This window comes from Agrobacterium sp. S7/73 (assembly GCF_019355535.1).
In the GTDB taxonomy this organism is placed as follows: domain Bacteria; phylum Pseudomonadota; class Alphaproteobacteria; order Rhizobiales; family Rhizobiaceae; genus Agrobacterium; species Agrobacterium tumefaciens.
The window spans coordinates 511,117-568,787 of sequence record NZ_CP072138.1 but is presented as its reverse complement, the minus strand read 5'-3'; the positions used below and the strand labels follow the sequence as shown (position 1 = coordinate 568,787).

General features: G+C 56.5%; 45 protein-coding genes and 3 pseudogenes. 14 read left to right on the top strand and 34 right to left on the bottom strand.

All coding sequences use genetic code 11. From position 1 onward, the window contains the following. The first annotated feature begins 347 nt into the window (after positions 1-347). Positions 348-2,252 (top strand): AI-2E family transporter, encoded by a 1,905-nt coding sequence (locus J5276_RS27245; RefSeq protein WP_247750020.1) that lies wholly within the window; start codon positions 348-350, stop codon positions 2,250-2,252. Between the two features lie 270 nt (positions 2,253-2,522). Here J5276_RS27245 and J5276_RS27240 read toward each other — a convergent pair whose 3' ends face one another. From J5276_RS27240 to J5276_RS27225, 4 genes are read right to left on the bottom strand one after another with little or no spacing between them, the layout of a single operon-like run. Next, entirely contained in the window at positions 2,523-3,335 is an 813-nt protein-coding gene (locus J5276_RS27240; protein WP_209159948.1) for an inositol monophosphatase family protein, read from the bottom strand. A 1-nt stretch (position 3,336) separates the two neighbouring features. Continuing rightward, positions 3,337-4,398: an ABC transporter ATP-binding protein gene (locus J5276_RS27235; RefSeq protein WP_209159947.1), complete on the bottom strand. Its 1,062-nt coding sequence runs from the start codon at positions 4,396-4,398 to the stop codon at positions 3,337-3,339. Next, on the bottom strand, positions 4,391-6,397 hold the full coding sequence (locus tag J5276_RS27230) for an iron ABC transporter permease (protein ID WP_209159946.1): 2,007 nt from the start codon (positions 6,395-6,397) through the stop codon (positions 4,391-4,393). Before J5276_RS27230 ends, J5276_RS27235 begins: the two co-directional genes overlap by 8 nt. Next, positions 6,394-7,353, bottom strand: coding sequence for an extracellular solute-binding protein (locus J5276_RS27225; RefSeq protein WP_149916721.1), 960 nt, complete (start codon positions 7,351-7,353; stop codon positions 6,394-6,396). The genes J5276_RS27230 and J5276_RS27225 overlap by 4 nt, the downstream gene beginning before the upstream one ends. A 212-nt stretch (positions 7,354-7,565) precedes the next feature. Between J5276_RS27225 and J5276_RS27220 the strand changes: the two genes are divergently transcribed. The 3 genes from J5276_RS27220 to J5276_RS27210 are packed head-to-tail and all read left to right on the top strand — an operon-like array spanning position 7,566 to position 10,639. Continuing rightward, complete coding sequence (locus J5276_RS27220; protein WP_080850363.1) at positions 7,566-8,816, top strand: ROK family protein; 1,251 nt, start codon at positions 7,566-7,568, stop codon at positions 8,814-8,816. A 31-nt stretch (positions 8,817-8,847) separates the two neighbouring features. Beyond that, positions 8,848-10,008, top strand: coding sequence for a Gfo/Idh/MocA family protein (locus J5276_RS27215; protein WP_209159945.1), 1,161 nt, complete (start codon positions 8,848-8,850; stop codon positions 10,006-10,008). Continuing rightward, positions 9,974-10,639, top strand: a complete 666-nt coding sequence (locus tag J5276_RS27210; RefSeq protein WP_209159944.1) for a GNAT family N-acetyltransferase — start codon at positions 9,974-9,976, stop codon at positions 10,637-10,639. The genes J5276_RS27215 and J5276_RS27210 overlap by 35 nt, the downstream gene beginning before the upstream one ends. 517 nt (positions 10,640-11,156) lie before the next feature. Here J5276_RS27210 and J5276_RS27205 read toward each other — a convergent pair. Further along, positions 11,157-11,373, bottom strand: a pseudogene (locus J5276_RS27205) (IS110 family transposase); the annotation flags it as partial. Between the two features lie 612 nt (positions 11,374-11,985). Here J5276_RS27205 and nhaA point away from each other — a divergent pair. The 3 genes from nhaA (at position 11,986) to J5276_RS27190 (ending at position 15,944) form a co-directional block, all read left to right on the top strand. Then, positions 11,986-13,203 (top strand): Na+/H+ antiporter NhaA, encoded by a 1,218-nt coding sequence (gene nhaA / locus J5276_RS27200; protein WP_209159943.1) that lies wholly within the window; start codon positions 11,986-11,988, stop codon positions 13,201-13,203. Between the two features lie 714 nt (positions 13,204-13,917). Continuing rightward, complete coding sequence (locus tag J5276_RS27195) at positions 13,918-15,315, top strand: cache domain-containing protein (protein WP_173998730.1); 1,398 nt, start codon at positions 13,918-13,920, stop codon at positions 15,313-15,315. Then, the gene (locus J5276_RS27190; RefSeq protein WP_209159942.1) at positions 15,312-15,944 is read left to right on the top strand and encodes a response regulator transcription factor; all 633 of its coding nucleotides are present in this window, start codon (positions 15,312-15,314) and stop codon (positions 15,942-15,944) included. Before J5276_RS27195 ends, J5276_RS27190 begins: the two co-directional genes overlap by 4 nt. A gap of 63 nt (positions 15,945-16,007) precedes the next feature. Here J5276_RS27190 and J5276_RS27185 read toward each other — a convergent pair whose 3' ends face one another. The 19 genes and pseudogenes from J5276_RS27185 to J5276_RS27095 all read right to left on the bottom strand — a co-directional run bounded on the left by J5276_RS27185 (position 16,008) and on the right by J5276_RS27095 (position 39,183). Then, the gene (locus tag J5276_RS27185; protein WP_209159941.1) at positions 16,008-17,120 is read right to left on the bottom strand and encodes a TRAP transporter substrate-binding protein; all 1,113 of its coding nucleotides are present in this window, start codon (positions 17,118-17,120) and stop codon (positions 16,008-16,010) included. A 63-nt stretch (positions 17,121-17,183) separates the two neighbouring features. Beyond that, complete coding sequence (locus tag J5276_RS27180) at positions 17,184-18,689, bottom strand: TRAP transporter large permease subunit (RefSeq protein ID WP_019565758.1); 1,506 nt, start codon at positions 18,687-18,689, stop codon at positions 17,184-17,186. A gap of 17 nt (positions 18,690-18,706) precedes the next feature. Continuing rightward, positions 18,707-19,255 carry a TRAP transporter small permease subunit gene (locus J5276_RS27175; protein ID WP_019565757.1) on the bottom strand — a complete coding sequence of 183 codons (549 nt, stop codon included), beginning with the start codon at positions 19,253-19,255 and terminating at the stop codon, positions 18,707-18,709. A gap of 705 nt (positions 19,256-19,960) precedes the next feature. Further along, on the bottom strand, positions 19,961-20,845 hold the full coding sequence (locus J5276_RS27170; protein WP_051376977.1) for an ABC transporter ATP-binding protein: 885 nt from the start codon (positions 20,843-20,845) through the stop codon (positions 19,961-19,963). Continuing rightward, on the bottom strand, positions 20,842-21,903 hold the full coding sequence (locus J5276_RS27165) for an iron chelate uptake ABC transporter family permease subunit (RefSeq protein ID WP_209159940.1): 1,062 nt from the start codon (positions 21,901-21,903) through the stop codon (positions 20,842-20,844). The genes J5276_RS27170 and J5276_RS27165 overlap by 4 nt, the downstream gene beginning before the upstream one ends. Next, positions 21,900-22,943 (bottom strand): iron ABC transporter permease, encoded by a 1,044-nt coding sequence (locus J5276_RS27160; protein ID WP_209159939.1) that lies wholly within the window; start codon positions 22,941-22,943, stop codon positions 21,900-21,902. The genes J5276_RS27165 and J5276_RS27160 overlap by 4 nt, the downstream gene beginning before the upstream one ends. Beyond that, entirely contained in the window at positions 22,940-23,581 is a 642-nt protein-coding gene (locus tag J5276_RS27155) for a siderophore-interacting protein (protein WP_209159938.1), read from the bottom strand. Before J5276_RS27155 ends, J5276_RS27160 begins: the two co-directional genes overlap by 4 nt. A gap of 53 nt (positions 23,582-23,634) precedes the next feature. Further along, complete coding sequence (locus tag J5276_RS27150) at positions 23,635-24,699, bottom strand: iron-siderophore ABC transporter substrate-binding protein (protein WP_127966255.1); 1,065 nt, start codon at positions 24,697-24,699, stop codon at positions 23,635-23,637. Further along, a complete protein-coding gene (locus J5276_RS27145) occupies positions 24,653-27,130 on the bottom strand; it encodes a TonB-dependent siderophore receptor (RefSeq protein WP_219256732.1) in 2,478 nt (825 codons plus the stop codon). Before J5276_RS27145 ends, J5276_RS27150 begins: the two co-directional genes overlap by 47 nt. 168 nt (positions 27,131-27,298) lie before the next feature. Then, a complete protein-coding gene (locus tag J5276_RS27140) occupies positions 27,299-28,252 on the bottom strand; it encodes a FecR family protein (protein WP_127966253.1) in 954 nt (317 codons plus the stop codon). Positions 28,253-28,374: 122 nt separating this feature from the next. Next, positions 28,375-28,827: an RNA polymerase sigma factor gene (locus J5276_RS27135; protein ID WP_247750013.1), complete on the bottom strand. Its 453-nt coding sequence runs from the start codon at positions 28,825-28,827 to the stop codon at positions 28,375-28,377. Between the two features lie 662 nt (positions 28,828-29,489). Further along, positions 29,490-29,895 (bottom strand): annotated as a pseudogene (locus J5276_RS27130) (SDR family NAD(P)-dependent oxidoreductase); the annotation flags it as partial. A gap of 779 nt (positions 29,896-30,674) precedes the next feature. Next, positions 30,675-30,965 (bottom strand): annotated as a pseudogene (locus J5276_RS30585) (DDE-type integrase/transposase/recombinase); the annotation flags it as partial. A gap of 209 nt (positions 30,966-31,174) precedes the next feature. Beyond that, positions 31,175-32,041: an aldose 1-epimerase gene (locus J5276_RS27120; protein WP_209159965.1), complete on the bottom strand. Its 867-nt coding sequence runs from the start codon at positions 32,039-32,041 to the stop codon at positions 31,175-31,177. After that, positions 32,028-33,215: a mandelate racemase/muconate lactonizing enzyme family protein gene (locus tag J5276_RS27115; RefSeq protein ID WP_209159937.1), complete on the bottom strand. Its 1,188-nt coding sequence runs from the start codon at positions 33,213-33,215 to the stop codon at positions 32,028-32,030. The genes J5276_RS27120 and J5276_RS27115 overlap by 14 nt, the downstream gene beginning before the upstream one ends. A 44-nt stretch (positions 33,216-33,259) precedes the next feature. Beyond that, positions 33,260-34,984: an ABC transporter ATP-binding protein gene (locus J5276_RS27110; protein ID WP_019565751.1), complete on the bottom strand. Its 1,725-nt coding sequence runs from the start codon at positions 34,982-34,984 to the stop codon at positions 33,260-33,262. A gap of 8 nt (positions 34,985-34,992) precedes the next feature. After that, entirely contained in the window at positions 34,993-36,117 is a 1,125-nt protein-coding gene (locus J5276_RS27105) for an ABC transporter permease (protein WP_025591532.1), read from the bottom strand. Positions 36,118-36,126: 9 nt separating this feature from the next. Next, positions 36,127-37,113: an ABC transporter permease gene (locus J5276_RS27100; protein ID WP_003517191.1), complete on the bottom strand. Its 987-nt coding sequence runs from the start codon at positions 37,111-37,113 to the stop codon at positions 36,127-36,129. 120 nt (positions 37,114-37,233) lie between these two features. Then, positions 37,234-39,183, bottom strand: coding sequence for an ABC transporter substrate-binding protein (locus tag J5276_RS27095; RefSeq protein ID WP_013637433.1), 1,950 nt, complete (start codon positions 39,181-39,183; stop codon positions 37,234-37,236). Between the two features lie 299 nt (positions 39,184-39,482). On the opposite strand from J5276_RS27095, the gene J5276_RS27090 reads away from it, so the two are divergent. The 3 genes from J5276_RS27090 to J5276_RS27080 are packed head-to-tail and all read left to right on the top strand — an operon-like array spanning position 39,483 to position 42,069. Next, a complete protein-coding gene (locus tag J5276_RS27090; RefSeq protein WP_003517195.1) occupies positions 39,483-40,202 on the top strand; it encodes a FadR/GntR family transcriptional regulator in 720 nt (239 codons plus the stop codon). A gap of 56 nt (positions 40,203-40,258) precedes the next feature. Beyond that, the gene (locus J5276_RS27085) at positions 40,259-41,140 is read left to right on the top strand and encodes an SMP-30/gluconolactonase/LRE family protein (RefSeq protein ID WP_003517197.1); all 882 of its coding nucleotides are present in this window, start codon (positions 40,259-40,261) and stop codon (positions 41,138-41,140) included. A 32-nt stretch (positions 41,141-41,172) separates the two neighbouring features. Further along, complete coding sequence (locus tag J5276_RS27080) at positions 41,173-42,069, top strand: dihydrodipicolinate synthase family protein (RefSeq protein ID WP_112153468.1); 897 nt, start codon at positions 41,173-41,175, stop codon at positions 42,067-42,069. A 139-nt stretch (positions 42,070-42,208) separates the two neighbouring features. Here J5276_RS27080 and J5276_RS27075 read toward each other — a convergent pair whose 3' ends face one another. After that, the gene (locus J5276_RS27075; protein ID WP_112651585.1) at positions 42,209-42,628 is read right to left on the bottom strand and encodes a type II toxin-antitoxin system VapC family toxin; all 420 of its coding nucleotides are present in this window, start codon (positions 42,626-42,628) and stop codon (positions 42,209-42,211) included. Further along, positions 42,625-42,879: a plasmid stabilization protein gene (locus J5276_RS27070; RefSeq protein WP_038496682.1), complete on the bottom strand. Its 255-nt coding sequence runs from the start codon at positions 42,877-42,879 to the stop codon at positions 42,625-42,627. Before J5276_RS27070 ends, J5276_RS27075 begins: the two co-directional genes overlap by 4 nt. Before the next feature lie 382 nt (positions 42,880-43,261). Here J5276_RS27070 and J5276_RS27065 point away from each other — a divergent pair, with 382 nt between their 5' ends. Continuing rightward, the gene (locus J5276_RS27065; protein WP_112651681.1) at positions 43,262-43,867 is read left to right on the top strand and encodes a J domain-containing protein; all 606 of its coding nucleotides are present in this window, start codon (positions 43,262-43,264) and stop codon (positions 43,865-43,867) included. A gap of 534 nt (positions 43,868-44,401) precedes the next feature. Here J5276_RS27065 and J5276_RS27060 read toward each other — a convergent pair. Next, positions 44,402-45,409, bottom strand: coding sequence for a sensor histidine kinase (locus J5276_RS27060; protein WP_065703158.1), 1,008 nt, complete (start codon positions 45,407-45,409; stop codon positions 44,402-44,404). A gap of 155 nt (positions 45,410-45,564) precedes the next feature. Between J5276_RS27060 and J5276_RS27055 the strand changes: the two genes are divergently transcribed. Then, the gene (locus tag J5276_RS27055; RefSeq protein WP_209159964.1) at positions 45,565-48,699 is read left to right on the top strand and encodes a response regulator; all 3,135 of its coding nucleotides are present in this window, start codon (positions 45,565-45,567) and stop codon (positions 48,697-48,699) included. A 340-nt stretch (positions 48,700-49,039) separates the two neighbouring features. On the opposite strand, the gene J5276_RS27050 is transcribed toward J5276_RS27055, so the two are convergent. From J5276_RS27050 to J5276_RS27025, 6 genes are all read right to left on the bottom strand, one after another. Continuing rightward, the gene (locus tag J5276_RS27050) at positions 49,040-49,246 is read right to left on the bottom strand and encodes a hypothetical protein (protein ID WP_019565739.1); all 207 of its coding nucleotides are present in this window, start codon (positions 49,244-49,246) and stop codon (positions 49,040-49,042) included. A 207-nt stretch (positions 49,247-49,453) separates the two neighbouring features. Beyond that, a complete protein-coding gene (locus J5276_RS27045) occupies positions 49,454-49,990 on the bottom strand; it encodes an NUDIX hydrolase (RefSeq protein WP_112651589.1) in 537 nt (178 codons plus the stop codon). Positions 49,991-50,487: 497 nt separating this feature from the next. Further along, the gene (locus J5276_RS27040; protein ID WP_247750012.1) at positions 50,488-51,360 is read right to left on the bottom strand and encodes a hypothetical protein; all 873 of its coding nucleotides are present in this window, start codon (positions 51,358-51,360) and stop codon (positions 50,488-50,490) included. Between the two features lie 64 nt (positions 51,361-51,424). Continuing rightward, complete coding sequence (gene gdhA / locus J5276_RS27035; RefSeq protein WP_060643039.1) at positions 51,425-52,774, bottom strand: NADP-specific glutamate dehydrogenase; 1,350 nt, start codon at positions 52,772-52,774, stop codon at positions 51,425-51,427. A gap of 89 nt (positions 52,775-52,863) precedes the next feature. Then, a complete protein-coding gene (locus J5276_RS27030) occupies positions 52,864-53,766 on the bottom strand; it encodes a DMT family transporter (RefSeq protein WP_247750011.1) in 903 nt (300 codons plus the stop codon). A 181-nt stretch (positions 53,767-53,947) separates the two neighbouring features. Next, entirely contained in the window at positions 53,948-54,373 is a 426-nt protein-coding gene (locus tag J5276_RS27025; RefSeq protein WP_065687585.1) for a GreA/GreB family elongation factor, read from the bottom strand. Between the two features lie 519 nt (positions 54,374-54,892). Here J5276_RS27025 and rnk point away from each other — a divergent pair. Beyond that, a complete protein-coding gene (gene rnk, locus J5276_RS27020) occupies positions 54,893-55,306 on the top strand; it encodes a nucleoside diphosphate kinase regulator (protein ID WP_003517236.1) in 414 nt (137 codons plus the stop codon). Positions 55,307-55,719: 413 nt separating this feature from the next. Here the strand turns inward: rnk and J5276_RS27015 are convergent, their stop codons facing one another. Then, complete coding sequence (locus tag J5276_RS27015; protein ID WP_013637417.1) at positions 55,720-56,679, bottom strand: AraC family transcriptional regulator; 960 nt, start codon at positions 56,677-56,679, stop codon at positions 55,720-55,722. A 530-nt stretch (positions 56,680-57,209) separates the two neighbouring features. Between J5276_RS27015 and J5276_RS27010 the strand changes: the two genes are divergently transcribed. After that, positions 57,210-57,485, top strand: coding sequence for a helix-turn-helix transcriptional regulator (locus J5276_RS27010; protein ID WP_003517240.1), 276 nt, complete (start codon positions 57,210-57,212; stop codon positions 57,483-57,485). Positions 57,486-57,671: the final 186 nt, after the last annotated feature.

Here is a 57,671-nt window from a genome sequence, read left to right as displayed (position 1 = left end):
CTGCATCCATTGAAACCGAACCAGTTACGCTCAATCGCCTCGATCCTGCCTATGTGACAGCACCAATCGCCCGGCATCGCTCGGGCCCTACACCCCTTTTTCGATTCCGATAGGCCACAGTAATTTTTAAGCAATATTTTCCCTTACATTGGCGCTACTACAGGACTGCTAGGTCGAGAGAAAGATGTGAGGCACGCCCTTGCATCTTTAACGTCTTTCGCGAGTTAAAGCTGATCTTCATAAAGCAGATGCGGACATGGCACATATTTTTTGAGTTCATCGGTGCATCTAAAGGCGGACTGCTGATGGACACTGGCGCTTTAACAACAAACGACATCGGAAAACTTATGGCCGTTTCTCATCAAGGTCCGCTGGCTAACACCAGGCTTTCTGGACGAACGATTCTCATTCTGATTGGCGTCGCGGTCATCCTGCACGTGGGTCAGGAAATCTTCGTGCCATTAGCCTTGGCTCTCCTCCTGACATTCACTCTGGCACCTATTGTCTCTTTTCTCCGAAAACACTCTGTGCCCAAGATTGCCGCCGTTATTTTGGCGGTCGCCTCAGCCTTCATGGCAATTGCGCTGTTCAGTTTCGTCGTCGCCACGCAGGTGACAAATCTTGCCGAAAACATCCCGACATATCAGCGCAATATCGTCACCAAGGTTCAGGCGCTCAGCCAAGCCGGATCAGGCAATGGTGTGCTCGAACATCTGAGCAAGGTTGTCGAGCGTGTCGGCGCCGAGTTGCAGACACGCGCCGTCGAAAGTCAGGACGAGCAGTCGACCGCACCAACCATGCGAGAGCCGATGCCCGTTGAAATCGTCACGCGATCCCATCCGGTCGAGACACTTGGCAATTTCATTCTTCCGCTTATCAGCCCGTTTGCAACGGCAGGTTTGGTCATCGTTCTTGTGATTTTCATGTTGATCGAGCGCGAGGACCTTCGCGACAGGTTTATCAGACTGGTTGGACTTGGTGACCTGCATCGCACGACGGCAGCGCTGCAGGACGCTGGAAAACGGGTTGGGAAATACCTTCTGATGCAATTGGTGGTAAATGCACTTTACGCCTTTCCCATCACCATTGGGCTTTGGGTGCTTGGCATTCCGAACGCGATCCTGTGGGGTCTGCTGACGCTGGTTCTGCGTTTCGTGCCCTATATTGGTCCCGTTATCGGAATGGTATTGCCGCTGTTCCTCGCCCTTGCAATCTCTCCCGGCTGGTCGTTGGTCGCGTGGGTCGCGGCACTTTTCATTATCACCGAACTGATCAGCAATAACGTCGTTGAACCTTGGCTCTATGGTAGCCACACCGGCCTGTCTCCGATGGCGATCATTATCTCCGCAATCTTCTGGTCCTGGCTTTGGGGACCGCTGGGGTTAATGCTGTCGACACCTCTCACGGTGTGTCTGGTCGTTCTTGGCAGATATGTCCCCGAGTTCAGTTTTCTGGACGTTTTGCTCGGAAATGAACCAGTCCTCCAACCGCAGGAAAAGCTTTACCAGCGGCTGCTCTCCGGCGACCCCAACGAAGCGACTGACAACGCCGAAGAGTTTCTCGAAGAGGAATATCTCATCGACTACTACGAAAAAGTTGGTCTTCCTGCCTTGATCCTGGGCGAAGCGGACCGCCAGCGCGGCGTGATGACAGAGGCTCAGATCGCGCTTCTTGCCTCCAGCGCCCATGCCCTCATTGAAAATCTTGCAGAGATTGCGAGCGAAGAGGAAAACGAGGGAATGTCGGAAGACGAACAGACTTCAGCGCCAGAGACCAAAGAAACAATCGCGCTACCGGACGGTAAAGGCAGATCCATTCTATCCCTGGGAGGCCGAGGGGCCATGGACGATGCAGCGTCTGCGATGTTATCGCAAGTTCTCTTGGTTCAGGGTGCGCAGATCAGACAAGCAGACTATACAGTGATTGAAGGGCGAGATTTGAAGGCTCTGGTGGCTGACGATATCGACACCGTTGTCGTTACGTTTCTCAATGAGAACTCGAAATCGCACGCGCGACAGATCGTGCGTCGTTTGAAGCGTGTAAGACCTTCTCTTCGTGTCGGCATATTGTTGCCGATGGGAGAGGGCGGGCGCGAAGCGCCAATCGACCCTCAAGACATAAGCGCCGACTTCGTTGCCTCTTCGCTGACGCAGGCCGTCTTGTCGGCCCTGAGCGACACCGGCCCTGTGGCCTTGAAAAGCCCCGTGAGAAAAGTGGCGCGCCAGCGCCGGGTGCAGCCGGTGGCTGCCTGAACGCAGCCACGAGAAGTCTGTCGATGTTACCAAGGGGCACGCATCTCGTCTCCTGGATCATAACGCATAGGACCACCCGAAAGCTTCAGCCCCTGGACTTGCGCACGCTCATCACCGCACAAACCTGCATTCTGGAAAAAGCACGATGCATCGATACAAAGATTGAAAACGTTCTGGACGCGTCTCTAGGTATCTACTGCGAACTAAGAGCAGTCAGGTCTAAAGCTTGACAGTTGCGACATCAAAAGCGGCTTGCGGTTGTGAGACCTTTCAGCTTGGAGTCTCCCCTTGCTGAAACTTGGATTGGAGCCACTGATGTATGGATGACGTTCCCGCCAACAGTGAATCGCCGTCCTTTACAACACCGCCGCTAAGCGAGGTAACAAGCGCTCCGGCTTCCTGGGCAATGATCTTTCCAGCCGCGTAGTCGTAATGGCTGAGGCCGTCTTCGAAATAGCCATTTAGCCTGCCCGCGCCAACATATGCGAGATCAAGTGCGGCCGAGCCAAGTCTGCGGATGCCTGCTGTCTCGTTGGTGATGGCATCCAGGGCCCGGAAGAAACTACTGCGGTCCATCGACTTCAACTGTCCGTGGATCGGCATAGATAGAGATATGATGGATTCTTCCGGCTTTTTCTCTTCCAATCGTGTCAGTTCCTTACCGTTCATCCGGGCACCCTGCCCTCGAACTGCCGTGAACATCTCGTCCCGCAATGGGTCAAGGACGACGCCCAGTATTTCGCCATCGTCGTCGCAAAGAGCGATGCTGACAGCAAAATAGGGAATGCCCCAGATGAAGTTGCTGGTTCCGTCGAGCGGGTCTACCACCCAGCGGCGTCGTGCGTCTGGCTTGCGCGTACCGGTTTCTTCACCCACGAAACCGTAGCGATCACCTGCCCTTGCCAGAACTGCGGCAATAGCCTCCTCGGCAGCAAGATCGGCCTTGGACGCATAATCACCCAAAGCTTTTCGTTGAACACTATCGCGGGACATGGCGCCGAAATGCGTCTTCAGTTCAGCGCCTCCGGCAAGTGCGGCGGACAAAGCAAGCTGCATCAGTTCGTCAAGCGACCGGTCCGCCATCTCATACTCCCGAGGGTAGAAAAGTTATCGTCTCGAAATCCACACCGACGCGCGAGTCGAGATCGAGTGCGCGTCGTGTTTCCACCGAGATGGTCGCACCGTTCTCCAGTCGAAGGCTTTGCGTCCAGGCCTTGCCCATGAAGCGGCGATCTTTCACCGTTGCATTGACGAGAGCGCTGCCGTTTTCGCGGGTCATTACCTGTTCGGGACGCACGACAAGTGTGCCTTTACCGCAGTGGCCGCTTCCTGTGATAGGAAGTCGCGATCCGTCAGCCATCTGGAAGCCGGCCTCATCAAATTCGCCCTCCAGAAAGTTTGCGCTGCCGACGAACTCGGCAACGAAGCGGTTCGCCGGTCGCGAATAAATTGTTTCGGGATCTGCAAGCTGCTGCACGATTCCATTCTGCATCACGGCGATCCGGTCCGACATTTCGAGGGCTTCTTCCTGATCATGCGTCACATAGATTGCTGTCAGACCGAGTCTCTTCTGCAGACTGCGCAGTTCATGGCGAAGAGCCACGCGAAGACGCGCATCAAGGTTGGACATGGGCTCGTCCATGAGAAGCAGCGGCGGGTTGATGACGAGTGCACGCGCCAGCGCTATGCGCTGCTGCATACCCCCACTCATTTCTGCGGGATAGCGCTTCTCGACGCCGTGAAGCTCGACCTGGGCCAGTGCGGCCCGAACCCTTTCAGCAACTTCGTTCTTCGGAACCTTACGCAGTTTGAGCCCGTAAGCGACATTGTCGAACACGGTCTGGTTTGGCCATAGCGCATAGTTCTGAAAGACGAAGCCGATATTTCTGTCCCAGGCGGCGAGCGAGGTCACGTTCCGCCCGTTGAACAGGATTTTTCCGCCATCGATTGGGTGGAAGCCTGCAATGGCGCGCAAAAGTGTCGTCTTGCCGCAACCGGACGGCCCTAGCAGCGTGAAGAATTCGCCGGGCCTGATCGTGAGGCTGATGTCTTTCAGAACTGCATGATTGCCAAAGGTCTTGGAGACGGCGTCGATGACGACCTCGCAGCCTTGGGTTGGAGTTTTGGAAGATGAGGTTTCAACCACCGGAATTTCCTCGAATTTGGCCGTAGCGGACAATGAAATAGAGAGGGATGTAAATGATCAGCATCAGCAGGATGGTCTGTGCTGCGGAGACACCGAAATCGGCATCGACAAGCGTGTTCTCGAAGATCACGGCTGTCATCGGCTTCCACGGCGGACGATAGAGAACGATGGTAGACGACAGCTCCGTGACGATGTGAAGGAAGGTGAGCGTTGCACCGGTTACCGCACCCGCCAGAACAAGAGGTGCCGTTATGGTGAAGAACACCCTGAATGGACGCGCTCCAAGACTGATTGCGACCTCTTCGAGAGCCGGGTGAACGCGCCTCAGGGCCGCCTCCGACGCCTTCACCGTAAAAGGCAGGTTACGAATGAGATAGGCAAGGAGAAGGATGAACCAGGTGCCGGTCAGTTGCAGCGGCGCCTTGTTGAACATCATGATGAGACCGATACCGAGCACCGTGCCGGGAATGACGTAGGGCATCATGACAGTGAGGCTGAGAACGGGGGCGATGATCCGGTAGCGCTTGCGTATAATCACATATGCAATCCCCAACCCGATTGCTGTTGCCGCCAGCGTTCCGGCAATACCAAGCGACAAGGTCACCCAAGCCGGCCCCATGCCGGTGCGCCACATAGTGGCGTAGTTTTCCAGCGTAAAGTTCGCCCTGGGTAGGCCGACCCGCCATTCCATGAAGCTGGAAACCAGCACCGTCAGGTGGGGCGTGAATGCCATGAGAAGGGCAATGATGACCGCGCCAAGCACTGTGACATGAGCAAGAGGCGATAGCGGCTTGCGTTCCAGCGCCCGCGACGACACCACGGCAAAACCGCGTCGCGCCAAATAGATTTGCTGCGCCATGAGGAACAGGCTCGAGATGGTGATGAGCACAATCGATCCTGTGGCCGCAAGCGCCGGATTGCGTCCTGCCTCACTCAGGAAGGACGTATAGATCAGAACCGGCAGTGCGTTGACATCGAGGCCAATGATGCGCGGCGTTCCGAAGTCAGACAGGGCTGCCATCGTTGCCAGATAGAGACCGGTGATGATGCCGGGGAGTGCCAGCGGAATTTCGACCGTCATGCGCACACGAGGCGGCTTGGCACCAAGGCTTTCCGCTGCCTCGATATGGCCAGCGTCCAAACTCTGAAACGAGCTGTGACTGAGCAGAAAGATGATTGGAAAGACCAGCCAGGTGATGACCCAAATGACGCCATGCAAGCCGACAATCGAGACATCGAGGCCGAGATAGTTGGTCAGAACGCCGTTTCGTCCCAGGAGCAAGCGCCAGGCGTACGCCCCCAGAAATGGTGGAGACACGGAAGCCATAGTGACAAGAAAGACGATAGCAGTGCTGCCCGCGACCCGGTAACGTGCGATAAGATAAGCCAGCGATACGCCGATCAAAGCGGCAAGTCCGGTGGACGTCAACGCGATCAGCAGGCTGTTTACCGTGGCGGAAAGGGTTTCCGAGCGTGTAAAGAAGTCGGTATAGTGGACAGCAGAGAGCGACAGCGATTTGTTTTCGAAGGTGATGTAGGCGTTCGCGGCATGTGAGAGCAGGACGGCGTTGAGCGACTGCGCGTTGATGTCTAAAGGCGCTGGTGCAGTTGTCGCGAATAGCCCCCGGGGCGCCTGCTGCGAAAGCGTGAACCGAGCCGAGCCCAGATCGAGTTCAAGTAAACCTGCCTCGTCCTTACCAACCGAAATCGGCTGTTGCGAAGAGAGGCGCAGCGTTCGGTCATCCTGGACGTCTACAGTCAGACTGTCAGTCGAACTCAGCGTTATCGCAACGCCGTCAGAAAGTTTAGCAACGCTGTATCGGGCGGTCATTTCCGGGACGAATTGCAAGCCGTCTTTATTATGCAGAAGAGTAAAACGGCCGCCCTCCTCCAGGAGGGAGGCGGCCATGAGGCGAACCTGCGGGACAACAATCGTCAGGCCGCAGAGCACGAGCGCGACGATTGAAAATATCAGCCAATTGTCGCGCAGCACCTTCATTTTCCGCGAAGCTCCTGAAAGCGAGCCACGACCACAGGGCGCGGATCGACAGCGGATACGATCGTGAGAGTAGCCATGTCAGGCAGAGCGGCGGGAGGCGTTACATCCTTGCGTGCCGAGCGTCGAACGGTGGCGTCGCGAACGATTTCATGCGCCGTTTTGCTGCCGAGGAAATCGATGAAGCTCTTGGCGTCTTCGATGTGCTGCGCGCCCTTGACTATGGCTTGCGCATCGATCTGGCCGGTAACCGCATCGGTCGGATAGACGATATCGATCGGCAGACCTTGAGCCTTCCACTTGGCACCCAGATCCTCGTTAATCCAGCCAACTGCTGCTTCACCGTCGCGTACGGCGTTGAAGGCATCATCGGAACCAGGAGCAATGCGCGCGCCCTTGGCCATTTGACCGACGAAATCCCAACCGAAATTGCCAGCAAGAGCGGAAAGAATGACATAGCCGGTGCCGGATTTTGCAGGGTCTGGAATAATCAGGCCACCGTTCTTTGCGAAGTCCTGTGAGACGAGATCTTTCTGCGTCTTGGGTATGGAGCCGGCCTCGACGCGTTTGGTGCTGACGACCAGCGGCTGCAGCAGCACCGTGAACGGATGCCAGATGTGATTGGGATCGGTCGTCACCATGTCGGCGTCGGACTTGCTTTCGAACGATTGGAAGAGCGCTGCATTTTCTTCGAAGGTCTGCGTCGGTCCGCCCCACATGACGTCTGCCGAGGAATTGCCGCCTTCTGCACGCAGGCGCTCGATCAGCTCGCCAGTACCGCCGCGCACAACGGTCACCTTCACATCCGGATTTTCCTTGGCAAAAGCATCGAGGATGGGAGCAGATGTCGCCTCCCCATGAGCGGTGTAGACCACCAGTTCTCCGGCATTCGCAACACTGATGATCGACGCCGACGCCAACGCGCCCGCTATGATACGCCGCAAGGTCCATTTCAGCATGACTATGTTCCCTTTTTAAAGTCACTGAGAAGAAGGCGACCCTATTAATCCATTTACCAGATTAAAAATCAAGCCGCCTTTTCTGCGGAATTACGGTCCTTGCGTTACAGTATTATGACTGAAGACTAAGATTATCTGCATTGCGAACTGCTTGACGCCCACAGGCTGGGCTGATAATTTCCATTTAATTTATTAAATAGGAATCGGCCCCGATGAGCTTGATGGGCAGCAATCACACATATTCCGGCCGCTACAACCGTCGCCTCGTTTTCGATCTGATCCGATCCGGCAATGGCATAAGCCGGCGTGACCTTGTCGATGTGACAGGCTTGAAGCCGCAGACCATGTCCAATATCTGCAAGGACCTGATAGACCGTTCAGTGGTTGTGGAAACCATCCAACAAGAGGGCGCGCGCGGTGCGCCGCAAAAGAAGATGTGGGTCAGGGCCGATGCCGGTTGCTGCCTGGGTATTCATGTGGATCGCGACGGGCTTCTGGGCATCGTCTGCGATCTGGCGGGGCAGGAGTTGGGTCGCGAAACCGCATCCGCATCGCTCGAAGATCCATCCGACACCATCCGTGCCATCGCCGATATGACACAGCGTCTGCGGTCGGTTACGGTGGATCGTCCCGCCTGGGGCATCGGCATCGCGATGCCCACATTGCAGGAGGCGGAATTCGAACATCCCGTCGGCCCGCCGGGTTGGGATGCGTGGAGCCGTATGCCGGTGGCGGAAGCCATCGAAGATGCATGTGGCCTCCCCACCATTATCGAGAATGACGCCACAGCCGCAGCAGTTGCCGAACTGAGGGTGGGAAGTGCGGGAGGACTGAGCCACTACGTCCATATTTTCGTCGGGCACGGACTTGGGGCAGGCATTATCAATGACAGCATGCCGCTCCAGGGATTTTGGAACAATGCCGGAGAAATCGGTCTCCTGACATGGCCGGCGGAACTTGCCAATCCAGATGCGGGGAAACAGACACCGTTTTCGATCGACGAGCTTGCAGCGATGCTGTCGTGCGAAAGCAGGGAGATTGCGCGGCCTGGGGCATTGGAGAAACTTTACGCTCAACGCGACAGTATTCTGATGCGATGGCTCGATCTCAATTCGAAGCGCCTGCGGTTGCTGGTGTCGCTGCTTGAAAACATCATGGACCCGCAGACCATCGTGGTTGGAGGGCACTTTCCACCAGCGCTCATCAATTCCCTGATCGACCGGGCCTATCCCCTTTTGCCGTCAGTCAGCGCCCGAAGCCACCGCGAAATTCCCCGGCTGTGTGCTGGCGCTCTAGGGCCGGAGGCCGCCGCGATCGGCGCTGCCATGCTACCTGTGATTGCTCATGGCAGCCCAGACTTCAGGCGCCTCTCATCCATGCGCGGACGCAGCCAGACGATCGATTTCGAAAGACGCTTCGATCGCGTCGCAGGCGCGCCAACGGATGACGACACGTCATCCTGATTTACATAACTCTTGCCGACAGGACTAAAACATGAAAATCGCAATTGCCGGGCTCGGCTTTCGGCTTGCCAATGTCATTACCTCCTTCCGCAAGGCCTTCCCTGAACTGGAAATTGTCGGCTTGATGGACCCGCAGCCTGCTGGGCTGCCAGCCATTCAGTCCGCAGGCATGGCGGCGCCGCGACGTTTCGAAACCATCGAGGCTATGCTGACGCAGACGAAGCCGGATCTTCTTATGGTCGGCTCGCCCAATCTTTTCCATCTGGAACATATCACCGCCGGATTGCGCGCAGGCGTGCGGGTTTTCACGGAGAAGCCGGTGGTGATCGACGAAAACCAGACGATGACGATGGCGCGTTTGCTTGCCGAATATGGCGATGAAAGCGTTATGGTGGGGCTCGTTCTGCGGTACTCTGACCTTTATCGGGATCTGCGCGCAGCCCAGACGCAAGGTCAAATAGGCGCCATCACATCGATTGAGGCATCCGAGCATATCGCACCCTACCACGGAGCGTTCTTCATGCGGGACTGGCGACGGCATACGCGCTATGCAGGGCCGTTTATCTTGGAGAAATGCTGCCACGATCTCGACCTCTATGGCAGCGTTGTTGGGCAGCGGGCGATGGCCGTTGCCAGCTTCGGCGGCCGAAAGTCGTTTATCGCGGAAAACAAACCGGATCAGTTCTCCGCGTTTCAACAGCGGGAATTCTATAAAAAGCCGAGCGGCTGGCTAGAGGGTGGCGCGGTGTTCGAGAGTGACGGCGATATTATCGACTATCAGACCGCGATTATCGAATATAGTGGCGGGGCGACGATGACGTTTCATACCAATCTCAACGTTCCAGATCAGTTCCGCCGCTTCTGCGTGATCGGTAGCAAGGGAATGGCCGAAGGCGATTTCATCCGCAATCGCTTCGAGGTGCACTCTGCAATAACAGGCGAAAAGCTAGTCGAGCGGCGTTACGAGGGGCACGAAAGCGATCACTATGGCGCAGATGATCAGATGGCCTCGGATATCTACAGGCATCTGACCGAGGCCTCTCCCCTGCCCGTCAACATCGTCTCAGCCTTGGAAGCGGGGCTCGTGGCAATCAAGATCGATGAGGCTCGCCGTCTCCGGCGCACCATCGAGCTTGCTGAAACCTGGCAGCGCTTCGATGACGCGCTTCGCGCCCCGCATGTGGCTGCCTGAGGCCGCGATTATGACGATGCCAGCGTCTTTATCATCCGTTACCATCCGCAAAGCCCGACCGTCCGATGAGACGGCGATCCTCGACATATGTGTGCGCACTTCAGATCAAGGCAAAGACGGATCACAATACTACTCTGACCCGAGACTTCCCGGACTCTTATGGGCGCTGCCCTATGTCCGCTTCTGCGCAGAAACTGCATTCGTGCTGACGAAGGGTGACGTCGTCATGGGCTACTGTGTCGCCGCACCCGATACGATTGCCTATGAAAATTGGCTAGAGGCCGCATGGTGGCCGTCCTTGCTGGAAGAGCTCCGCGATTTCGAAACACGGACAGTAGAGGATGAGAACGTTCTTTCCTATATTCGAAGCGCAAGAAAGACCCCGGCTGAGGTCACGCGGCCCTACCCCGCCCATCTGCATATCAATCTTCTGCCTGAGATCCAAAATGGCGGCCATGGGTCGTCGCTACTGCGACATCAACTGGATTCTTTAACGAGGTCTGACGTAAGAGGCGTCCATCTAGGCGTTAATCAGTATAACGAAAAGGTCGTAGCATTTTACGCCAAATTCGGCTTTGTGGAAATTGACCGGACACCATCGATCGTGATGGCGAAGCGGCTGACTGAATAAAATACTTAAAGCGCGTCGCGATTTCTAACGTCGCTCTTCAAGCTGTAGCGCCTTTTGCTTTCTTTTGTCGAAGCTCGAGGATAACCAAAACTTTTCCAGAAATGATTTTCATGACGAGCTGGCTTTTATAGTCCACTCCGTTTTGCGACAAAGTGTCTTTTCGCCTTGAAGGGATTAGAGCCGTCAAACTCGCTATTCAAAAATCGGCCAGTTGATAGGATACGAACGCCGCTCATTCTGGCATCAACGGTGTATTAAAGTTAGAGGACTGAACTGATGGGGTTGTCTAATCGCGGCTGGGGCGTCAAGATTGAATTTGTCTGAAGATCGCTGCCGGGTGCATGGTTGTCTTTGCGGTCGACATCAGCCGCCGCATGATGGAGCCACGCAGCACGAGCCTTCAATGTGGACGACGCATTCAGCTGCGACAGCGATGCAACACCATCGAGGGAATGGCACGGCTCACGTCCCGAGGCAGGGACGCTTCAAGCGCTCAGTTATTGAGCGCTGTCAGGTGCTATTCGGTCACGCCCGCAGTAGGATTGAAGAACTCTCCGATTTTCAGCATGGTGTGCATGGTGACAGCTAGCTTTCGCGCGACAGCCACGGCAGCTCTTTTAAAAGCTGATCCCCTCTCGCAGCTGAAGCCCCCGTGTTCGCAATGAACTCTGTTTGGAACTGCGCGTGAGAACGACCGAAGCCGCTTCGTATAATAGCCCGCGCAAATGGCGGTCTCTGAACCGCACCGGGTTTGCCGAAGGCTCCAACTTCTGAGAAAGTGGAGCCTCTGGCAAATCCGGCGCGGTTCACAGGAGGTCGGCTCCGAGTTTTTGAGAGCTGTCGTTCTGGCACATCTTCTCTCGTCTCGCTGCATAAGTGGATACAGGGGCCGACTCATCAATCGGAAGGCTCACGATCAACAGTCAGATCTGACAAGCTCTGCCGAAATATTGGATGGGAATAGATGGGGAAATGGAATTTCTAAAGACGGCGACTGTCCGGATCACGCCCGAAATCCTGTCTCTAGTCGCTGAAATTGACGAATTCAAAGGTGCTCGGCGTGCGGTCGGCCAGATCGCGCCTGAGCGGTTGTCCAGCTTGAGACACGGCGTCGATGCCACCCAACACCACACAACTTGGCAATTCCGTTGAAAAGCCCGAATGACAATCAGTGAGCCGTAAGATCGCGCAAACGATGCGGTTTTTTGATTACGGCCTCGGTTTTTGTGGAAACCTTATCAGAGGTTTAGTATAAAGCTGGCCTACAGCGCGTGCTGCGTGCGCTGCGGGTTCCCCCGAAATCCACGGAGACTAAGATCAACTTCCAGCTAAGGGAGCGTGAACCTGTGTCTTCGACATCAAATCCAGGTCGCATTAATTCCACACTTCGCAAGTTTCTCGACAATGAGGCCTCAGGTGGCCTTGTTCTTATGGCCGTCGCGCTTTTGGCGATCATCACGGCCAACTCACCTTTGGCTGAGGATTACTTCCATATCTTGTACGTCTACATCGGGCCTCTCAACCTCCAGCACTGGATCAACGACGCCCTGATGGCTGTGTTTTTCCTGATGGTTGGACTCGAGATCAAACGTGAAATGCTGGACGGCCAACTCTCCACCTGGAGCCGCAGGGTCCTGCCCGGTGCTGCCGCTGCAGGCGGCATGCTGTTTCCGGCGCTCTTCTATGTTCTTTTAAACCGCGACAACCCGGCAGGACTTCAGGGATGGGCGATCCCAACCGCGACCGACATTGCATTCGCTCTCGGTGTCCTCTCACTGTTCGGATCACGTGTTCCGGCGTCGCTGAAGATTTTCCTTGCGGCGCTTGCTATCATTGACGACCTCGGAGCGGTCATCGTTATTGCTCTGTTCTACACGGCAGATCTGAACCTTACTGCTCTCATTGGCGCTGCTCTCGTTTGGGGTAATCTCTTCATTTTCAACAAGATGAAGGTGAAGGTACTGTGGCCGTATCTGGTGGTGGGAGCTGTACTTTGGGTGCTCGTCTTTGCCTCAGGCGTTCATGCGACGCTTGCTGGCGTCATGCTGGCATTGACGATCCCTTTGAAGCTTACCCCTGGCACGCCAGAAGCAACGCCAGAAGAATCCCCACTCCATCGCCTTGAGCATGCGCTGCACAAGCCTGTTGCGTTCATCATCGTGCCGATCTTCGGCTTCGCTAATGCTGGCGTTTCGCTCTCCGGCCTTAGCTTGTCGGTATTCAGCGAGCCTCTGACAATGGGAGTTGCAGGTGGTCTCGTGCTCGGCAAGCTGGTCGGAGTACTCGGCGTCGTCACATTACTGGTCAAGCTTGGGCTTGCACAACTTCCTGCGCAGGCGAGCTGGGGTCAGGTTACGGGCACTGCTCTTTTGTGCGGTATTGGCTTCACGATGTCTTTGTTTATTGGCTTGCTCGCCTTCAACGATCCCTCTGTTCAGGATCACGTGAAGATCGGCATCCTGATGGGATCACTTGTCTCAGGTGTCGCTGGGGCGATTATTCTCACTCTATCGAGCAGGCGTCAACCGGCTGAAAACCAGCTGAGTTGCGCGACAATCAAGTGACGGCGTAACGGAAATATTACCTGCGTCTCGGGCCTCTGACCCGAAAAGGGTCAAGCCGGCATTGAGCGCCGAGATCGAATTTCGCGCCTCAACTGCTTACGGCAAACTGAAGCGTACCTCCTGCAAAGGCTTGCAGGAGGCGCCGGACAATGCCGGTTTTTGCAGGCTGAATTAGCGATAAGGTCCGAGCAGGCTTAACAAGCTTTATTTGGTCGCAACGGCGCAAGTGCTTGTCTGGCGTGCTGCCTGTTTCGTGGACACTGGAATTAAGGTGTTTCTAACGGAGTTGGAGCCCACGAATACAATGAAAAAATTCAGTCGCGGCACGCGCCCGGAAAGGCGATCATGATGCGTCCAGGACCGGCAACAGTCGGGCAAGGACAGTCCGATCAAGCGCGGCCAAGATCGTCGCTTCCGGCCGTTTGGCAGGCAGATCTCGAACAACCTGTTGCCTTCACGCAGCGGCGGTGACGCCATCTCGAAAGCTGCCACAGGCGGTGGCCGGTTGACCCGGAACCACCTGAAATATCTGATAGGTCAATATATCGGCTCATTTCGATGATTGTGACCTTACATCAGAGTTGACAATAGGCTGACGTCCTTCACGTGCCCAGTGCTATGCTCTATCCCTGCAATCACCTCCGACATGCTCGACTTGCCGCGCGAACTATTGTTAGGTGATGGTGCGTCAGAGCGAATGTGTCGGAGGGCCGCATGAGACTCAGAAACCAGATCCTTGCGCTGGCCATAGGGCCTCTAGTGCTTGCGATCATCATCATCACGGCACTCATAACATGGCAGTCAATGACGCTGGCGCGCACGAGTATCGACGCGTTTGAACGAAACATGCTTGCTGCTAAGGAGGCGGAACTCCTCAACCTCACCAATCTTGCCCTATCTGCTATCCGCTCCGTTTATGACAAGGCCGGGCCTGGTGACGACGCAGCAAAGGAAGAGGTCAAGCGCATTTTGATGGACCTTGACTACGGCACGGACGGCTATTTTTTCGTCTATGATTATGACGGGTTGAACGTCGTTCATCCGCGGCAAAATTTCCGTCCGGGTAATAATTGGCTGGATCTTTATGATCCTGATGGCAATCGGGTCATCTACGACCTGATCCTCAAGGCAAAAGAAGGCGGGGGGCTTGTTCAGTACAAGTGGGAGAAACCGTCGACCCGGAAAACGGCCGACAAGCTGTCCTTTGCGGCCGGTCTCGACAAGTGGCGCTGGATGATCGGGACAGGAGTTTATCTGGATGACGTTTTTGCAGCGACCGCGGCGGCCAAGGAAGAATTGCGCCATTCCATCACCTGGAATTTTCTGATCGTTGCGCTGTTTGCAGTTCCTGCCGTGCTGTTGGTGTTTGCCACCTGCATGCTGCTCAATCTGCGCCAGCAGAGGATGGCGGATGGTCGGCTCAAGGAATTGATGCAGCGAGTGATTGATACACAGGAGGAGGAGCGCCTGCGCATTGCCCGGGAATTGCATGACGGCATCTCTCAAAATCTTGTCGGTGTGCGTTTCGCAATCGATCTTGCACGGCGCAAGGTGACGCCGGACAATGTCGGTGCTGTAGAGGCTATCGGCAAAGGGGCCGCCGCGCTGACCGAGGCGATCAAGGAGGTCCGTCGTATTTCACACGACCTGCGCCCACGTGTTCTCGATGACCTGGGATTGACCGCGGCTTTAGAAGCACTGATTTCAAGCTTTTCCGAACGCACCGGTATCGCGGCAACGCTGGAATCGGTGGCCTTCAAGCACATGCTAGTTCCGGAAGCCCGTGTCGCCCTTTATCGTGTCGCGCAGGAGGCGCTGACCAATATTGAGCGTCATTCGAATGCGACGCGGGTCACCATCAGGTTCTCCAGCCGGGATGAACGCGTGCAGATGATCGTCAGCGACAATGGCCGCGGATTTCCGGCCACCCGCGAAGAGAGCGAAATGGCGACCGACAAGGGGCTTGGCTTGCGAAACATGCAGGAACGCATGACCCATTTCGGGGGCAGGCTTGATGTGGAAAGCTCTGCCAAGGGAACGGTTCTGCGAGCGGTCCTGCCCATGACGGCTATGAAGGACCCCGGCCACCGTGTGCAGGAGGCTGCGGAATGATCGTTCACCCTATCCGGGTTCTTCTTGTCGACAACCATCCTCTCATCCTCGACGGGTTGAAGGCGGTGCTCGAAACGTACGAGCACATCACTGTCGTTGGAACCGCAGTGTCTGCCGTGGCGGGTATTGACGCGGCTGTGGCCACGCAACCCCATGTGGTGCTGATGGACATCAACATGCCCCAGATCAATGGCATCGATGCGCTCGAACTGTTCAAGGAGAAACAGCTTTCAGCGCGGGTGCTGATGCTGTCGATGCATGATAGCCGGGAATATATTTCGACCTCGGTGATGTATGGTGCCGCCGGCTATATCCTGAAAGATGTGGCTACCGAGGAAATAGTGGTAGCCATCGGCACCGTTGCGGCGGGTGGCACCTATTTCTCGTCAGGAGTCCGGGACGTGCTGATGGAGAGCGCCACTGGCAGGTTGAAGGAACTCACCACCCGCGAGCAGGACGTTCTGCTACTAATTGCGAGGGGAAAAAGCAACCGCGACGCCGCTGTGGCGCTGGATATCGCCGAGAGCACGATGGAAACCCATCGCAAGAACATCAAGCGGAAACTGGATATTGCAACGACCGCCGGTCTTATTCGCTATGCGATAGACCACGGGCTCATCAAGGAATAGCGCGATGGGATCGAGGCCCCGCGAATGTTGTCACCCGGGGGCCTCGACATCAGTTATGCCAGCTTATTTGCCGGCAGTCTGCATCGCATAGCCATAGCTGTCATAGGTATATTCGGCGACGCGGAACCATTCATAGCTCTCGTCGCGGAATTTCTTCCAGCCGGGATATATTTTGGCCCATGCGGGATGTTTCTGCGTATACTCGTCATAGAGTTCGAAGGTTGCCTTATAGGCGGCGTCGAGCACTTCCCGGGGTAACGGGCGAAGCTGCGTGCCCTTCGAAACGAGCGAGCGGATCGCATCCTTGTTCTTGACGTCGTAGAGAGCCTGCATGTTGATGTTGGCCGCCTTGCAGGCGGTGTCAAGCGCTGCCTTGTATTCGTCAGGCAGGGCCGCATATTGATCCTTGTTGACGAAGAAGTGAATCGTCAGACCACCCTCCCAGAACGCTGGATAATAATAATAGGGCGCGATCTGGTAGAAACCGAGCTTTTCGTCGTCATAAGGGCCGACCCACTCCGCAGCATCGATGGTACCACGTTCCAGTGCTGGATAAATGTCGCCGCCCGGAAGCTGCTGTGGAACGGCGCCAAGCCTCGCAAGCACCTGCCCGGCGACCCCGGCAATTCGCATCTTGAGGCCCTTGATATCCTCAATGCTTTTTATCTCCTTGCGATACCAGCCCCCCATCTGGGCGCCCGTCGCACCACCAGGAATTCCGATGACGCCGTAGTCGGACAGAAATTCATTATAGGCCTCGTTGCCGCCGCCATGGTAAAGCCATGCGTTCTGCTGACGGGCATTCAGACCGAAGGGGATGGTCGAGCCGATGGCGAATGTCGGATCCTTGCCTGTGAAATAATATCCGCAGGTATGGGAAATTTCCACCGTGTTGGCCTTTACGGCATCGATGGCCTGTGCGCCGGGAACAATCTCTCCGGCCTGAAAGACCTGGATGTCGAACTTGCCACCCGTCATGGCCCTCAAGGCATTCGCCATGACAACGGCACCGCCGTAAATCGTGTCGAGATTGTTCGGAAAACCTGACGTCAAACGCCAGCGAACGGTCGGTGACGTTTGGGCTATTGCCGGAGTTGCTAGCGTCGAAGCAGCCGCTGCCGCTCCCGCAAGCACACCGCCCGACAAGAATTGTCTGCGGCCTGGATTATCCTTCATAGTTTTACCTCCTCCTGTTGAATACGGGTGGCGTGGTCGGGCGCTTGCCTGCCCGATCAATCGTCACGGTGTGCTTGGCTTGCCGAAGCTCGGTGCCGTGTTGCCGGGCGCGAGGAACGGGTTGGCGAAAGGATCGGCGTCCGTTCCCGCGCCGGGCATGGGTACGTTGATATGAACGGCAGAAGGATCGGCCACCTTGGCGCCCGACTTGTAATGCATCACGATGCCGGGGAACGCGATGATGATGATGACCATGGCGAGCTGGATGAAAAGATAGGGAATGGCGCCGAGATAGATCTGGCTCGATGTGATTGGCTGGATCGTCTGCCCGGTGATGCGATCCTTGTAGGCCCTTGTCGGCGCGACGGACCGCAAAAAGAACAGCGAAAAGCCGAAGGGCGGGTGCATGAATGAGGTCTGCATATTGACCGCTAGCATGACGCCGAACCAGATCAGATCTATGCCAAGCGCATCCGCGACCGGAGCCAGAAGCGGGATGATAATGAAGGCCAGCTCGAAATAATCAAGAAAGAAGGCCAAAAAGAAAACCAGCAGATTTGCGACGATCAGGAATCCGATCTCGCCGCCCGGAACCGATGTCATCAGATGCTCGACCCAGACATGGCCGTTCACGCCATAGAAAGTCAGGGAGAAGACTCGCGCGCCGAGCAAGATGAGCAGGACGAAGGACGACAGTTTTGCCGTCGCGTATAGCGACTGCTGAATGAGGCCCAAGTTGAGCTTGCCATTGGCGAGCGCAAGGGCGAGTGCGCCCACCGCTCCCATGGCGCCACCTTCCGTGGGCGTGGCGATGCCGAGGAAGATCGTACCAAGCACGAGGAATATCAGGACGAGCGGCGGAACCAGCGAGGTGATCACCTTCAAAAGCAATTTGCTGCCCCGCAGGGTCCGTGCCTCCAAAGGCAGTGCAGGCACTTTTGCCGGACTGATGATCGAGGTCACGATGATGTAGAGCGTGTAGGCACCAACGAGCAAGAGACCCGGAACGAGGGCGCCTTTGTACATGTCCCCTACCGAGCGACCGAGCTGGTCCGCCAGCACAATCAAGACGAGGCTTGGCGGTATGATCTGCGCCAGCGTGCCGGAAGCTGCGATTGTGCCGGCGGCGATTTTACGGTCGTAACCGTAACGCAACATGATCGGAAGAGAGATGAGGCCCATCGAAATGACCGAGGCGGCGACAACGCCGGTGGTTGCCGCCAGAATAGCGCCAACGAAAATCACCGCGAAGGCAATGCCGCCACGTACTGGTCCAAACAGCTGGCCGATTGTATCCAAAAGGTCTTCCGCCATGCCGCTCTTTTCAAGGATCAGGCCCATGAAAGTGAAGAAGGGGATGGCGAGCAACGTCTCGTTGGACATCTGACCGAATATGCGATCGGGTATGGCCTGAAACAGGGTTGCCGGTAGCAGGCCGAGTTCGATGCCGATGAAACCGAAGAAAAAGCCGACAAAAGCCAGAGCAAAGGCCACCGGATAACCCAGCAGGAGCACGATGATGAGCGCCGCGAACATGATCGGGGCGAGATTTTCCGCAAGGAATGCCATTGTTATTTTTCCTTCGATCAGAGCATTGCCGCTTCGGCGTCCGCCGCTGCAACCGGATCAGGAATATCGCCGCGCAGGATAGCGACGCGCTTGATGAGTTCTGACACTCCCTGCAAGGAGAGCAGGCTGAAGCCGATCGGTATCAGTGCCCAGACCGGCCATTGGATTAGGCCGCCCGTATTATTTGATACTTCACCGGAGGCGAACTTCTGCAGGAAGACCGGCCAGGAGAGGTAGACCGTGATGAGGCAGAAAGGCAGGAGGAAGAAGATCGTCCCGAGAATGTCGACCCACAGTTGCCCTTTGCGCGGAAGATTTCCGTAGACTAGGTCAACCTTCACATGCTCGTTGTTAAGAAGCGTGTAGGCGGCAGCAATGAGGAACACTGCAGAGAACAAATACCACTGTGATTCAAGCCAGGCGTTTGAGCTCATAGAAAACGCCTTGCGCATGATCGCGTTGATGGCGCTAATGAAAATAGCCGCTAGAAGCAGCCAGGAAATTGCTTTGCCAATTGCTGAATTGGCAGCATCAATGGCGCGCGAAACGGCCAGTAGAAGTTTCATGATATCCTCCCCGGACGCGGCCGCGTACTCCTCAATACACATGCTGCCGCTATCGTTCGGGCAAGATATCAATGGCGGCTTCTCGCTCAAGGGCTGTCGTCTGTTAACTTCTTCAGGCATACCGAGAACTGGGTATGCAGGTTCAAACAGAGCAAAAATACAGTGGCATTCCGTGAAGAAACACCGTGTCCAGGCCTGTAGCTTTAATTGCACTCGAGGCAGCCCTGCTGGCGAATCTTCACCTTCAGCCATGTCGAGTGGAATCTGCGATGTCACTTGATTGGGTCCCCGCATCGGGCAATTTTAGGCCGCTTGGCGATGACTCTGTTGATGAACGACTGGCCCGGGATCAGTGACCTGTGTAAGAAGTACGTCGGAGCCGTATTTCCAAATGCCAAATCCAAGATAACTTTGTGCCTCAACAAGAGGGCGTCGATGGCATACCCGAGGCGGCTCGAACTCTAGCGCAGGTCTGAGCAGGCCTTGAGAGTATCACCTTCCTGCATGTTTTCGGCAAAAAGGTCCGTCCAGACGTTCTGAGGCGCTGTATTCTTAAATGCGTCTGAACCCAATCTCAAGCTTACATAGATTGGCCTGCTGCCGGTTTCGTGGACACAGAATTAAGGTGTTTCCAATGAAACTGGATCGCGTGAATGCAACGAAGAAAGTTCAGCTGCGAGTAAAAGCTTGAGACGCTTCAGCAAGTCAGTCACGAGGTAACTCCTTCCCTGCGCCAACAGATGTGTCGGCAGGCGCGACCTGTGCGGTTTTCGCCGTATCGAGCCTTTGCCGAGCTTTCGGAACGATCAGCGGCGTTCCGGACACCGGATCGGAAATGATGACGGCCGGCAGGCCGAAGACGTCTTCCACGAGTTTCTCGGTGACGATGGCGGACGGCTTTCCTTCGGCTACGATAGCGCCGTCCTTCATGGCGATCAGGTGCGAGGCGTATCGGCAGGCATGGTTGAGATCGTGCAGCACGGCGACGACGGTGCGACCGTGTCGGTTGAGATCGGCCAGCAGGTCGAGCAATTCGATCTGGTGGGCGATGTCGAGGAAGGTGGTCGGTTCGTCCAAAAGCAGGATCGGTGTTTCCTGCGCCAGTAGCATGGCAACCCAGATGCGCTGGCGCTGGCCGCCGGAAAGCTCATCCACCAGACGATCCGACAGGTCCGTGACGCGAGTTGCTTCCATCGCCTTGACGACGGCTTCCTCGTCGGCCTTCGACCATTGCCGGAAGAATGACTGGTGCGGGTAGCGGCCGCGCGCCACAAGATCGGCGACGGTGATGCCTCCCGGCGTAACAGACGATTGCGGCAAGAGGCCGAGACACCGAGCCACTTCCTTGACGGCAAGATCAGTGATGCTTCGTCCATCGAGAATGATCTGACCGACAGAAGGCGCGAGCAGCCGTGACAATGCCCTGAGCAGCGTGGACTTACCGCACGCGTTCGGCCCGACGATGACGGTGAGGGAGCCATCGGGAATGGCAACCGACAGATTCCGCGAAATCGTTCGCTCGTCATAGCGAAGCGTGACAGCGTCGGCACGCAGTCTGTCAGAAGTGGTATGGATGTTGGTAGAGGTCATTTGCGGCCCTCGCGAATGAGAAGCCAGACAAAGTAAAGGCCGCCGACGCTCACCGTCATCACACCGACAGGAAGCTGGACGCCGAAAGCGTGCTGTGCTGCGAAGTCGGCGGCCAGCAGCAAAAGCCCGCCCGTCAATGCGGACGGGATGAGTGCGACACCGGCGGAGCGCGTCAGACGCCGCGCGATCTGTGGTGCTGCAAGCGCAATGAAGGCGATTGGACCGGATGCGGCCGTGACGATTGCCGTCAGTGCCACCCCGAGCACCGTCAGTAAAAGCCGCGTCCTGTTTACATCGACGCCGGATGCTCTCGCCGCATCGTCACCCATCTCGAGCTGACGCATCGGCCGGAAAAGGAAGAGTGTCATTGGCACCACGATGCACAGCACGACGACGACCGGCAGAAGCTGTTCGAGGCCGAGACCGTTGAGCGAACCCGCTCCCCATATGGCGGCGCTCATCGCCACCTGAAGCTCGGCTTGGCGAATCATCCATGTATTGAAGGAACCGAGCATGGCCGCCACGCCGATACCGACAATGATCAGCCGGAAGCCCTGCCCACAGCGCAACCACGAGAGAATGTAGACGGCCGTGGCGGTGACAATGCCGCCGATCAGCGCACCGGCCGCCGTCTCGTAGTAGCCGCCGGAAAGAAGAAGGATGACGACCAGTGCACCTGTATAGGAGCCGGCGGAGAAGCCGATGATGTCGGGCGAGCCGAGGGGATTGCGGGTGAGGCTCTGGAAGATCGCGCCGCTCATTCCCAGAGCTCCCCCTAGCAAGAAAGCGAGCGCCACACGGGGCAGACGCCATTCCACCACGATTATCCGCACCATGTCGTCGCCCTGGCCCGCGAGCGCACCAAGCACTTCAGACAAGGTGACGGGATATTTACCGACCAGAAGCGATGCCACTGCGATAAAGGCCGCCAGCGTTAGCAGCAGCGTGGCTACAATTAGTGCACGGGCATGAATGAGGAACGACAATCGGCCCGAGAGCAGCCGAACCGCGACCAAGGTGCGGCCAAAATCGATCTGCGAAGAAGAGTGAAGCGTCATAACCCGCTCGCCTTCTTTCTGCGTACAAGCAGGATCAGTACCGGAGCACCGATGAAGGCGGTAACGATGCCAGCCTCGAGTTCTCCCGGATAAAGGATCAAACGCCCTGCAACGTCTGCAGCCAGCAGGAGCAGCGGTGCGTAGATCATCGTCGTAGGAATGATCCAGCGCTGGTCTGGGCCGGTAAACCAGCGCACCACATGCGGCACCATCAGACCGACGAAACCGACAGGACCACAAGCAGCCGTGCCCGCACCGGCAAGCAGCGTCACGGCGATAACCGTCATTGTCCTGGCACTAAGAATATTGGCGCCGAGCGAACGCGCCAGATCGTCGCCGAGCGCCACGGCGTTCAGTGGCCGGGCGGCAGTCAATGCAATCAAAAGCCCAGCGCCGATAAACGGGGCAACTGTCGTGACAATTTCCATATCCCTTCCCGCAATCGACCCTATCGACCAGAAACGCATGGAATCGAAGGCTTGCGGATCGAACAGTGTGATAGCGGAACCGATACCGCCGAGAACGGCCGACAGTGCGACGCCGGCAAGAACCATTCTTACCGGCGTCGCGCCATCCGAGCCGACCGCGCCAAGCGCATAAACCGCGAGCGTGACCGTGATAGCCCCCAGAAATGCAAACCAGAGATAGGAGTCTATGGAATAGAGGCCGAGCATACCGACCGCGAGTGTCACGAAGAAGGCAGTGCCGGCATTGACGCCCAGTAAACCCGGGTCAGCCAGAGGGTTGCGCGTTGCCGCCTGGATCAGTGCACCAGATACACCAAAAGCCGCACCGCAAAGCAGACCGAGCAAGGTTCTCGGAAGGCGGTAATCATGCACTATGATGTGCTCCGCAAGGTGGGTGTCATAGGTGAACAGAGCTTCCAAAACCGTCAAAATGGCGATTGGCCGTGCTCCGATCGAAAGGCTGATCAGCGTCATGGCACCCAAAAGGACAAGACCGGCCACCAGACCGAACAGCCGTGGCATAATCCCGGCCAAGCCGCATTTTTCTTGATGGGTAGGGACAACGGTACTCATGCACGTGACTGCCCTTGTACCCAATAACCAACCGCCGTAATCCGGGACTTGTCGATGCCACATATATCGCGAAAATGTCGACGGCATTCCGCAACTGCTTTCGCTTCGCCTGCGATCCACACGTAGCCAGTATTATCTGGAAAAGTCGCCGTTCGGGCGATATCGACAAGCTCGGTTGCATTGCGGGTTTTGCCGAATGATTCATGCCAGAAAACCGCAACATTACCCCCTGCCGCAAGTTCGACGCGGTCCTCAACGGTGGGAATTTCGACATGCGCAATAACAGTGCGATCGTGTGGCAACTCTTCCACGATCCGACTTATCGCCGGCAGGGCAGTGTAGTCACCGATCAGGAGAATTGCTCCTTGATGAGGCGGATCAAAGCGCGATCGAGGCAGGTAGATTTCTATTGCATCGCCAACACAGGCCCGTTGAGCCCATTCAGTAGCGATACCGACGTCATGCTTGACAAAATCGACCGTGAGGCAGCGATTGTCCGTGTCCCATCGCCGTACGGTGAAATAACGACCCGTAGTCGTCATGTCCGGCTTTGTGAATGACAACCAGATAAATTCGTCGGGTGCATCTGTGCTGCAAAAATGCGCTAGATCCTCTCCACCAAGCACTATACGCACCATTGACGGGGTCAGGCACACTCGCGACAAAACAGTCGCCCGCATTGACTCTGTACTCAACGGTTTATCCCCACGCTGTGTTTTGAAGTGCCCTCGAGACGACTTGCGAACTTCGGAAATCCATAGGGTATGGACAGAACACTTGGATTGCAGGCGACCCACACCGCCAGTGGATCGTCGAGCGGGACATATCCACCATTCACGACCGGAGAGCACCGTTTGAACAGCGAATTCCCCTCGAGTTCCAGCCGCGCACCCGGCGGGAACCATAAGATCAAGAGATCTGTCTCTATGGTATCCAGCAACTCCAGACTGATGCTGGCGCCGATCTTCCGTCTTGTCGAAGACGCGAAAGACAAGACACTCGGCGCAATCCGTAAGCCGAGTTCCAATAGTGATGCGACCCGCCCGTCGGGCGGGAGGTAGACGTCGATGGCGTTGCTCGCCGGGAAGTAGTTGCCAAAGACGAACGTCCTGCCGCGGATATGCGGATTAGCCTTGGCAAGGTCCCGAAGTTGGACTTTGGTCGCTGAAATCAGGTCGCTTGCTTGTCCGGAGAGCCCAATTGCGGCGCCTGCCAGTTCCGTGATTTCCTTCCAGTCCGCCTGCAAGGGGCCGGATCGATAGGCGACCGTTGGAGCAATTTGCTGTAGGCGGTGCCAGGCCTGGGCATTGATGTTCGTCCGAATTGCCAGAATGAGGTCGGGCTTGAGCAGGGCGAGTGCCTCGTAGTCGATCAGGCCCTGGTTCAGAAGCGTAGGCTTGGCATCACCGATTTTATTTGCGACCCACGGCAGGACGCCATTTGGAAACTGGCCGTAGCTGGGCATTGCAATCGGCGTGACGCCGAGAGCCAGCAAGGCATCTTCGCCGCCCCAACCCAATGTGACAATGCGCCTAGGCGGTTCGGGGATGATGGTTGTCCCAAATGCATGCGAAACGGATACAGGAAAATGCCTGTCGAACGACGTAGCCGAAGCAGACCATCCGAACGAAACGGTCGCTCCCAGAGCCGCCATAAGGAAATTCCGCCGCTCAAGCACGGCGTCCTTCTTTTCTTTCACGATCAGGACCTCAGAACGTTGCTTTAAGGCTGAGCGTGATAGTCCGGGGATCGCCATACATGCTACCCCAACCCGGGGCTCCCACCGTCTGATAGTACCGCGTGTCGAAGAGGTTATCGACGCTCAGAGCCGCCTGGACGTTTTCGTTGAACTTGTAGCCGACCCGGGCACCAAGAACGGCAAAGGGTTCCTGGGTAACCCTGGTAGTTCCAACTGTTCGGCTTGTCTCCGACTGGAAGCGGACACCGGCTCCGACTGTCAAACCTTCTAACTGTTCCGTAAAACTGTAGTCACCCCAGATCTTGATCAGATGGTCAGGCGTAATTGTCCTGTTGAAAGCGTAGTCTTCTTCACCCGCGATGAGCGTCTTGTGTGTGTAGGTGTAGGATGCGGCCACCTGCAAGTTGGAGAACAACTCCCCGCTTAATTCGAGCTCAACACCTTCGCTTCGGACTTTTCCTCCCGCAATGGAGCATTCGCCGGTTGGGGAAGAAGCACATGGATAATTGTCATCATCGAAAACGGCACGGTTCTTTGTCGTACTGCGGAAAAGCGAAACCGACGTGTTCGCCCGCCCGTCAAGCACATTCCCCTTGATCCCGATTTCGTAATTGTTGCCAAGGATTGGGTCGAGCGTCTGTCCCGAAGCATCGACGTTCGTCTGCGGCTGGAAAATATCCGTGTAGCTCGCATATACCGACCAGTTGTTGTCGAGATCGTAGACAATGCCTGCATAAGGGGTGAAAACACCTTTCTCCTGATAGGAAGAAGACGGGACACCGGGCTCGTGACTAACCGACCGGTGTTTGTACCAGCTCACGCGGCCGCCCAGAATAACGGCCAGCGGATCCGTCAGGCTCAGCCGGGTCATGCCGTAGAGTGCCTGCTGCTCGATCGTGTTTCGTGTGTTGCCGCCATTAATGCGATTGGCGATGATGAAGTTGTCATCAACTTCGGGAATAGAAATGGGATCAAAGACGTTCTGGGCAATTCCCAGTCGTGCGACGGCGAATTCGTTATCGCTAACCAGTCTGTTGATGCTGCCCCCCAGAATGACGTCGTGGGTACGGCCGAACAGATCCAGTTTTCCATCGAGATAGCTGTCGAAAGCCACGTTCGATGTTTCCATGTCAAAAAGGCTACCCATCATAGAAGAGCCGGCAAGGGTTGTCGGGTTGATGGCGCCAACGGAGTACTCGTATTTCACGTCATGCTGCTCGCGCCAGTAATCGACGGAGGTCTTCCACTTCCAGTTCTCATTGATGTCATGGGTGACGTCCGCGAACAGCGATACCTGATCGGTGTCCCAGTAGTTCCAGCTCTGGCCAAGGCAGGTATCGCGAGAAAGTCCAAGATCGGACCCATCACTATAGTGCGGCAGTCCCGTGAAGCAGGGGGTCGACGTCCGGTGTTTGTAGCTGCCTCCGAACGCCACGGTCGTATTATCTGTTATGTCGGCCTCAAGGATCCCGTAAAGAAAAACGTTACGGCTTTTCGCGGTATCGGTGAAGTAGTCGCGGTCATTGAATGAACCTACAATGCGACCCCGCAATGATCCTGGCTCATTTAGGGGACCGGTCGCATCGACTTCGGTTCGATAGTTCTGGAACGAACCGATATCCTGGGAGACCGAAAGCTGGCGCTTGTCGAGCGGCCGTTTCCTGACCATGTTGACCGTCGCACCGGGATATCCGACGCCTTGGAGCAAACCGGCTGCGCCACGCAAAACCTCAACGCGATCGAACGCTGCCATGTCTTCGCTGAAACTGTTCGCCTGCGCGTAATAGGTGCTGCGGGCAACGCCATCATATTGCATCGTGTCAACGACCGAACCACGTGAATAGACATATCTCGACCCCATCGGGCTGTCGTAGAGCGAAATGCCCGGGGCCTCTTCGAGCGCATCATCGATCGTCGCAACATTCCGATCGTCCATCTGCTTACGTGTGACCACTGAAACGGCTTGGGGGATACGGCGTATTTCCTGCTCGCCCTTGCCGATTGTGGCGTTTGCAGCCGTGTAGGAGCCAGTTCCCTCTGTGGTCGCACCGTGACTTTGAACCGTAATGGTTTCGAGCACTGTCGAGTCATCCACCGCAGCGCCAGCGTTCGACATCGCTGAGGGACTGACTATGGTTACGGTATTGGCGGCGGTGAAGCGGTAGGACAGTCCCGTGCCTGCGAGAAGCCTGCCGAGTGCCTCATCCCGGCTGAGACTTCCCGAGACACCGGGCGATGTTTTGCCGCGCACCAGGCTGGCCGGATAAAGAACCTGAAGGTTGGAGCGGTCACCGAAGCGGGAAATCGCGGTTCCGAGCGGGCCTGACGGGACGGAATAACTGATAGTGGCGGATGCCTGCTGCGCCGCTGCGGGCCGAACAATGGTAACATCCATCAAGGAAATCACCGTTGACGCCAGAAGTGCCAAACCCAACCCGCCGATCCGGCTGTTTGCCTTGCCGGATGACCTGTCCCCAAACTGCTTCACCATAGCCCCTGTCAAACTCCTGTCCTTGCGTATTTCACGAGTGCAAACGCACCCGTCCGATGCAAAGACGGATTTCGAGGTACACCACCTCACCCCCAAAGTGGAAAATAATCGTCAAGTTTTGATAAAGGGTCGAAATGGGAGGAAAACTCAGCCCGCCCCTCTTATTCAAGCAGGATGCAGAACAACCAGCCAGGGAGACAGCTGGAAGGTTCGAACCGGCAAAGTCGTCCGGATCGCTTCAAGCACGCCATCAGGATTGCTGATGTCAAAAATGCCGCTCACGCGCATATTCAGCAGACGACTTTCAGTGACCTGGATGGTGCCCGAACGATAACGGTTCACGTCGGCAAGAACCTGTCGCAGCGGGCGATCCTCAAAAATCAGCTTACCGCGCCGCCATGCAGTTTCAGATTCCACATCGACGGGTTGAACCTTGCCAAGCCGTTCATCGTCATAGGTGACATATTCCCCGGCATTGACGACGGTATCGGAGTGATCCGGTCCTATGACGGAAACAGCACTCTCTTCGACGGATACGGTCACGGTGCCGGACCATTCGTGAATGACGAAGCGCGTTCCCAAGGCAGTAGTACTGCCATTGGCAATCAGAACGGTGAAGGGGCGTCTGGCATCCTTGGCAACATCAAAAAAGGCACGGCCGCGAAGAAGGCGTACAGTACGGACCGCATCGGTATAGGCCAGGGAGATCGCGCTGTCCGCATCCAGTTCGACCGTCGTTCCGTCGACAAGGGTTACACTGCGCAGTTCACCCGTTCCGGTAAAATGATCGCTCGTCAGGAAATCCGGCGGACCTGCGACCAAGACAACGGCGCCTACGGCGACAGCGGAAGCACCTCCGGCTAGAAAGGCACGGCGAGATGCCAGCGGGCGACGGGGTGTTTGTCCAACCGCGCTCTTGCGTGGATCGGGAATCCGGTCAAGATAGGACCAGATGCCACCAAGCTTGGCATATTCAGTACGGTTCAGAGGATCGGAGGCCATCCATGCGACGTGATCGGCCCGCTCCGCTTCGGTTGCATCGCCTGAATTTAGGCGCACAAACCAAGCCAGCGCCTCATCGCGCGATTTTTGTCTTTTATCGTTGTTCGTTGTTGCCATAGTGGCCACCGGCTGTTTCCTTGCGCAAGCTGGGGCAACGTTTCCCGAACCAGATATCCGACATATAGACGAATCTGACCGGACAGCACCTCACCCATGCCGCGCATATTTCTTCGAAACTTCTAGTCAATGAGATCGCCAAGCCGGTCCCGCAAGTGCGCAAGCGCCTTCATAACCAACTTTTCGACGGCGCTTTTTGTTATCTTCAAGTCGCGGGCGATTTCGGCATGGCTCAATCCATCAAACTTGTGCATCAGGAAAACCTGTCGTTGTCGCGGGGGCAATTCTGAAATGGCCTGTTCAAGGCGGCCGAGACGCTGGCGGTAATCCACGACCCTTTCCGGCGACGGTCTATCATCGACGGAATCAGGAAGCTCTCCAGAAGATAAATATCGCTCAAGGGACCGCCGGCCGCGAATGTGATCCGTTGCCAGATTATCGGCCATGCGAAAAAGATAGGATCGCGGGTTCTTGATGTCAGTTTCGACGGGAATGCTCTGAAGTCGCAGGAACGTATCCTGCAACACATCGTCAGCATCCACATCGCGACCAAGGCGACGAGAGAGATGCCGCAACAGTTCTCCATAACTGGCTGCGAAGCTCTCAAGTATATTTTTCTTCTTGTCTCCGACCATTTTTTTAGAACCGTTCGACAATTCTCGACATGGATATTTGAGCAGTGCCCTCTAGGGTCGAGTCCATCATGCAGTACGACAGTGAAGCCTGGTAAAGGCCTCACTTTCTCCTTTAGCAAAACTTTCCATAAAAAATCCAGTTATATGGCGAGGTGGAATTCGGTTGAAAGTTCCTCGTCCCCTTGCACTTCCCGACTGAGCCTTGGTCCGATAGCAACCCGCTCGCCCGGAGGTTTGAGGAATTCGTCATAACGCTCGGCACCCTTGGCGCGCCCGGCGGCCTGAGCTGCGTCCGGAAGAGAAGTGGTCGAGGCCAGCCAGAAGCGGACAAACAACGTGATGGCAGTTTCGGCAATCAGCGAATCCGAGTGCCCACGCCGTTCGGTAAAATCCGCGAGGTGGCGCGAGCAAGATGTGTGCGTGAATGCGCTTGGGATGGTCCAAAGTTTGTAAACACCTTTTCCCGTTTTCGAGGGAGCCGAGAATGGTCGAGTGCCTTGGGGAGAGCAAAGCCGCCCCTTGGACTTGGCCGGTCAGGCTGCTGTGTTTTGGCCGGGAGGAACGGCAAGTGCAACCGCGTCAGCGCCGGCGGGAAAGCGGAGCTAGCCGCTGGCATCATGCACGACTGCCCAGATTGCATCGGCGACGTCCGTTTCCCTTGTTGTCAGCGCAGGGTTTGCAAATGCCTCGAAAACCGGTCTTGCGAAATCGGCATAGGCCGCAGGGATCATGCCCCCGAACCGAACTGTTTTGCCCGAAGCTTTTCGTCGGTGCGTAGCCAAGCTCAACGACCTATGCGCGTAGTTCAAAGTACGCCAGTTGATACGCCAGCAAGCCGGTGAAGCCTTCGATGACTTGCTTGCTTGCCGTGTAGGCGGCCGCCAACGGCATCGCTGCCAGCGTCACCCTGGATGTGACGTTGACGATGATCCCCGAACGACGCTCGCGCATTTGGGGAATGACAGCCTGCACCATGGCCATGACGCCCAATGTGTTCGTCTCGAAAAGGCAGTCAGATCTCATACCCAAGCCGCAGGTGATGGCGACGGCTTCAGGGATTGCCGAACTCGTTCTTCCTGTCTTGGTGTTTGGCTTTTCACACGTTATTCCGCGCTTGGCCTGCTGGTCATGACGGCAGTGATCCAGCTGACAGTTCCAGACGGCTGGGCCAATTTTCATCTTCCCTGGGCCGCCATGGCACTGACCCTTGTCGTGTACGGGGGTGGCAGGATTGCGATTGACTACTTCGTCAAACTGCGTCGAGATTCACTCATTTGAGGGTAATGACTGTTACTGAGCGGCTTCGCCAATCGCCACCAGCGAAGGTTGCACAACATCTCTCACTCGCTGTCTATCACTTTGAACGGTAAGAAGTTCGCTCGGAGTGGGGGCTGGCCATGATAGAAACGAGGGTAGTCTGGGCAACACTACGTATCGATATTGAATCGGTCCAATCCAGTCTATTATGGAACTTAGAGCATTCTCGATAACAGCATGCGGTCGACGCTGTGATTGGTTCGATGTCGCACGCTGTTGATGGGGGTACGAACCAACCGCACGTCATTTGTTGTCGGACTTTCTGGAGCATTCCCATTGGCTTAGAAACACAGTGGAATGGACTCAATCGAAAATTATTGGTGAATTTCGTTTAGGTATTCAGCGCATTGTCGAGGTCGTGCAATCCAACCATCAGCATCATGGGATCGGACGGAGAAGACAGGAAGCCGACGGCTTCGTAGAAGGCTCGTGCGTCATCAGAAATCGCATGGACCAGCACGCCGCGGATCGGGCGATCGGCGACCCTGCAGGGTTCGTTCTCGTTTCGAAACGGCATATGGCTGTTCTCGGCCCGATTGTTGAAGCTCTTGTGCGACCAATTGTTAAGGCCGGCAGCCACGTCCGCATTTGCCGCACTCGTAGGAGCGCAGCTTGTCAGTGATGATCCGCTAGGGAGCAAAACTACAGCGCTTCATCAAAGACACGAGTAGGCGCTTGGCCTCCCTTTTGTCACGTCGCTTCTGTAAAATTTCTTCGAGAACGACGCCATCCTCATCGACTGCGCGCCCAATCCAAAACGTTGGCAACCGCAAGCCGGTTAGCGTGACAACACCTCTTGACGGGCTAAGGCCACTAGGCGCTGCAGGAGGCATACGCCGCCGCTCGGAAGACGTTGATCGCCAGGGGATATCCTTGAGATAGGAACGCATAACCTTACTGATTGTGCAGGATTCAGGACAGGCGGAGCGCCCGGAATAGCCGTTATGTGCGTGAGGCACCTACGCCCCTGTCAACTTTCAATAGAAAGCCTGATACACCCAGACAGTCGTTGACCCGGCGAGATCGTTTCGACGCCACGGCCATTTCGCTCTGGTTCCGGTAAGCCAAGCGCTCCGGCGACCATGGAAACGGGTTCAAGACAAAGATAGCGGTCCATACGGTGGGCAGCGAGATTGCTAAAAACGGGATCCGCCTCGAGCAACAGTGAAAAACTGCCAAAACCGATGCGCGCATATGACCAGTCGGTGAAGTGCAAGGTGTATCCCGTCGTAGCAGGAATGGCAGGTTTCGAGCGGGGCACCGCTCGCTGGCCGGTTGGCACGTTCTGCACATCGAGGGGATATTGCAGTTTGGCATCGGTGCTAGCGTCGCAGCCCAATTCTGCCGCAAAATAGGGATGCCAGCCAAGCGAAACCGGCACAGGCCGGTCTTCCAGATTGGTTATCGACAATTCCACCGTCAAACGGTTGCTTTCAAGCAAAAAAGATTGTTCAGCGCGGAAGGAAAATGGCCACTCAGCATCCGCCTTATAGTCAAGCACCAGCGTGCACTGATCGGCCGCCAGGCTGGAAATATCCCACGATCGTCGGTGAGCAGGTCCATGCATGGCATCAGGCGAAAGGGCGGGATGTGGAAGAAGGTCGTGGCGGATATCCGCGTGAACGAATGAGCTGCCATATAACCTGTTGTGGTAAGGAATGAGCGGATAGGCACCTGCCCTCGGCCAGTTCAACGGGTCAAAAGACTCCCCCGCTGTCGGCACCAGGATATCGCCGTGATCCTCGTGGTGCAGATGCGTCATCCTTCCACCCCAGGAAGGGTGGAGGCGGGCCGAAAGCTGCCTGAAGGCAATCGTAACCGTTTCAGGCAAAAGCATAGGAGCCGTCAGGCCGTTTTGGCACGCGTCGCTGCCAGTGAACATAGCCATCTTCCTGCATGGCCTTTTCATCCATCTCGACTCCCCAACCCGGTCGGTCCGGCCTCAGTTCCAGGTAGCCATCCTTTGGCAGATAAGGGTCGACAACATAGCGCGTTTCATCCTCGCGTTTTTCGAGGTCGGTGCCGCCATAAACATAGCACTGCCCTTTCGGCAACCTGTATTCAAGAATACGGAAATTCTGCTGGGCGGCGGAGAAATGCACGTTGACGGCGGTGGCGAGCGGCCCCATCGGGTTGTGCGGCGCGATGCTGACGAAATGCGCCTCTGCAAGCGTGGCGATGCGGCGCATTTCCGAAATACCACCGACAACGCAGATGTCGGGTTGAATGATATCGGCGCCCCGGACTTGCAGAAGACGCAGGAAGTCATTGCGGTTGTAAAGACTTTCACCGGTTGCCAGCGTGCAGTTCAGCCCCTGCTTCAGGTCTCCCCACATCTCGATATTTTCCGGACGCAACGGCTCTTCAAAAAATAAGGGATCGTAAGGGGCAAGCGCATTGCCCAGTTGACGAGCGGCAGCAGGCTCGAAAATCTTGGCATGCGCATCGAAGGCAATATCGTAGTCGGGCCGCACCGTTTCGCGAAGCGAGCGGAAGTATTCGGCCGAACTGCGCACCACCTCACCCCAGCGATGGGCGTGAACATCGACGCGCCATGGGCTTAGCTTGAAGGCTGTGAACCCCCAGTCTTCGTTGAGACGATCGAATTCTTCCCTTGCCGCCTGCGCATCCGGTGCCGTGTAGACGCCGGCGTAAACCTTGATACGATCACGCACTTCGCCGCCCAAAAGCTTGTAGACAGGCACCCCCGCCGCCTTGGCGGCAAGGTCCCAGAGGCAATGGTCAAGCGCTGAGATTGCCGAAAGACCGAGTGCTCCGGGCGGAAAGCGGTTTTGTTGGAGGAGGAGATTGTAGAGATACTCGACCCGAGTCGGATCCTGCCCGGCAAGAAAGCCGTAGAGGTAATCCAGAACCGGGGGCAATGCGAGATCGGGGCCGTGATTGTAGCATTCGCCCCAGCCGGTCAAACCGTCATCGGTATCGAGAGCGACGATAACGCGGGGGCGGTCCTTGTCGCGGGTAACGAATACCCGCATGCGATCGATTTTCATGCTTTGGTCTTCCTCTTGAATTGCGAGAAGCAACAGCCGCGCTGTTATCTGGCAGCAGCTCCGTTCTTGATCTCGGGCGGCTCGACGTAGCGGAACCTTCTCGTGCGGTCGCGGTCGCGCGGATCCGGGCGCGGAATGGCCGACAGAAGTGCCTGCGTATAAGGGTGATCCGGCGCGTTGCAGACTTTTTCGGCGTCTCCCACCTCAACAAGCTTGCCGCGATACATCACTCCGACGCGGTCGCACATGTATCTGATGACGCCGATGTCATGGCTGATGAAGATGTAAGCCAGGCCAAGTTCGTCCTGCAGCCGCATGAGCAGGTCCAGCACCTGGAAACGCACCGAAACATCGAGCGCCGACGTCGCCTCATCCGCAACGATGATGCGCGGCCGGAGCGTGATGGCGCGGGCGATACCGATGCGCTGGCGCTGGCCGCCGGAAAAGGCGTGTGGATAACGCTCACGTCCGGCAGGGTCCAGACCCACCTGCTCCATCAGGGCGCAGACGCGCTCATCCAGTTCCTTGCCTTTCGCAATGCCGTTGACCAGCAGCGGCTCGCCGATGACCTGTGCCACCGTCATGCGCGGATTGAGCGAACCGAACGGATCCTGAAAAACCATGCGCAACTCACGCCGCGCCGCTTTCAGCTCCGCACCTTCGATTTTGGCAAGATCGACCACCGTGCCATCCGCCCGGCGATAGCGCATCTCGCCCCCGGTCGGATCGTAGAGGCGCATGATCGAGCGGCCCATTGTGGTCTTGCCGGAGCCGCTTTCGCCGACGATGCCGAGCGTTTCGCCCGGAAGCAGCTTGATCGACACGCCATCCAGCGCCTTCATCTCACCGAAGTGCATCGAGAGGTCGTTCACTTCCAGGATAGGCGCCGCGGCAAGATCGAGCGGCGGGCGGGCAAGCCGGATTTCCGCCTTCTGCTCCAGCTTCAGAACCGAGCCGATCAGCATGCGCGTATAGGGGTCTTGCGGATTGTGGAATATTTCATCGACAGTGCCATATTCCTTGGCAACGCCGTGATGCATGACCAGCACGTCATCGGCAATCTGCGCCACCACGCCCATGTCGTGGGTGATGAACAGCACCGCCATGCCATGCGCCTTTTGCAGCCGCGATATCAGGTCGAGGATTTCGGCCTGCGTCGTGACGTCCAGCGCGGTTGTCGGTTCGTCGGCGATCAACAGTTGCGGTTTGCAGGCCAGCGCCATGGCGATCATGGCGCGCTGGCGCATGCCGCCGGAATATTGGAAGGCATAACGATCCAGCGCCTTTTCGGGGTTGGGAATTTCCACCTGTCGCAGCAGCTCGATGGCTTCCGCCCGTGCCTGCGCCTTGCTCATCTTCAAATGCAACCGCAGAACTTCGGTGATCTGATCACCGACGGTGTGCACTGGCGACAGCGACGACATCGGCTCTTGAAAAATCATCGCGATGTCTGCGCCGCGCACCGAGCGGATGGCCCGGCTGCGCGGATCGAGCTTTGCGAGATCCAGCGACGTGCCGTCGGCACGGTTGAGGATGATCGACCCGGAAGCGATGTAACCGGGGCTGTCGATGATCTGCAGGATCGAGCGGGCGGTGACGGATTTGCCGGAACCGCTTTCGCCCACAACGCAGAGCGTCTTGCCGGGATCGATGGAAAAAGACAGATCGTTTACCGCGCGGAAAATGCCGTTTCGCACGGGAAATTCGGTGACCAGATTGCGGACGTCAAGCAGCGGTCGGTCTGGCTTCATCGAGAGAATATCGCTCATCCGGGGCCTCACTTGTTATAGGGGTCGGCTGCGTCACGCAGACCGTCACCGAGCAGATTGAGCGCCATGACGGCAACGACAACAGCCACGCCGGGCAGGAACAGCCACGGCGCGGTTGCGATCGAGCGAATATTCTGCGCCTCGCGAAGCAGCACGCCCCAGGAAATGGTCGGCGGCTGGAGGCCAAGACCGAGGAAGGACAGCGAGGTTTCCGCAAGGATCATCGCCGGAACCGCAAGAGTGACCGAGGCGATGATGTGGCTCGAAAAACTCGGCAGCATATGGCGGAAAATGATGCGCCCTTCCGGAACGCCATCCAGCCGGGCTGCTGCCACGAATTCTTCCGTCCTCAGTGACAGGAACCTGCCGCGCACGACGCGGGCAAGCTGCGCCCAGCCGGTCAAGGACAGGATGATGGTGATCATCATATATTGCAGCGTTGCCGGCCAACCCTGCGGCAGGGCGGCGGCAAGCGCCAGCCAGATGGGAATGGTCGGCAGCGACAAAACGAAGTCGATGACGCGCTGCATGACAAAATCGATGCGGCCGCCGTAATAACCGGAGATACCGCCCAGAACGACACCGAGAAGCAGCGAGAAAAACACGCCGACGAGACCGATGGACAGCGAAATTTGCGAGCCCTGTATTACCCGACTGAAAACATCACGGCCAAGGCGATCCGCGCCGAAAAGGAAGAGCGGTCGGGTCTTGTCGGTCGAGGCCAGCAGATGGATATCCGTGGTGAACAGGCCGAGCACCGAATATTCGTAGCCGCGACCGAATAGCTGGATCGGGATTTTCTTGGCCGTATCTTCGACGAACACCGCCGCCAGCGTTTCAGGATCACGCGTCAGCTTCAGCGGATAATAATGCAGACCAAGGGAGAGGCCGTCCGTCGTATCGATGAAATGCACACGTTGCGGCGGATGAAAGGTGGCGCGCGCATTCTGCAGAACCGGATCGTTGATGGCGAAGAAACCTGGCAAAAGCGCGACGATATACATGGCGATGGTGACGAACAGGGCGGCCATGGCCAGCCTGTGGCGCTTGAACGCCCACCAGATCAGTTGCCATTGCGAGGCGACGGCAGCGCGGTCCGGCCGGGTATTGGTGGTGATGGCGATATCGCTCATGGCGCCCTCCTATTCGAGACGGATGCGCGGATCGACCAGCGCAAGAAGGATGTCGCTGATGAGTGATCCGATCAACGTCAATCCGCAGATCAAAAGCACAAAGGCGCCGGCGAGATACATGTCCTGCGCCATCAGCGACTGCAAAAGCAGCGGCGCTGCCGTCGGCAGATTGAGCACGATAGCAACCACAACCGAGCCTGAAATGAGATTGGGCAACAGCCATGCAATCGTGGAAATGAATGGGTTGAGCGCAATTCTCAAAGGATATTTCGTCAGCAGCCGGAACTCGGACAATCCCTTTGCGCGCGCGGTGGTCACGTAGGGTTTGGGTAATTCGTCCAGCATGTTTGCGCGCATGACGCGGATGAGGCTTGCCGTGGAGGACACCGCGAGGATCGCAACTGGTAGCCAGATGTGGGCCATCAGATCCATCATCTTGGCGATGCTCCACGAAGCAGTCTCGTACTCCGCCGAAAACAGCCCTCCGACATCGGCCCCAAATTCCACCGCCGCGACATACATCAGCACCAGCGCCAGAAGGAATGACGGTATGGAAAGGCCGAAAAAGGAGAAGGCGGTAAAAAGATAATCGCCGATTGAATATTTGCGCACGGCGGAGAAGACGCCGATCGGAAGTGCGATGGCCCAGGTTGCGAGAAGGCTTGCTATGGCCAGAACCAGCGTCAGCGCCATGCGCTCCCAGATGAGGCCGGAAACGGGCTGCTGCCATTCGAACGAGATGCCAAAATCGCCGCGACTGATGATGCCCCATATCCATTTGAGATATTGCACGATCATCGGGTCATCGAGCCCGAAGCGCTCTCGCAGTTGCGCCGCCGTATTGTGGTCTATGACTTCGTTGGACGCAGCAAGCGTGGCGATGTAAGTCGTCACGTAGTCACCGGGTGGCAGCTGGATCAGTACAAAGGCAAGAAAGCTGACGGCGAACAGGGATGGTATCATCCACAGCAGGCGTTTTACGATAAATAGCAGCATGACGTTCTCGCAATCACGTTTTACCACACGCGCCGCCTTCCACTACGAGACGGCTTGCGGGTGGTCGAAGCAACCTGAGAGGCGCCGCCGCTTTGATGAAGCGACGCCCATGTGGCGGTGTCAGCTTGTGAAGGTGAACTGTTGCGGCAACGCCGGGCCGGGGTTGGGCCATGACCAGCTGTCGGGTTCTTTCTCCGGCACGTTGCGAAGGTTGTTGCGGATAATACCGAAACCACCAACGGCAAGGCAAAGACCGATCGTCTCGAACTCTTCCGCCGCAATATCGAAGATTTCCTTCATCTTCTCGCCGCGCTTGACAAGGTCGGCCGTCGAACGCGCTTCATCGAACAGTTTGAAGCGCTTCTTCTGGCTTTCCGGCGGCTCTTCCCCCTTCTGCCCGTTGGATGTGTACCAAAGCGCCCACGGAATGGCGTAGCGCGACCCCTGCGGGTGGAACGCGAAGAAGTCACGCGGGTCGAGCATCGGATCGAGACCGCCAGGACCCGGCCAGACCGCCGCATCATGGGCGTTATCATCGCCGCGTGTGTAGTACAGCGCGCGTTCGATGGTGTTGACCTTGATATCGACGCCGATTTGCGCCCACTGCGCCTTCACCAGTTCCAGCGCATCGACCAGATCGGGATAGAGTGTCGGGATCACATCGATCGAAAAGAAAATCGGCTGGCCGTCGGGCCGGAGCCGCATGCCGTTGCCGTTCTTCTTGTCGTAGCCGGCCTTGTCGAGAAGATCGTTCGCCTTGGCGACATCGTATTCGGTGTTCTGACGCGCCAGCTTTTCGTGATACCAGGGATGTGTCGGGCGCGGCCCGGCCTGATAGCCCTCGCTCTGGCCGAAATAGACGATGTCGATGATTTCCTGGCGGTTGAGCGCGATGGACAGCGCCTGACGGAACGACTTGTCGCCGAACATCTTGCGCATCTCAGGGTCTTTGTGGGTGATGTTGAGGTAGATCTGGCACTGCTGCGCAGCCGATGGCACCAGCGTCAACAGACGGTAATCGCCCTTTTTCATGTTCTGCGACAGCGTCGGCTTGTTGGCGAGAACGCTGATATGGCGTTCCTGAATGTCGATCTTGCCGGAGATGACGTTCAGCATCAGCGATTCGACATCCTGCGAAATGCCGAAATTGACTTCGTTGATATAGGGAAGCTGGTTGCCTTCCGTATCGACCTGCCAGAAGTAAGGATTGCGTGTCATGACCACACGGGTCGCGCCGCCGGAATAGGGTTCCTTGACCACCCACGGGTCGAGCGTCGGCTTGTCGACATTCGACCAGCGCGACGGAATTTCGATGTCGCCGCACTTGGCGCGGAACAGTTCCGTCCAGCTGGACACGCCAGCCGCCTTGACGTCGGCATCGAGCGCCGTGTTGTATTTCGGCAGGAACTTGCTGCAATAATGCTTGGCAAACAGCGTCGGATGCTGGCCGAGCGGCGTGGCGAGGTTTTCCAGATAGAGCGCGTTTGGCGCTGCGAATTTGAACCTGACCGTGAAATCATCAACTTTCTCGACATCGACCGCCTTACCGGCGACGGAGAGTTGCGCCGGGGTAGCGCTGTAAAGCTCCTTGTTCTTGATGCAGTCCTCGATGGCGAACACCACGTCATCTGCGGTAAAGGGATGTCCATCAGACCATTTCGCGCCCTGCAACAGATGGAAGGTGAACTGCGAGGCGTCGTCATTGACCTCCCATTTCTCGGCAAGGTTGGGCAGAACTTCGGTGAAGTCCATGTTCCAGCGCACCAGCCCCTGGTTGCCGACCATGCGCAGGATGCCGTTATGGTCCGACGAACCGCGCAGGCCGCGGCGCAATGTGCCGCCATAGGTGCCGATCTTTTCATGCGGCGTTACCACCATCGGATTTTTTGGCAGACGTTCCGCCAACGGCGGCAGTTTGCCGTCTTTTACCAGGGCTGCCAGTTCCGGCGCTTCCTTGCCGGCAGCAGCCAGGGCCGAGCTCCCGATGACGGACACGGCGGCGACGCCGCCAAGCCCAGCCATAAAGGTTCGGCGCGTCACGCCCAGTGAAAATTTATCGCCATCGCGCATCGACTATCCTCCCAAAAAATTACCGGCAGCGAGACAGCTTTCACCGAACCGCAACAGCCTCCCGGCCAGCCAGCACACCGATCCTCCACCGGCAGGGCAGACCATATGGGCGTTTTCAGATGATTACAAGTATTGACAGATTTTTACATATTTTTTATTCGTAGACCTGTCTTCACGATCAGGTTTGAGGAAAGAACCGGCACGACAGTAACCACGTTCATGAAAACCCCGGTATTTCTGTTGCGATTAAAATGCAGGAAACCCATTAACTTCAGCGATTTGCAACGGAAGGGCTGCTGATGGACAATCAAACCGCATCCGCCGCCGCTCGAGGCGAGACTCGCTTGAGCGACATCATCTACGAAAAGATCATCGGAATGATTTCTGATGGTCGGTTTCCCGTGAACGAGCGGTTGCCGTCGGAGCAAAATCTGGCTTCCCTGTTCGGGGCTTCCCGGCCTGTGGTGCGCGAAGCGCTGGAGCGGCTGCGCAACGACGGGCTTATCGTTTCGCAGAAAGGTTCCGGCTCCTATGTGCGCCAGCAGCCGGATTCATCTGTGTTGCAGCAGGTTCCTGTCGGCTCGCTTGCCGATGTGCAGCGTTTCTTCGAATTCCGGTCCGGCCTTGAGTCTGCAGCCGCCGAACTTGCAGCACGCAGTTGGCAGGCGGCCGACAAAGCCCGCATCGAACAGGCCATTACCGCGCTGGAACAGTGTCTTGCGCGCAACGATCTTGGTGCGGAGGAGGACTTTGCCCTGCACGAAGCCATTGCGAAAGCGAGCCATAACCAGTTCCACATCACCGTGCGGATATGGTTCAAGCCGCATTTCGCGATCGGCCAGTCGGTGACACGCAGCCTCAGCCTCAAGCGTACGCCGCAACATGTGCGCGAGGTACAGAACGAACATACGGCAATCGTGGAAGCGATTTTTGCGCGCCAGGAACAGGCCGCGCATGACGCAATGAAAGATCACATCCTAAAGGCCCGTGCCCGCATGTTTCAGGGCGTCGGCAGCTAGAACCGTTTTTTAAACACTTCAAAAGGCGAGCCATACAGGGCAAGGGAAAATAATCAGTGATCCAGCCACGCATCATAGAGCCGAAACTCCGCTCTCTCATCGACACGCCGTTGAAGGTCGGCGAATCACCGGCATGGGATGAGCGTACCGGGAATCTGTGGTTCGTCGACATTCTCGCCCCCGCCATTTTCTGCCTGCATCCGGGCGGCAAACTCGACAGATACGAAATGCCCGCCCAGGTGGGATGCCTCGGTCTTTGCGACAATGGCCTTGTTGTGGCGGGCCTCAAGACGGGCGTGCACCTTCTAGACCCCGCAAACGGCGCGCTCGAACTGCTGTGCGATCCGGACGAAGGACGAGCGGACAGCCGTCTCAACGACGGCAAGGTCGGCCCCGATGGCCATTTCTGGGTGGGAACCCGCGACGAGGCTGCCGTGCAGACAGGAAATGCCCGCCTCTATCGTATCGCGCCAGATGGCGGCGTCGAGCTTGTCATCAATGGCGATATGTTCACATCGAACGGGCTTGCCTGGAATCTGGACGGAACGCGCATGTATCATTCCGATAGCAGCGGTCTGATGTATCAGGCGTTCGATTTCGATGTCGCGACGGGCAGGCTCGGTCCAGCCGAACGCCTGCACGATTTCGCACCCGACGAAGGCAGGCCTGATGGCGCGGCGACCGATCGCGAAGGCTGTTACTGGAGCGCCGGCGTTCAGGCCGGGCGTCTCAACCGCTTTTCGCCGGAGGGCGAACTGTTTGAGATATACAGGTTGCCGTTCAAAGGGCCGACCATGCCATGTTTCGGCGGCCCGGACCTCAAAACGATCTATCTCACGAGTCTTGTGACCGAGACGAACGGAACAACCACCCCAGGTACGCTTGTTGCGTTTGATGTGCCTGTCGCGGGCGTAGCCGTTCACAAATTTTCTATCTGAAGATGCCCTTCGATTTTTAAGGAAACCAGTTGATGACGACATTCGATTTCCGCCAGGCTCTGCACGGTATTTCCGGCGTCCCCGTAACGGCTTACGAGACAGACGGGGAAGTCGATATAGCTGTCACCATCGAAGCCTATGCCCGTGTAGCAAAGGCGGGCATCCACAATATCGTTGCTGCGGGCAATACCGGCGAGTTTTACGCGTTGACGCCCGCTGAAATTTTCAAGGTCTACGAAGCCGCGATTGAAGGGGTGAACGGGCAAGCCCCCGTTACTGCAGCGATTGGACGCTCGCAGCGGGAGGCCCTGTCCATGGCGCGTCGGGCCAGGGAGATGGGCGCGTCTGCGGTCATGTCCCACCAGCCGGTTGACCCGTTCGCAGCGCCGCAATCACAGATCGACTATTTTATCGGCCTGGCTGAAGGCAGCGAATTGCCTCTCGTAGCCTATGTCCGCGCCGACGGGTTCTCGGTCAACGACATGGTCAGACTATCGAGCCATCCGAATGTCTCAGGCATAAAGTTCGCGACGACCGATATTATGCTTCTGTCGCGTGCGATCGCCGCTTCCGATCCTGACGGCTCACTTTACGTGTGTGGACTGGCAGAAAGCTGGGCTCCCGCCTTCTGCGCCGTCGGAGCCCGCGGTTTCACATCCGGTCTCGTCAATGTCGCACCGCAATTTTCCCTGCAAGTTCATGATGCACTGACGGCCGGCGATTTCTCGGCCGCACGTAAGATCGTTGAAAAGATCGAGTTGTTCGAACGGCTGCGGACACGATACCGGAACGGCGCCAATGTGACTGTGGTAAAGGAAGCGATGCAGATACAGGGGCTTGCGGTTGGCCCAGTTCGAGCACCAGGACTCGCCCGTCTGGACGACGAGGATCGTGCAACACTTGAAGTGCTGCTTACCAGCTGGCAATGACAGAAGCCTCATTCCCAACTATGGAGACACACTACGATGCCGATGATGGCACCCAACCCATCTGTGGAATTATGCGCCTAACCGGCTCGGTTGCGATGAACAAACAATGCCTTGTGTCACGCCCAGATAACCATTGTGGTTATCTGGACCAGGGGTTGATCACTTTCACGCCGGCAGCCTCGAAAGGGCTTGTATCGCGAGTTGAGATCGTGAGGCCATTTGCTACGGCTGTGGCTGCAATGTAGCCATCGGCCGTGCCGATCGCTTTCCCAGACGCTCGAGCGCGTGCCATCAGTTCAGAGTAGAACTGAGAAGTAGCCAGATCGAAGGACAGGATGCGGCCGGAAAAGTGTGGCAGCACCTCGCCCTCGATACGGTCGCGGAGGATAGTTTGCCGTCTGCCTGAAGGCATAGCAGCAATTTCGAAGCGAAGTTCCGCAATCGTTATTGCGGAGATGAACAGCGTTTCGACAGCTTGGGCGTCCAACCAGGCAATCACCGCCTCGTCCGGAACCGGTTTCCAAGGTTCGGATGTGACGTTGGTGTCAAGCAGGATCATTCGAAGGTCATCGGCTTAGCAGGTGTCTTGTCGCGACTTTTCTGAAGAGCTTCAACGTCGCTGTTGGAAAGCTCTGCGTCGCGACCAATGGCCGCTAGCAAGGACCCGAGCTGAATACGTTCCGGAGGACGAACAGCCGCTTCAATAATGTCACGAATCTCGGCCTCCGTGCTCCGGCCATGATGAGCCGCTCGCACCCTCAGAGCGCGATGTGTTTCTTCAGAAAGGTTACGAATGGTGACTGCCGGCATTGATATCATCCTTGGAAAAATGATCTCTTTGATATCAAAATACCAATAATGATGCTAAAATTCAAAAGTATTGAGTTTCAGCAGGATTTGACCCGTTTTCATTTCGCGGCCGGCAATCCGTCGAGGATACCGCAACCACGAGCTATCGTCTTATCGAGAAGATCTATGCACACCTTGCGAGAATGATTGTCGAGCGGGCGGGGTTTTCAGCGAGACATGAGCATGACCCGAAATTTTCCATACTGGCCATTTCCAAATGGCCAATTTCCAAGAAAACAGTGCTTCCCCCGGTGAGGCTGGCTATCGCGCAGGCTGTCCGTGTTAATCGAGATTGGACATGTCTGATGTTGCCCTAGGGGTCCTCCGCGTCCATATAGTTCCAATGACGCATGATTCGAAAATATTCGTAGGTCTTCGATCCGCTCGCAAACGCTCGCCATCGGCCAGCGAAGCCATAGGCCCAAAATGCCAATGGGACGGGTGTGAAAAGAGCGGTACTCACCGTGCGCCGGTGGGATCGGGTGCAGAAGGTCTTTACCTCTTATTCTGCCTTGAGCATGTGACTGACTACAACAAAGGTTATAGTTTTACGACACCACCCTCCAATGCCGACGTCGCCCGTTACCAGAAGGAAGCGACGACGGGTGCGCGCCCGACCTGGGGAACGAGGGTGAGCGCGGCGACTGAAACTCCGTTACCGTCTTCAGTTCGTTCAGGCTCGGCAAAAACGCTAAATGCTCGCAAAGCCGATCGGCAGGGGCAATCGCGGATCGGCGCCCAACAGAGAAAGCTCAAGGTACTGGAAGCCAAAGCTTTCGAAACACTTGGCCTTTCTTCCCAGGCGACATCCCAAGAAATCAAGAGCCGCTATAAGGAGAGGCTCAAAATGCACCATCCCGACGCCAATGACGGAGACCGCAATTCTGAGGATGCACTTCGAAGCTCAATCGAAGCGTATCGAATCCTTAAATTGAACGGTTTTTGCTAAAGCCTGTTTGAAAAGGGGCCTAAGATCTCTGCCTTCGAGGGACCCGAGCCACTGACCCGCTCCAACGCATAGATGAGATGATCACTCGGACCTCAATTTAAGCCAACATTTCTCAAGTGCATTCAAAGAGCATCTCCGTTATTCGCCCAGGAGCTGCGAGCAGACACGTTCTCCGTTGCGCGAGGTTGCGCTGAGCAATGGGCCCTCGGCGTGATTTGTATTTTTCGCTATTCGACCGCAAAAGCGAAGACACCGGATGGCTATTGGACAAACTCTGCCTTGAGGAGAATCGCCGTCATCGCCACTTAAATGGCCGAAAGATACAGGGATACCGATTTCTATGTTGTCACCACGCAACCGTGCGACACTCTGATTGCCCATATTCAGTCCCGCAGAACGGTGAGGCTCCATCAGTTTCGGTGGAGCGCGCGTCGATGCTTCCCCGCAAGGGCGCCCAGCCTGTCGGTGGTTGGGACTTCGGCTTTTGTCTCGGCACGCCGGGTGCTTGAGGGCCAACTCTCGGTCCCCGATCATTTATCCAGAAAGATGGCTTTCTTTCACCCTTAGCGTTACAACGACTCCGCCCTCTACCCAGTTATAGTCGATTGATCCACCGAGTTGTCCAGAGACTGTCCTGTGCAACATCTTACTGCCGTAACCGTCTGACGATCTGGGCGACTGGGCAGGGTCGCCTCCGTGTTCGCTCCAGACGATCTCGACCTCATCTTCGATTACAGAACCGGATATGTCGAGCAATCCCGCATTATTCGACAAGGCACCATATTTGAGCGAATTCGTTGCCAACTCGTGTATCACGAGTGCCAGGCTGGTTGCGGACTTTTCTCCTAATCCCATCCGCGGCACCGCAACGCGGATGCGACCTGCAAAAGCTCCGACGTCGTCGTAAGGGGCAAGCAGCACAGCAAAGAGGTCACCGAGCAATGCCGATCTCCCCTGGCCATCGGGAAGCGGGCGCACCAGTTCGTGGGCCCTGCCGAGGGCCGTCAGTCGCTCAGTCAACTGCTTTGCCATTTCCTCTTTTGTCTCGGTCGTCCGCGAGGTGATATTTGTTAATCCAGAGGCCAGAGCCAGAATATTCTTGACGCGATGGCTCATCTCGCCGGCAAGGAGTTCATGCCCTTCCTCCGCCTGCTTGCGGCCCGTGACGTCAAGAAAGATGCCTGTCATTTTTTCGGTTGCAGCGTCTCCCTCGTTGCCCTGGCCTCGAGCGGAAATCCAACGAACGTCGGAGGCGTTCGTGAGAATGCGGAAATCAATTTCAAACGGGCCGTCGATGGCGCGGGTTGCGACGAACGCCGCCCTGACGCGGTCTCGGTCGGCGGGATGCACCTTGGCGGAAAGATGCTCGAAAGTGAGGTCTACCTCGCCGCAAATGTCCCAGAGTTCGTAAGCCTTGGCATCCATCACAAACGTGTCGTCATCGACGATCCAGGCCCAGAGCGCGACCCCGGCCGACTGGATAGCACGCCTGAGCTCGGCTGTACTCCATTCAGGTTGTGATGTGCCTTTGCTCAATTTCAAATGTCTCCCACCCATACAAAAGCTGGCATCGATCTAGAACTAGCTGGCCAGCGAAGCGTTATCAATGTTCTACGTAGGATGTGCTTTATTGGGATGGAAGTGGAATGGCATTAATTTCGGACCGGTATCGGGACATATTTGTTGGCGATGGAGAGATGGCGCAGATGATGCGGCGCCATGATTGGGCGGATAGTACACTTGGTTGTCCAGACGAGTGGCCCGAAGCGCTGAAGGTCGCAATTCGGCTGTTGCTCACCTCAAAATTTGAAATGTGGCTTGGCTGGGGTCCAGACATCGCCTTTTTCTATAACGATGCCTATAGGCCGACCTTGGGAAATAAGCACCCCAACGCACTTGCTGTGCCGACAAAGATATTATGGTCTGAAATCTGGAATGACATCAAAGGGCGCTTGGAAACCGTTTATTCAAGCGGAGAGGCAACCTGGGACCGCGCGCTGCTCTTGCTTCTCGAACGCGACGGGTATCCGGAAGAAACGTACCATACCTTCTCTTACAGTCCGCTGATCGGAGACAGTGGCAAGGTCGAGGGCGTCTTCTGCGCGGTCACGGAAGAAACCGAGCGGGTCATCAGTGAACGCCGCCTGGCAACCATGCGCACTCTGGCGTCTGGCCTTGCCGTGGCCGACACCGAGGTCGAAGTCTTCAACGCTTCACGCAAAGCGCTTAACGACAACCCTCAGGATCTTCCCTTCTGCGCACTTTATGTCTTTGACGAGAACGGCAATGCGATGCGCCGGTGGGTTTGCGGCACAACTGAAGACGACACTTTATTGCCGGTAACAATAAACCGTGGTGTGGACATCTGGAACCTTGAACGCGCCTGGCAAGAACAGGCAATGGATCTGATAAAGTTGTCGGCCACAGACGTCATCCCGTCGGGGCCCTGGCAAAGAGCGCCATCTCAGGCTGCGGTCATTCCTTTGGTCGGACAAGCCAGCGACCAACCCAAGGGGGTAATGATCACCGGGCTCAATCCGCATCGGGCGGTCAGCGACGATTACCTGGATTTCCTTAAATTGATTGCCGGCCAGATCACCTCGCGCTTGGCGAGCGCCGAAGCGTTCGAAACGGAACGTCGACGCGCAGCGGCGCTTGCGGAGGCTGCCGAGATCCGGGAAAAAGCAGCGTTGGCACTCGAGCAGCTCAATCGTCAACTCTCCTCAGAAGTGGAACTTCGGACCGCGGAGCGGGATCGGATGCGCGCCCTGTTCCAGCAAGCCCCAAGTTTCATGTGCATCCTCAGCGGGCCTGAACACACTTTCGAGCTGGTCAACGATGCCTATAATCAACTTGTCGGGCATCGCGAGCTCCTTGGCCTCAGTGTCAGAGAGGCGCTGCCTGAGATTGCCGGGCAAGGTTTCTTCGAATTGCTCGACGGTGTTTTTCGATCGGGCACGCCGTACATAGGTCGTTATGTGCCTGTTTTCCTGGAACGGGATGGCAAGGAGCAGCCGGATCAGCGCTTCGTACATCTGATCTACCAGCCAATTTTTGATCTTAACGGATCAGTGACCGGGATTTTCGTTGATGGCTTCGATGTCACGGACCAGAAGCGTGCTGAGGATCAGCTTCAGAGCCTTAACCACACCCTTGAGGAAAAAGTCGAGCAGCGCACTCTTGAACTGAGAACAGCACTTCTGAAGCTTGAGAAAGAAACTGTCGAGCGCGAAACCGCACAGATCGCGTTGAGGCAGGCGCAAAAGATGGAAGCGCTGGGTAACCTCACAGGCGGCGTGGCGCACGACTTCAACAATCTTCTCCAGGTCGTGAGCGGCAACCTGCAGCTTCTCTCCAAAGATATCGACGGCAATAGGCGGGCAGAACAACGCCTGCATAATGCCTTGGCCGGCGTTGCCCGCGGCGCAAAGCTGGCATCGCAGCTTTTGGCCTTCGGCCGCCGTCAGCCGCTCGAGCCCAAAGTCGTCAATGTTCGAAAACTCATCCAGAATATGGACGATATGCTGCGCCGGGCACTGGGCGAAGAGATAGAACTCGAAACCGTTGTCTCCGGCGGGTTATGGAATACGCTGATCGATCCGAGTCAGCTGGAGAACGCCATACTGAACCTGGCAATCAATTCGAGGGACGCGATGGAAGGCCGCGGACGATTGACAATCGAGACCGGAAATGCGGTTCTCGACGACAATTACGCCCGTTCGCACGACGATGTCCGTCCCGGACAATATGTACTCGTTGCAGTGACCGATACGGGGTCAGGAATATCGCCGGATATCATCGAACATGTCCTGGAACCGTTCTTCAGCACGAAAACGGACGGGAAGGGAAGCGGCCTAGGTTTGTCGATGGTTTACGGCTTTCTTAAGCAGTCCGGCGGCCACCTCAAAATCTACAGCGAGGTCGGGCATGGGACGACCATGAAACTCTATATGCCGCGCACGGTGCAGGTCGAAGACAGCCTGAGTGATCCAGAGGCCATTGCGGTGACGGGTGGCACTGAAACTGTTCTCGTGGTGGAAGACGATGACGGCGTTAGGGAAACATCGGTGGCGCTGCTGACGGACCTTGGTTACCGCGTCCTCCAAGCAAGAGACGCACAGTCCGCATTCGCCGTCGTCAGCAGTGGCGTTCAGATCGACCTGCTGTTCACGGACGTCGTGATGCCGGGCCCGATGCGCAGCACAGATCTTGCGAGGAAGGCCAAGGCTCAGTTCCCTGGCATGGCCGTGTTATTTACCTCAGGCTACACCGAAAATTCGATCGTCCACGGCGGCCGGTTGGACGCTGGTGTCGAGTTGCTATCCAAACCCTACACGCGCGAGGCACTGGCCCGCAAAGTCCGCCACGTCCTGAACAACGCGCAGCAACACAGGATTGCCTTGCAACGGATGGAGCGCCAGGAGCCCGCGCCTGCACCCGAGCAGGAGCCGCGTGATAGCCGCCCAACGGTGTCCGCAAAACCGCATGTCCTTATCGTTGAGGATGAGCCGCTTATCCTGATGTCGACGGTCGACATGGTAGAGGAGCTTGGTCACACGGTGCACGAGGCTAACTCAGCGGAAGATGCCCTCAGCGTCCTTGAGACCAACAGGATCGACATTTTGCTGACAGATGTCGGCCTGCCCGGCATGTCCGGGATCGAACTTGCAAGGCATGTAAGGGAACGCTGGCCAAACGTGCGGATCGTTTTCGCAAGCGGTGACGACAACGCCAAGACAGCCTCGGGCATTTCCGATGCGCAGCAATTGTCCAAGCCTTTCAGTATCGATGGGCTGCGACAGGTGTTGGGTAAGGCCGATCGGACCGTGTGACCGCAATTTGGCTGGCATGGCTCGCGCACGGGTATAACCACGTTTGCCATCGCGCTGTTTGGCGATGGTAGCCTGCCACTTGCGCAAGGTTGAGTATCCAGTCCCACCTGCGCTGTTGACCGCCGGGTCATCACGATTGTGGGACTGGATCTGTGGAGATACCTCGATCCCCCTGGGCAAGCGAGGCCACGGCACCCTTCGCCGGTTAATGGGCCTTTCGGTTTTGATCCGAAGTCGACGCCCGCGCGGCGTAAGGCATAGCTCGACCGACAAGAACCGCGCGGCATAGAACGCCACCAGCTCGATCCGGATCAGCCGTACGCCGCGGGGCACGAGATCACTAGAGGCTGACGCCCTCCAGTTTCGCGATCAGCGTGTTGCGATCCTCGACCGATTTCAATCGCACCGTTAGAGCTTCGCTCTTAACCGGTACCTGGGGCGGCAGAGAGACGGCAATGCCGGGAATATTTTCGGCAGCCCACCGCCTGAAACGAGGCAACTTGTTGGGGCCGCTGATAGGAAGGGTGTGAATATATCTGAAAGTCATGACTGCTTCTTTCCGAATGCGGGCATTGCCATGGCACAGGCGGCCAGATTTGCTCCGCAGTTTTCGTGTCGGGTTGCGAGAAACCTGACGCCAATGTCGCGGTCGCAACTATTGGCGCCAGGCAATCAGCGTCCGGCACTAACCCTTCGGATAGGAAAGACGTAACGCATGGTGAGCGCGAAACCCGTTAGCTCCATCGTCGGCATGTCAGACACCAGAACCTTGCCGCTCGCTCAACCCCAGGATCAGGCGGCCAGAGTGACGGCGGGCATGCCGACATCCCAGCTCTGCATGGAGCTTCCGTACAAAATCGGCAAGCGCGATATCACCCAGCCTGTCCGCCGCCGCTTGTGGAGAAAACCATCGTCTTTTTCGGTGCGCTTTTTCGCGCCAGTGGGTCAAAGTGCCACGCACGTTCATACCGAATATCGTGACACAGCAGACAAGCTGAGGCCCATCGTTGAGAGTCTTGATGTATCTGTATGTCATTACCGGAGCCGGGGACATGTCGCCAATAATTCCTGCCACCTTGAGGGCATGTCGTGAGGCCATGACGAGGGGCGGACATGCTTTCACGAGCGGGCCATTGGGCACGATCCAGCGCTCGCGCTCACGGTCCGTGACAAGCAGCACCTTGCGCTCGCCGTCGCGCCCGATCCGCCAGGGAAGTACTCCGACCTGCTGCAACTGACCTCTGTCATCAGGTGACGAGACGATCCGGCTTGCTGTCGTAGCGCGTGTCATTGTCCTGCGGTCTCCGCAAGCCAGCGAAAGGGCAGCCGGAACTCGTTGCGCTTGCAACTATGAGGCTTGCGTGCGGCTCTCAGTGGAACAGAGGTTTCACACCAAGGGCACCGGGCGGCGGCACCCGGCAGTTGACGATTGCAGGCAGGGCAGACTGGAAGGGGGCGAGGGTGGGACATTAAAACGCTCCATGGCTACGTCGCGCGAGCGACGCATACGAACCGCACTTTCAATTGCGTGGTTCCCGGAGCGGCTGGGTCTATGGCGGCGTTAAAGGTTCAGTGCTGCCAGCTCCGGGTTAGGGAACGTGCCTGATCAATAAGCCTGAAAAATAGGGATTTCATGGTCGTTTTCATGATGCTTATCTGGGCAAGGATCGCGTTGACTGCAAGGTGACCTTTTGCCGCACGATAGGAATGATGTCGGACCATTCGCGCCAAATCGTACGTGAACGAACCTCGTGACATCCACTCAGCGGCAACAAGCTCTGCGTCACTTTATAGCCTCACTGTCAGACCCAGAGCTTTTCGCTTGAACGCGCGGACGACGATCGAGACATTGATGGAGGTTTTGCAGACGTAGCTGTTATCGAACAACAGACCTGACCGGTCGTTGCACAGCACTGACGATTCGAGCGCCTGCTCAGCTAGGTTGCGCCCCCACTCATTGTGGAAGAACGTGCTTCCATCGGTAAAGCCAAGCCCGGTGCTCTGGTATGTCGGTCGAGCTTGCAGCGATCTTAAGGCGGCAAGATAAGCGGCATCATTGTCCGACCTGCGTCCAGCGATCAATGCTTTTCCCAGAGATTTCCGATCGATGCTGGGACGCCTCCAAATAATGAAGCGGTTCTCAACCAGATCAATGTACTCATCGAGACCAGCAACGGGGATCGAGTGGGCGGCGACAGGTTGATAGAACATGAATGGATCGCTCTCTTCGGCGGCCGCATTCGCCCGGAAACACATAACCGCTTCGAGCGATGCCACTATCTCCGGCCAGGCTTTAAGGACGGAGGACATCACCTGAGGGTCGACTCCAGCCTTCCGCCAGAGTGCATGTATTAAAGCCAGAGCAATCCACCGTGGCTCGCCTGTCGTCTCGTTAGCCGCGTTAGCAATCGGTGCAAGGCAGGCCTCGTCCTCACATAGGATAGCGGCGACATCAGCCAGAGTAGCATGATCAAGACCAAAATTGGTCTTGGCAAGCAGGGCAGGAAACAAGGTGGTAACCTCTGAAAAACGCCTTGTTCTCAACAAAGAGAACAAAGACCATTGGAGCGACTGAATTGGCGAACGACCCGATCGCACGCGTGCGATCGGGTGACGCTCCTGCTTTGAGGCGCAGCGGCTCCGGTCTGGCTTGAGGTCCAATAATCATCACCGATGCGTTCCTCCCGGACAGCAGGAGTCGAGCTGGGCCGCCGCTCGTGATCGCCTAGATGACCCCTAACGCGTCCATAGCTTCCGCGACCCGAACAAATCCGGCGATGTTTGCACCAAGGACGTAATCGCCCGGCGCGCCATATTCCTCGGCGGTTTCCGCGCAGACATCATGGATCGCACTCATGATGTCTGCGAGGCGCGCCTCCGTTTGCTCAAACGTCCAGCTGTCACGGGAAGCGTTCTGTTGCATTTCCAAAGCAGACGTGGCGACCCCTCCTGCATTAGCGGCCTTGCCAGGCGCGAACATGACGCCTGCCGCCTGAAACAACCTTACAGCCTCGGGAGTCGACGGCATATTTGCGCCTTCTCCCACCGCGATGACGTTGTTTCTGACGAGCGTCTTTGCGTCTTTACCAGTCAGTTCGTTCTGCGTTGCACAGGGCATAGCCACGTCACAGGGAACATCCCAGATTGATCCTCCCTCGACAAAGCAAGCATCCGACCCCTTGAGCTTCACGTATTCCGAGATGCGTCCTCGGCGGACCTCCTTGATCTCCTTGACCAGGGCGAAATCAATCCCGCTTTCATCAACGACATAACCGTTTGAATCGGAGCAAGCGACAATCTTCCCGCCGAACTCGCTTACTTTTTCCATTGTATAAATTGCAACGTTGCCCGAACCAGAAACCGACACACGCTTTTCTGAAAAGTCCATTCCTTTGGAGGCCAGCATCCTGCGCACAAAGTAGCTCGCCCCATAACCTGTCGCTTCTTTGCGAGCGCGCGAACCGCCATAGAACAGGGCTTTCCCGGTCAGGACTCCCGCCTCAAATCGATTGGTCAGCCTCTTGTACTGGCCAAACATATAGCCAATCTCACGACCGCCGACACCGATGTCGCCAGCGGGAACATCGGTGTATTCGCCAATATGTCTATGAAGCTCAGTCATGAACGACTGACAAAAGCGCATAATTTCGCCATCAGATCGTCCGCGCGGATTGAAGTCGGATCCGCCCTTCCCTCCCCCGATGGGCATACCGGTCAAGGCGTTCTTGAACGTCTGTTCGAATCCGAGGAACTTGATAATACCGACGTTGACCGAGGGATGAAACCGAATGCCGCCCTTATAGGGACCCAAAGCAGAGTTGAATTGCACGCGGAATCCGCGATTGATTTGGACCTGACCGTTGTCATCCACCCAAGGCACACGAAAGATGATCTGCCTCTCCGGTTCACAAATCCGCTCGATGAGGGCGTTTTCCGCATAACGCGGATGTTTAGCAATGACTCTTCCAAGGCTCTCCAGGACTTCGCGCACGGCCTGGTGGAACTCGAACTCTCCTGCGTTTCGGCGCAAGACTTCGTTGAGAATGGGTTCGAGTTTTTCGTCGACGTGAACCATCAAATACTCCGTTTTTTTAATAGCTTAAGGAAGATCGGCATGGGCAAGGCAGCCTGATCACTGCCGGCGAGGGTGACTGCCTTGGCTCGTCAGACATCGGGGTTCTTTGACCTCACTCGCTCGGACATCATCGCCTGGAAGTTCGACAGCAGGATTATGCATCCGCCGATGACGACCCAGGCGTCTACGCCTTCTCCGTAAGCGTAGAACCCGACGACCGCAGCCATGGGTACACGCAAAAAGTCGATAGGCATGATGACAGATGCATCGAGGCGCTTAAGCGCCTGTGCCTGGCAGTAATGCGCACTCAAGGCACCAACGCCGGCAACCATCATCCACGGAATATCGGACAGGCTGACGTCCCTCCAGTCCGTCAACGCGGCCAGCAGTCCCAGCGGCAGTTGAATGAGAATCATCCAGACCACGATGATTGCTGGTGAGCATTCTTTCGTGAGCTGCTTGACGAGAATTAAGGAAAGCCCATAGCCCGCGGCCGCCAGCAGCACTAAACCAGCAGCCGGATCAATGACGCCGAATCCTGGACGCACTATCACCAGAACACCGATGAAACCGCCAAGGGTTGCGAGAAGCCGCGGCCCGGTTAGCTGCTCCTTGAGAAAAAGCCAGGCGAAAAATGCGACCCAGATCGGCATCGTAAATTCGAGTGCAAAGACCGAGGCCAGTGGGAGAGCGACCACGCCAATGGTCCAGAAATACTGGGCGGTGAAGTGAACGACGTTTCGGGCGAGATGCCTTGGAAACAGTTTCTTCTGACGGATCTGCGGCAGGAGTGACCGTCCCACCAGCAAAATTACGCCGAGACCGACGAGAGCCCGGAAAAACAGCACCTGTCTGATCGACAAGGTCGATGCGAGCTCGCGAGACCCGACAGCCATGCTTATGAAGGACGCCATGCTCAGCGCCATCCAGCCAAGTCCCTGCGCAAAACCTGCCCGCCCCCGCATTCCAGTAAAATGTGTGTCTTTTTCCATGATTGCTCCGGACAGCTTGTGCTGCCGCAATAGAGGAAGCCTTGGTCCACTTTTGTTGGCCAAACATCTGAAGCACCATACGAAACAGATGTTGTTGGTGCGTTCAAAGGGCGGAGGAACGTGCGCAAGCAAGCGCAGACATCCGGTCCTGCAGACCTTTCTTGCGTCGATATCATCGCGTTCAGAGGTGGCTGAAGGCTTCCGCGGCTGCTCGTCTTTCACCGGCACGGCCGACCCGGACGACAGTCAATTGATGTCTGTGTCCATCGCGAGAATTCCACTCGCCGCGCTGCCCGGGCTTAAGGCCCAAGAGCGCCACGCCAACAGGCGTCAATACAGACAAGCGGCCCGCGTCTGCCAGCACTTCATTCGGGAGAACAAGGGTAACCTGGCGTTGCTGCCCCTCTACATCATACGAGACAGTTGATCCTAGGCAGACCGTGTCGAGCGAGACCTGTTCGTCTGCCAAGACCCAGGAGTTTTCCAGCTTCTCACTCAAGTCGGGGCCGACGTCGAAATCATTGGTCAGGGCCACGAGCGTCAGGCGGCTAAGTGTGTGAAAGTCTGTTGCCCCGATTATGGGCATGGTTTGGCTGAGTGAAGACATGTTTATTGTGACCTGCGCAACAACCCCATCGCTAGAGGAAGGGCGTTGACTTGTTTGAAGAGAGACTTGCCGCAGATGGTAAGGCGAACGTGTTGACGTAGCCACTCTGGATCCGGCAGGCGACAGTGGCCGGACCCGGTTACGATCCTGCGATGGGGCAGACCCTGAAAGCGCTCACTGCGCGTCTTTTGCTCTCGTTCAACATCAACCTAGCATTTATGGAAGGTGCCATGAAGTCAAGGGCACTTGCCGAGATCAAAAGCGCCGGGCAGCGTCTCACGGAGCGCTTCTTGACTTCCCCCTCAGGCATGCCATGATTAGGGCACCATGTTGAAAATTGGCAATTCACATAAATTTCGCCTCTGCCGAGAGTATCCCGTCGAAGGATACTAGCCCGGGACGTAGACTGCTGTCGCGCGTCTGAACCCGGGCTTTGATCCTGCGGGATTGCGCGACCTCACCCTCCACAAGCAGTCTTTTTAAAACGCAGCTATTCGGCCGCGGTACGAGGCATATGAAATGAACACCACTGATTACACAAAGCCGTCCATCATCGTCCGGCAGACTGACCACGCTCGTCTGACCGCTCTTGCACTGGCGGCACCGGGGCGCGACCTCGACGATGCCGAGAAGTTGCTTATCGAACTTGAGCGTGCTGATGTCGTAGAGGATGACCAGTTCCCCGCAGACGCAGTGGCGGTCGGATCGACGGTATCCTACCTGACGGAAGGCGGAGCCAGAAGGACGGTAACTCTTTGTTACCCCGGCCTCGCCGACATCGAACGCTCAATGGTCAGCGTGCTGACCCCGATTGGAGCTGCTCTTCTTGGTCTTTCTCCCGGACAGCAGATCGAGTGGAAGGGCCGTGACGGGCATTCACACAAGTTGACCGTCCTTGAGGTGATGGCCGACTTAACGGTCAACGCCTCTTAAGACCCTCATTCCGGATGATACGAGAACCCGTTTACAAATTGACGGCGACCGTCCGCATCCACCGATTGACGAGGTCACAATTCAAACGTCGCGAGTAATCGCGACTATTGCGATCCCAATCGATGCCAGAGAGCTTCATCTTCCACTCCCTTGGTTGGCCATCTGTCCCTGGATGACCCGGCAAGCTTCGATCCATGCATACCGCCTTGCGTTTCAACGTGAATGAACATCACCTGAATATCTGAATGAGCTACTAGAAGCGCAATCGTTTCGGCACCCATCACCTCTTTCTCGAAGTTGTTCGAGGAGCAGGTGGCGGCTCAGATGGTTATGCTTGACTGATGTCACACATCCTGCAACGCCATTGCCACGCCGAAAAACGAGGCGGATAAATGCCATGGACGATCCAGCGCCTAAAGTTCGCCCTTCCGGTGTTGAGATGGGCTGACCCCAAATGCTTTTTTGAAGCTCTGGGTGAAGGCACTTTGGGTTGCAAATCCCCACGCCTGAGAAATCTCCTTTACGGACCGATCCTTATTCCGATCGATCTCGTCGCGAGCTTTTTGAAGGCGCAGAGCAAGCTGATACTCACTTATTGTTTGTCCCACGCAGTTCAAAAAGGAATATTGCAAAGAACGAACACTGACCCCGCTCAGGCCCGCCAAGAGTTCAGGAGAGCTTCTAGCCGCTGGGTGCGCATGGATATAATCAATCGCTCGACGGACTTGTCGTGGAGCAATGACGGGCACAGGCGCCTCAAGTTTTTGCGTGTAGTTGTTCGGATAGTTTAGAAGAAAACTGTCAACGATCAGATTACCCATACTCGGAGACTGCTTATTCAATGACCTGGCAATTCCTTGTAACGGTGAACCGTTCAGCATTTGAACAAGAGCCGGAAGCCCTTCGAGTTTGCCATGATCCAGAGCGCGTTTGCTAAATTCGATCGGCTGAACCACAGGCCGATCGAGCAATATCGACATGCGTCTTGATAATAGAGCGTCTGAGATAACGACTGTTGAATGTTCGCTACCATCAAGGACATCCACGCTATCGGCGTGCCGGTAGCCAATGACCTGATTAGCCGCAATCGATAGCCTTTCACCCCGGAAGTCATATTCGGTCGCTCCCTTGCTCGCGAAATTAAACAGAACAGCGTCGAACATCGCAATGGGAGTAACGCGATACGAACCTATGGTCGCCGACCATTCGAAGAATACTTCATCGATTACGGCCAGTTGACCGGTGACCCCGTAGTTGTCGTGTGAGCCCAGTGGCATGACAGCGACGGGAGCATACGCCTCACTCAGATACTCTTCGACTTCCCCAATATCTCTCGACGAGATCTTGAGCTTTTTGTACAGCCCGTCCGACATTTCCCGCACATCCCAACACAGGTTGACGTGATAAAAAGCGCATTAGGTACCAACTCAAATCACCTGAAATGGCATCATATGTCCCTATAATAACCAACGGTGCGGCATCATTTAGATCTGGGAATCAACCGAGGGTATTGCTCCATTTCGGTCGTAATCAGTCATGCTTGCAATCAGCCTCTGCGTTGCGGAAGACGTTCTCAATGTCTAGTGAACGGTTCAGAGGACATTTGTCCGGCACGCTGGCAATAGTCGCAAAAAAATTGCACCTCAGAAACACACCTGCACTTTACAGGTGGCTCATCGGCTTCACGCGCCTTTTGAGAGTGAGAGTTTTCGACTATTCTTAATTATAAACATTGGCGCCTTACCGGTCGCGGCTCTAAACCTCTAAAAAAGGTTCACGTCGAATGGCTTAGCCAAGGATTATGGCCTAAACGTCCGCGACATAAAGTGGTTTGGATACGGATTTGATACAGAGATGTCTGGATGAGCAATCAATTATTTCGGCCTCCAAGCTTTTAGCGGCGATGGAAAACCCGAAAAGGCTCGCAATACTGCGGATTCTCGTTGACGCCGAAATTCCGGTTGGTGAGCTGGCACACCGGGTTGGCCTCAGCCAATCAGCCTTGTCGCAACACCTCGCCAAGCTGCGCAATGCAAACGTCGTACAAACCCGCCGTGAAGCGCAGGTGATCTACTATTTCAGCCATTCCGATGCCGTGCGGCGTATTTTAGCTACTTTGGAAGCGATTTTCCGCGAGCAGCCGCCTGTGTCTCCGGCTGCTGCGCCAAGCGGGCGATAAATTCGCCCCGGCGCATGAAGCTGGTAACGTTATGGATGGCTTCACTGGATTGGACTGGCTGGCCAGTCAAGATTCCTCGCCGCTTTAGACTGTTTTCTTGATGTATTGTAAGCGGTTGTCCGACCGCATATTGTCCGCTGTCGCCTGATCTGTGATCGACACTCCATGGATGAGTGACAACGAGGA

Excerpts from the sequence above, each read along its gene's own strand:
- J5276_RS27245 (WP_247750020.1), top strand. The coding sequence starts at position 348 with ATGGCCGTTTCTCATCAAGGTCCGCTGGCTAACACCAGGCTTTCTGGA.
- J5276_RS27240 (WP_209159948.1), bottom strand. The coding sequence starts at position 3,335 with ATGGCGGACCGGTCGCTTGACGAACTGATGCAGCTTGCTTTGTCCGCC.
- J5276_RS27230 (WP_209159946.1), bottom strand. The coding sequence starts at position 6,397 with ATGAAGGTGCTGCGCGACAATTGGCTGATATTTTCAATCGTCGCGCTC.
- J5276_RS27225 (WP_149916721.1), bottom strand. The coding sequence starts at position 7,353 with ATGCTGAAATGGACCTTGCGGCGTATCATAGCGGGCGCGTTGGCGTCG.
- J5276_RS27220 (WP_080850363.1), top strand. The coding sequence starts at position 7,566 with ATGAGCTTGATGGGCAGCAATCACACATATTCCGGCCGCTACAACCGT.
- J5276_RS27215 (WP_209159945.1), top strand. The coding sequence starts at position 8,848 with ATGAAAATCGCAATTGCCGGGCTCGGCTTTCGGCTTGCCAATGTCATT.
- J5276_RS27210 (WP_209159944.1), top strand. The coding sequence starts at position 9,974 with ATGACGCGCTTCGCGCCCCGCATGTGGCTGCCTGAGGCCGCGATTATG.
- J5276_RS27195 (WP_173998730.1), top strand. The coding sequence starts at position 13,918 with ATGAGACTCAGAAACCAGATCCTTGCGCTGGCCATAGGGCCTCTAGTG.
- J5276_RS27190 (WP_209159942.1), top strand. The coding sequence starts at position 15,312 with ATGATCGTTCACCCTATCCGGGTTCTTCTTGTCGACAACCATCCTCTC.
- J5276_RS27185 (WP_209159941.1), bottom strand. The coding sequence starts at position 17,120 with ATGAAGGATAATCCAGGCCGCAGACAATTCTTGTCGGGCGGTGTGCTT.
- J5276_RS27180 (WP_019565758.1), bottom strand. The coding sequence starts at position 18,689 with ATGGCATTCCTTGCGGAAAATCTCGCCCCGATCATGTTCGCGGCGCTC.
- J5276_RS27175 (WP_019565757.1), bottom strand. The coding sequence starts at position 19,255 with ATGAAACTTCTACTGGCCGTTTCGCGCGCCATTGATGCTGCCAATTCA.
- J5276_RS27170 (WP_051376977.1), bottom strand. The coding sequence starts at position 20,845 with ATGACCTCTACCAACATCCATACCACTTCTGACAGACTGCGTGCCGAC.
- J5276_RS27165 (WP_209159940.1), bottom strand. The coding sequence starts at position 21,903 with ATGACGCTTCACTCTTCTTCGCAGATCGATTTTGGCCGCACCTTGGTC.
- J5276_RS27160 (WP_209159939.1), bottom strand. The coding sequence starts at position 22,943 with ATGAGTACCGTTGTCCCTACCCATCAAGAAAAATGCGGCTTGGCCGGG.
- J5276_RS27155 (WP_209159938.1), bottom strand. The coding sequence starts at position 23,581 with ATGGTGCGTATAGTGCTTGGTGGAGAGGATCTAGCGCATTTTTGCAGC.
- J5276_RS27150 (WP_127966255.1), bottom strand. The coding sequence starts at position 24,699 with ATGGCGATCCCCGGACTATCACGCTCAGCCTTAAAGCAACGTTCTGAG.
- J5276_RS27140 (WP_127966253.1), bottom strand. The coding sequence starts at position 28,252 with ATGGCAACAACGAACAACGATAAAAGACAAAAATCGCGCGATGAGGCG.
- J5276_RS27120 (WP_209159965.1), bottom strand. The coding sequence starts at position 32,041 with ATGCTTTTGCCTGAAACGGTTACGATTGCCTTCAGGCAGCTTTCGGCC.
- J5276_RS27115 (WP_209159937.1), bottom strand. The coding sequence starts at position 33,215 with ATGAAAATCGATCGCATGCGGGTATTCGTTACCCGCGACAAGGACCGC.
- J5276_RS27110 (WP_019565751.1), bottom strand. The coding sequence starts at position 34,984 with ATGAGCGATATTCTCTCGATGAAGCCAGACCGACCGCTGCTTGACGTC.
- J5276_RS27105 (WP_025591532.1), bottom strand. The coding sequence starts at position 36,117 with ATGAGCGATATCGCCATCACCACCAATACCCGGCCGGACCGCGCTGCC.
- J5276_RS27100 (WP_003517191.1), bottom strand. The coding sequence starts at position 37,113 with ATGCTGCTATTTATCGTAAAACGCCTGCTGTGGATGATACCATCCCTG.
- J5276_RS27095 (WP_013637433.1), bottom strand. The coding sequence starts at position 39,183 with ATGCGCGATGGCGATAAATTTTCACTGGGCGTGACGCGCCGAACCTTT.
- J5276_RS27090 (WP_003517195.1), top strand. The coding sequence starts at position 39,483 with ATGGACAATCAAACCGCATCCGCCGCCGCTCGAGGCGAGACTCGCTTG.
- J5276_RS27080 (WP_112153468.1), top strand. The coding sequence starts at position 41,173 with ATGACGACATTCGATTTCCGCCAGGCTCTGCACGGTATTTCCGGCGTC.
- J5276_RS27075 (WP_112651585.1), bottom strand. The coding sequence starts at position 42,628 with ATGATCCTGCTTGACACCAACGTCACATCCGAACCTTGGAAACCGGTT.
- J5276_RS27070 (WP_038496682.1), bottom strand. The coding sequence starts at position 42,879 with ATGCCGGCAGTCACCATTCGTAACCTTTCTGAAGAAACACATCGCGCT.
- J5276_RS27065 (WP_112651681.1), top strand. The coding sequence starts at position 43,262 with ATGACGCATGATTCGAAAATATTCGTAGGTCTTCGATCCGCTCGCAAA.
- J5276_RS27055 (WP_209159964.1), top strand. The coding sequence starts at position 45,565 with ATGGCGCAGATGATGCGGCGCCATGATTGGGCGGATAGTACACTTGGT.
- J5276_RS27050 (WP_019565739.1), bottom strand. The coding sequence starts at position 49,246 with ATGACTTTCAGATATATTCACACCCTTCCTATCAGCGGCCCCAACAAG.
- J5276_RS27045 (WP_112651589.1), bottom strand. The coding sequence starts at position 49,990 with ATGACACGCGCTACGACAGCAAGCCGGATCGTCTCGTCACCTGATGAC.
- gdhA (WP_060643039.1), bottom strand. The coding sequence starts at position 52,774 with ATGGTTCACGTCGACGAAAAACTCGAACCCATTCTCAACGAAGTCTTG.
- J5276_RS27030 (WP_247750011.1), bottom strand. The coding sequence starts at position 53,766 with ATGGAAAAAGACACACATTTTACTGGAATGCGGGGGCGGGCAGGTTTT.
- J5276_RS27025 (WP_065687585.1), bottom strand. The coding sequence starts at position 54,373 with ATGTCTTCACTCAGCCAAACCATGCCCATAATCGGGGCAACAGACTTT.
- rnk (WP_003517236.1), top strand. The coding sequence starts at position 54,893 with ATGAACACCACTGATTACACAAAGCCGTCCATCATCGTCCGGCAGACT.
- J5276_RS27015 (WP_013637417.1), bottom strand. The coding sequence starts at position 56,679 with ATGTCGGACGGGCTGTACAAAAAGCTCAAGATCTCGTCGAGAGATATT.
- J5276_RS27010 (WP_003517240.1), top strand. The coding sequence starts at position 57,210 with ATGGAAAACCCGAAAAGGCTCGCAATACTGCGGATTCTCGTTGACGCC.